Source organism: Peribacillus sp. FSL E2-0218 (assembly GCF_037992945.1).
Classification (GTDB): domain Bacteria; phylum Bacillota; class Bacilli; order Bacillales; family DSM-1321; genus Peribacillus; species Peribacillus simplex_B.
This window is the reverse complement of the sequence record NZ_CP150304.1, coordinates 2,166,413-2,224,083: the sequence shown is the minus strand read 5'-3', so window position 1 is coordinate 2,224,083 and position 57,671 is coordinate 2,166,413. Positions and strand designations below refer to the sequence as shown.

56 protein-coding genes and 1 pseudogene (2 of these 57 running past the window's edge) are annotated in these 57,671 nt (G+C 40.3%); 11 read left to right on the top strand and 46 right to left on the bottom strand.

Annotation, left to right across the window (positions count from 1 at the left end; genetic code table 11):
* Nucleotides 1–99 carry the start of a helix-turn-helix domain-containing protein gene (locus MHI53_RS10780; protein WP_340373456.1) on the bottom strand. It extends 1,383 nt beyond the left edge of the window, so 99 of the gene's 1,482 nt are visible here — the first part of the coding sequence; the start codon lies at nucleotides 97–99; its stop codon lies beyond the left edge, outside the window.
* Nucleotides 100–450: 351 nt separating this feature from the next.
* On the opposite strand from MHI53_RS10780, the gene MHI53_RS10775 reads away from it, so the two are divergent.
* Both MHI53_RS10775 and MHI53_RS10770 read left to right on the top strand, forming a co-directional pair.
* Nucleotides 451–1,881, top strand: a complete 1,431-nt coding sequence (locus MHI53_RS10775) for an FAD-binding oxidoreductase (protein ID WP_061141829.1) — start codon at nucleotides 451–453, stop codon at nucleotides 1,879–1,881.
* Complete coding sequence (locus MHI53_RS10770) at nucleotides 1,878–2,435, top strand: MFS transporter (RefSeq protein WP_061141580.1); 558 nt, start codon at nucleotides 1,878–1,880, stop codon at nucleotides 2,433–2,435. The genes MHI53_RS10775 and MHI53_RS10770 overlap by 4 nt, the downstream gene beginning before the upstream one ends.
* Before the next feature lie 117 nt (nucleotides 2,436–2,552).
* Here MHI53_RS10770 and MHI53_RS10765 read toward each other — a convergent pair whose 3' ends face one another.
* From MHI53_RS10765 to MHI53_RS10700, 14 genes are all read right to left on the bottom strand, one after another.
* Nucleotides 2,553–2,837 carry a hypothetical protein gene (locus MHI53_RS10765; protein ID WP_340373455.1) on the bottom strand — a complete coding sequence of 95 codons (285 nt, stop codon included), beginning with the start codon at nucleotides 2,835–2,837 and terminating at the stop codon, nucleotides 2,553–2,555.
* Between the two features lie 102 nt (nucleotides 2,838–2,939).
* Entirely contained in the window at nucleotides 2,940–3,551 is a 612-nt protein-coding gene (locus MHI53_RS10760; protein ID WP_340373454.1) for a Type 1 glutamine amidotransferase-like domain-containing protein, read from the bottom strand.
* Between the two features lie 661 nt (nucleotides 3,552–4,212).
* A complete protein-coding gene (locus tag MHI53_RS10755; protein ID WP_340373453.1) occupies nucleotides 4,213–4,857 on the bottom strand; it encodes an NUDIX domain-containing protein in 645 nt (214 codons plus the stop codon).
* A gap of 96 nt (nucleotides 4,858–4,953) precedes the next feature.
* Nucleotides 4,954–5,496, bottom strand: a complete 543-nt coding sequence (locus MHI53_RS10750; protein ID WP_340373452.1) for a DUF402 domain-containing protein — start codon at nucleotides 5,494–5,496, stop codon at nucleotides 4,954–4,956.
* A gap of 466 nt (nucleotides 5,497–5,962) precedes the next feature.
* Complete coding sequence (locus tag MHI53_RS10745; protein ID WP_340373451.1) at nucleotides 5,963–6,751, bottom strand: glyoxalase/bleomycin resistance/dioxygenase family protein; 789 nt, start codon at nucleotides 6,749–6,751, stop codon at nucleotides 5,963–5,965.
* Nucleotides 6,752–6,826: 75 nt separating this feature from the next.
* Nucleotides 6,827–7,102 (bottom strand): hypothetical protein, encoded by a 276-nt coding sequence (locus MHI53_RS10740; protein WP_340373450.1) that lies wholly within the window; start codon nucleotides 7,100–7,102, stop codon nucleotides 6,827–6,829.
* A 194-nt stretch (nucleotides 7,103–7,296) separates the two neighbouring features.
* Nucleotides 7,297–7,776, bottom strand: a complete 480-nt coding sequence (locus MHI53_RS10735; protein ID WP_340373449.1) for a GNAT family N-acetyltransferase — start codon at nucleotides 7,774–7,776, stop codon at nucleotides 7,297–7,299.
* Between the two features lie 144 nt (nucleotides 7,777–7,920).
* Nucleotides 7,921–8,508, bottom strand: coding sequence for a YdeI family protein (locus MHI53_RS10730; RefSeq protein ID WP_340373448.1), 588 nt, complete (start codon nucleotides 8,506–8,508; stop codon nucleotides 7,921–7,923).
* A gap of 177 nt (nucleotides 8,509–8,685) precedes the next feature.
* Nucleotides 8,686–9,477 carry a PhzF family phenazine biosynthesis protein gene (locus MHI53_RS10725; protein ID WP_340373447.1) on the bottom strand — a complete coding sequence of 264 codons (792 nt, stop codon included), beginning with the start codon at nucleotides 9,475–9,477 and terminating at the stop codon, nucleotides 8,686–8,688.
* 493 nt (nucleotides 9,478–9,970) lie between these two features.
* Entirely contained in the window at nucleotides 9,971–10,570 is a 600-nt protein-coding gene (locus MHI53_RS10720) for a nitroreductase family protein (protein WP_340373446.1), read from the bottom strand.
* A gap of 86 nt (nucleotides 10,571–10,656) precedes the next feature.
* A complete protein-coding gene (locus tag MHI53_RS10715; RefSeq protein WP_340373445.1) occupies nucleotides 10,657–11,634 on the bottom strand; it encodes a ring-cleaving dioxygenase in 978 nt (325 codons plus the stop codon).
* Nucleotides 11,635–11,898: 264 nt separating this feature from the next.
* Entirely contained in the window at nucleotides 11,899–12,756 is an 858-nt protein-coding gene (locus MHI53_RS10710) for an aminoglycoside 6-adenylyltransferase (protein WP_340373444.1), read from the bottom strand.
* A gap of 44 nt (nucleotides 12,757–12,800) precedes the next feature.
* Nucleotides 12,801–13,784: an alpha-ketoacid dehydrogenase subunit beta gene (locus MHI53_RS10705; RefSeq protein ID WP_061141590.1), complete on the bottom strand. Its 984-nt coding sequence runs from the start codon at nucleotides 13,782–13,784 to the stop codon at nucleotides 12,801–12,803.
* A 12-nt stretch (nucleotides 13,785–13,796) separates the two neighbouring features.
* Nucleotides 13,797–14,792, bottom strand: coding sequence for a thiamine pyrophosphate-dependent dehydrogenase E1 component subunit alpha (locus MHI53_RS10700; RefSeq protein WP_340373443.1), 996 nt, complete (start codon nucleotides 14,790–14,792; stop codon nucleotides 13,797–13,799).
* A 370-nt stretch (nucleotides 14,793–15,162) separates the two neighbouring features.
* Here MHI53_RS10700 and MHI53_RS10695 point away from each other — a divergent pair, with 370 nt between their 5' ends.
* From MHI53_RS10695 to MHI53_RS10685, 3 genes are read left to right on the top strand one after another with little or no spacing between them, the layout of a single operon-like run.
* Nucleotides 15,163–15,645, top strand: a complete 483-nt coding sequence (locus MHI53_RS10695; protein WP_061141592.1) for a MarR family transcriptional regulator — start codon at nucleotides 15,163–15,165, stop codon at nucleotides 15,643–15,645.
* Nucleotides 15,642–17,366 carry an ABC transporter ATP-binding protein gene (locus tag MHI53_RS10690; RefSeq protein WP_340373442.1) on the top strand — a complete coding sequence of 575 codons (1,725 nt, stop codon included), beginning with the start codon at nucleotides 15,642–15,644 and terminating at the stop codon, nucleotides 17,364–17,366. Before MHI53_RS10695 ends, MHI53_RS10690 begins: the two co-directional genes overlap by 4 nt.
* Nucleotides 17,363–19,222: an ABC transporter ATP-binding protein gene (locus MHI53_RS10685; protein WP_340373441.1), complete on the top strand. Its 1,860-nt coding sequence runs from the start codon at nucleotides 17,363–17,365 to the stop codon at nucleotides 19,220–19,222. Before MHI53_RS10690 ends, MHI53_RS10685 begins: the two co-directional genes overlap by 4 nt.
* Nucleotides 19,223–19,903: 681 nt before the next feature.
* Here the strand turns inward: MHI53_RS10685 and MHI53_RS10680 are convergent.
* The 12 genes from MHI53_RS10680 to MHI53_RS10625 form a co-directional block, all read right to left on the bottom strand.
* Nucleotides 19,904–20,611 (bottom strand): GntR family transcriptional regulator, encoded by a 708-nt coding sequence (locus MHI53_RS10680; protein ID WP_340373440.1) that lies wholly within the window; start codon nucleotides 20,609–20,611, stop codon nucleotides 19,904–19,906.
* Nucleotides 20,612–20,851: 240 nt separating this feature from the next.
* Nucleotides 20,852–21,913, bottom strand: coding sequence for a putative sulfate exporter family transporter (locus tag MHI53_RS10675; RefSeq protein WP_340373439.1), 1,062 nt, complete (start codon nucleotides 21,911–21,913; stop codon nucleotides 20,852–20,854).
* A 53-nt stretch (nucleotides 21,914–21,966) separates the two neighbouring features.
* The gene (locus MHI53_RS10670; protein ID WP_061141596.1) at nucleotides 21,967–22,716 is read right to left on the bottom strand and encodes a PIG-L family deacetylase; all 750 of its coding nucleotides are present in this window, start codon (nucleotides 22,714–22,716) and stop codon (nucleotides 21,967–21,969) included.
* Between the two features lie 152 nt (nucleotides 22,717–22,868).
* The gene (locus MHI53_RS10665; RefSeq protein WP_340373438.1) at nucleotides 22,869–24,227 is read right to left on the bottom strand and encodes an aminotransferase; all 1,359 of its coding nucleotides are present in this window, start codon (nucleotides 24,225–24,227) and stop codon (nucleotides 22,869–22,871) included.
* Between the two features lie 148 nt (nucleotides 24,228–24,375).
* Nucleotides 24,376–26,139, bottom strand: coding sequence for a sulfoacetaldehyde acetyltransferase (gene xsc, locus MHI53_RS10660; RefSeq protein WP_340373437.1), 1,764 nt, complete (start codon nucleotides 26,137–26,139; stop codon nucleotides 24,376–24,378).
* Nucleotides 26,140–26,306: 167 nt separating this feature from the next.
* On the bottom strand, nucleotides 26,307–27,161 hold the full coding sequence (phnX, locus tag MHI53_RS10655; protein WP_340373436.1) for a phosphonoacetaldehyde hydrolase: 855 nt from the start codon (nucleotides 27,159–27,161) through the stop codon (nucleotides 26,307–26,309).
* Between the two features lie 54 nt (nucleotides 27,162–27,215).
* A complete protein-coding gene (locus MHI53_RS10650; protein ID WP_061141598.1) occupies nucleotides 27,216–27,674 on the bottom strand; it encodes a hypothetical protein in 459 nt (152 codons plus the stop codon).
* A gap of 198 nt (nucleotides 27,675–27,872) precedes the next feature.
* Nucleotides 27,873–29,285 (bottom strand): amino acid permease, encoded by a 1,413-nt coding sequence (locus tag MHI53_RS10645; RefSeq protein WP_061141599.1) that lies wholly within the window; start codon nucleotides 29,283–29,285, stop codon nucleotides 27,873–27,875.
* A gap of 352 nt (nucleotides 29,286–29,637) precedes the next feature.
* On the bottom strand, nucleotides 29,638–30,267 hold the full coding sequence (locus MHI53_RS10640) for a YitT family protein (RefSeq protein ID WP_061141600.1): 630 nt from the start codon (nucleotides 30,265–30,267) through the stop codon (nucleotides 29,638–29,640).
* Between the two features lie 437 nt (nucleotides 30,268–30,704).
* Entirely contained in the window at nucleotides 30,705–31,439 is a 735-nt protein-coding gene (gene tatC / locus MHI53_RS10635) for a twin-arginine translocase subunit TatC (RefSeq protein WP_155645414.1), read from the bottom strand.
* A 122-nt stretch (nucleotides 31,440–31,561) separates the two neighbouring features.
* Nucleotides 31,562–31,762 carry a twin-arginine translocase TatA/TatE family subunit gene (locus tag MHI53_RS10630; protein ID WP_057913607.1) on the bottom strand — a complete coding sequence of 67 codons (201 nt, stop codon included), beginning with the start codon at nucleotides 31,760–31,762 and terminating at the stop codon, nucleotides 31,562–31,564.
* A 62-nt stretch (nucleotides 31,763–31,824) separates the two neighbouring features.
* Nucleotides 31,825–33,549, bottom strand: a complete 1,725-nt coding sequence (locus MHI53_RS10625) for an alkaline phosphatase (protein WP_340373674.1) — start codon at nucleotides 33,547–33,549, stop codon at nucleotides 31,825–31,827.
* A gap of 439 nt (nucleotides 33,550–33,988) precedes the next feature.
* Between MHI53_RS10625 and MHI53_RS10620 the strand changes: the two genes are divergently transcribed.
* Nucleotides 33,989–34,156, top strand: a complete 168-nt coding sequence (locus MHI53_RS10620; RefSeq protein ID WP_100532630.1) for an aspartyl-phosphate phosphatase Spo0E family protein — start codon at nucleotides 33,989–33,991, stop codon at nucleotides 34,154–34,156.
* A 203-nt stretch (nucleotides 34,157–34,359) separates the two neighbouring features.
* Complete coding sequence (locus tag MHI53_RS10615; RefSeq protein WP_061141602.1) at nucleotides 34,360–34,755, top strand: DnaA N-terminal domain-containing protein; 396 nt, start codon at nucleotides 34,360–34,362, stop codon at nucleotides 34,753–34,755.
* 162 nt (nucleotides 34,756–34,917) lie between these two features.
* On the opposite strand, the pseudogene MHI53_RS10610 reads toward MHI53_RS10615, so the two are convergent.
* The 10 genes and pseudogenes from MHI53_RS10610 to MHI53_RS10565 form a co-directional block, all read right to left on the bottom strand.
* A pseudogene (locus tag MHI53_RS10610) lies at nucleotides 34,918–35,038 on the bottom strand (helix-turn-helix domain-containing protein).
* A gap of 26 nt (nucleotides 35,039–35,064) precedes the next feature.
* Nucleotides 35,065–35,547: a DUF2975 domain-containing protein gene (locus MHI53_RS10605; RefSeq protein WP_061141603.1), complete on the bottom strand. Its 483-nt coding sequence runs from the start codon at nucleotides 35,545–35,547 to the stop codon at nucleotides 35,065–35,067.
* Between the two features lie 423 nt (nucleotides 35,548–35,970).
* The gene (locus MHI53_RS10600; RefSeq protein WP_260320158.1) at nucleotides 35,971–36,585 is read right to left on the bottom strand and encodes a DUF2306 domain-containing protein; all 615 of its coding nucleotides are present in this window, start codon (nucleotides 36,583–36,585) and stop codon (nucleotides 35,971–35,973) included.
* Nucleotides 36,586–36,597: 12 nt separating this feature from the next.
* Nucleotides 36,598–37,035 carry a hypothetical protein gene (locus tag MHI53_RS10595; protein WP_061141604.1) on the bottom strand — a complete coding sequence of 146 codons (438 nt, stop codon included), beginning with the start codon at nucleotides 37,033–37,035 and terminating at the stop codon, nucleotides 36,598–36,600.
* Between the two features lie 42 nt (nucleotides 37,036–37,077).
* Entirely contained in the window at nucleotides 37,078–38,085 is a 1,008-nt protein-coding gene (locus tag MHI53_RS10590; protein ID WP_340373435.1) for a DJ-1/PfpI family protein, read from the bottom strand.
* 130 nt (nucleotides 38,086–38,215) lie between these two features.
* Nucleotides 38,216–38,812 (bottom strand): TetR/AcrR family transcriptional regulator, encoded by a 597-nt coding sequence (locus tag MHI53_RS10585; protein ID WP_061141606.1) that lies wholly within the window; start codon nucleotides 38,810–38,812, stop codon nucleotides 38,216–38,218.
* 321 nt (nucleotides 38,813–39,133) lie between these two features.
* Nucleotides 39,134–40,285, bottom strand: a complete 1,152-nt coding sequence (locus MHI53_RS10580; protein ID WP_061141607.1) for an FtsW/RodA/SpoVE family cell cycle protein — start codon at nucleotides 40,283–40,285, stop codon at nucleotides 39,134–39,136.
* A 287-nt stretch (nucleotides 40,286–40,572) separates the two neighbouring features.
* Nucleotides 40,573–41,361, bottom strand: a complete 789-nt coding sequence (locus tag MHI53_RS10575; RefSeq protein ID WP_340373434.1) for a hypothetical protein — start codon at nucleotides 41,359–41,361, stop codon at nucleotides 40,573–40,575.
* On the bottom strand, nucleotides 41,358–42,263 hold the full coding sequence (locus MHI53_RS10570; protein ID WP_340373433.1) for an ABC transporter ATP-binding protein: 906 nt from the start codon (nucleotides 42,261–42,263) through the stop codon (nucleotides 41,358–41,360). The genes MHI53_RS10575 and MHI53_RS10570 overlap by 4 nt, the downstream gene beginning before the upstream one ends.
* Nucleotides 42,260–42,499 (bottom strand): PLD nuclease N-terminal domain-containing protein, encoded by a 240-nt coding sequence (locus MHI53_RS10565; protein ID WP_340373432.1) that lies wholly within the window; start codon nucleotides 42,497–42,499, stop codon nucleotides 42,260–42,262. The genes MHI53_RS10570 and MHI53_RS10565 overlap by 4 nt, the downstream gene beginning before the upstream one ends.
* Before the next feature lie 129 nt (nucleotides 42,500–42,628).
* Between MHI53_RS10565 and MHI53_RS10560 the strand changes: the two genes are divergently transcribed.
* Both MHI53_RS10560 and MHI53_RS10555 read left to right on the top strand, forming a co-directional pair.
* The gene (locus MHI53_RS10560; RefSeq protein WP_340373431.1) at nucleotides 42,629–43,168 is read left to right on the top strand and encodes a helix-turn-helix domain-containing protein; all 540 of its coding nucleotides are present in this window, start codon (nucleotides 42,629–42,631) and stop codon (nucleotides 43,166–43,168) included.
* A gap of 339 nt (nucleotides 43,169–43,507) precedes the next feature.
* Nucleotides 43,508–44,866 carry an IS1182 family transposase gene (locus MHI53_RS10555; RefSeq protein WP_340371447.1) on the top strand — a complete coding sequence of 453 codons (1,359 nt, stop codon included), beginning with the start codon at nucleotides 43,508–43,510 and terminating at the stop codon, nucleotides 44,864–44,866.
* Nucleotides 44,867–45,021: 155 nt separating this feature from the next.
* Here the strand turns inward: MHI53_RS10555 and MHI53_RS10550 are convergent, their stop codons facing one another.
* The 7 genes from MHI53_RS10550 to MHI53_RS10520 all read right to left on the bottom strand — a co-directional run bounded on the left by MHI53_RS10550 (nucleotide 45,022) and on the right by MHI53_RS10520 (nucleotide 54,366).
* Complete coding sequence (locus MHI53_RS10550) at nucleotides 45,022–47,436, bottom strand: heavy metal translocating P-type ATPase (protein ID WP_340373430.1); 2,415 nt, start codon at nucleotides 47,434–47,436, stop codon at nucleotides 45,022–45,024.
* 77 nt (nucleotides 47,437–47,513) lie between these two features.
* The gene (gene copZ, locus MHI53_RS10545) at nucleotides 47,514–47,720 is read right to left on the bottom strand and encodes a copper chaperone CopZ (protein WP_061141613.1); all 207 of its coding nucleotides are present in this window, start codon (nucleotides 47,718–47,720) and stop codon (nucleotides 47,514–47,516) included.
* A 15-nt stretch (nucleotides 47,721–47,735) separates the two neighbouring features.
* Nucleotides 47,736–48,083, bottom strand: a complete 348-nt coding sequence (locus MHI53_RS10540; RefSeq protein ID WP_061141614.1) for a metal-sensitive transcriptional regulator — start codon at nucleotides 48,081–48,083, stop codon at nucleotides 47,736–47,738.
* A 643-nt stretch (nucleotides 48,084–48,726) separates the two neighbouring features.
* Nucleotides 48,727–49,692: a carbohydrate kinase gene (locus tag MHI53_RS10535; protein WP_340373429.1), complete on the bottom strand. Its 966-nt coding sequence runs from the start codon at nucleotides 49,690–49,692 to the stop codon at nucleotides 48,727–48,729.
* A gap of 35 nt (nucleotides 49,693–49,727) precedes the next feature.
* The gene (locus tag MHI53_RS10530; protein WP_340373428.1) at nucleotides 49,728–51,200 is read right to left on the bottom strand and encodes a sucrose-6-phosphate hydrolase; all 1,473 of its coding nucleotides are present in this window, start codon (nucleotides 51,198–51,200) and stop codon (nucleotides 49,728–49,730) included.
* Nucleotides 51,201–51,289: 89 nt separating this feature from the next.
* Nucleotides 51,290–52,708, bottom strand: coding sequence for a sucrose-specific PTS transporter subunit IIBC (locus MHI53_RS10525; RefSeq protein WP_061141838.1), 1,419 nt, complete (start codon nucleotides 52,706–52,708; stop codon nucleotides 51,290–51,292).
* Nucleotides 52,709–52,713: 5 nt separating this feature from the next.
* Nucleotides 52,714–54,366: an alpha-glucosidase gene (locus MHI53_RS10520; protein ID WP_340373427.1), complete on the bottom strand. Its 1,653-nt coding sequence runs from the start codon at nucleotides 54,364–54,366 to the stop codon at nucleotides 52,714–52,716.
* 113 nt (nucleotides 54,367–54,479) lie between these two features.
* Here MHI53_RS10520 and MHI53_RS10515 point away from each other — a divergent pair, with 113 nt between their 5' ends.
* The gene (locus tag MHI53_RS10515; protein WP_340373426.1) at nucleotides 54,480–55,358 is read left to right on the top strand and encodes an AraC family transcriptional regulator; all 879 of its coding nucleotides are present in this window, start codon (nucleotides 54,480–54,482) and stop codon (nucleotides 55,356–55,358) included.
* A 438-nt stretch (nucleotides 55,359–55,796) separates the two neighbouring features.
* Here MHI53_RS10515 and MHI53_RS10510 read toward each other — a convergent pair whose 3' ends face one another.
* Both MHI53_RS10510 and MHI53_RS10505 read right to left on the bottom strand, forming a co-directional pair.
* Complete coding sequence (locus MHI53_RS10510; protein ID WP_340373425.1) at nucleotides 55,797–55,922, bottom strand: hypothetical protein; 126 nt, start codon at nucleotides 55,920–55,922, stop codon at nucleotides 55,797–55,799.
* Nucleotides 55,923–56,203: 281 nt separating this feature from the next.
* Entirely contained in the window at nucleotides 56,204–57,088 is an 885-nt protein-coding gene (locus MHI53_RS10505; RefSeq protein ID WP_340373424.1) for a glucosaminidase domain-containing protein, read from the bottom strand.
* A gap of 497 nt (nucleotides 57,089–57,585) precedes the next feature.
* Here MHI53_RS10505 and MHI53_RS10500 point away from each other — a divergent pair, with 497 nt between their 5' ends.
* A protein-coding gene (locus MHI53_RS10500; RefSeq protein WP_061141622.1) for a hypothetical protein crosses the window boundary here: on the top strand, nucleotides 57,586–57,671 show its 5' portion. The gene runs 271 nt beyond the window's last position; 86 of the gene's 357 nt are visible here — the first part of the coding sequence; the start codon lies at nucleotides 57,586–57,588; its stop codon lies off the right edge, out of view.

Here is a 57,671-nt window from a genome sequence, read left to right as displayed (position 1 = left end):
TTCCCAGAGGACCAATCGGATCCCGGTTAGGTGGGACTCCACGATCCACCGAATTCCTTGGGCCTCTATCTCATCCTTTGCCACCAAATGGATTTCCACCTAATCACCTCATTTCCAAGAAGCATTCATCAATAGAATATAAGCACTGCCCTTTCCTCCATTCTATTCGAAAGCGAATGCTTTGAACAAGTCATCACGGCAAATTCCTCACTCCTAAACTATCCTGGTTTTATTTACGATATAACTAGATGAAAAGATTAATGGATACGCCAGTGAAAAAAAATCCAGCGTCCAATCATTTCACTATTTTTCTAGGCTTTTTAGTGATAAAGGTTATGATAGAGTAACGCGGACTTCCTCCTACATGATCAACAAACCTGAATCAGTTATATATGAACTATGAATACATTAGAATTAAATACTAAAAAGAGGAGCTACTTGAGCTTTATTATGAAACGATTTATCTTTGCCATCTTATATTCTATATTATTCGGTCTTTCCCTACACGCATTTCATTTCAAGCTAAACCACCCGATCGCCGAAGATATCAGCCGGCTGATGCCGGTTAAAATGAAGGCAATTAAAGCAGAAGATGATGAAGGGGCGCTCCAAAAGATCGTGTTGAAAGCAAGGAAGGACGATGACCCAATATCCATTGCCGGTATGCAGCACAGCCAAGGGGGACAGACCTTATATCCGAATGGGATCCTGATCGATATGAAGAATTATGATGAAATCCTTGATTTGAATGTATCGAGGAAGCGTATCACGGTCCAGAGCGGCGCAACTTGGGCCGATGTGCAAGAGTATATCAACCCTTACGGACTATCATTAAAGGTCAGCCAATCTCAGAATATATTCACAATCGGCGGTTCTTTGAGCGTCAATGTCCACGGCCGCGATATCCGGCATCATGCATTGATTGAAACTGTTGAGTCGTTTCGATTGCTTGATGCAAAAGGACAGATTCTCACCGTGAGCCGTGAAGAAAATCCGGAATTGTTTTCTGCGGTCATCGGCGGATATGGTTTGTTTGGCATCATTCTGGATGTGACCCTTCATCTCACTGATGATGAGCTATATCAAATCAAAACAAAATCACTGCATTATGATGAATATACGTCGTATTTTAAACAAGAGGTTTTGCAAAAGAATGAGGTGAAAATGCATCTAGCTAGGATATCCGTCGCTCCTGGTTCCTATCTGGACGAAATGTATGTAACCGACTATTATATGGCGAAAAATCAAACGAGGCTTGCGGACTACGATTTCCTGAAACGGGAAACGATCGTGGCCCTACCAAAATTCTTCCTCGGCTTATCGCGTTACAATGATTGGGGAAAAGAGCGGTTTTGGAACATTCAGGAGTCATACACCGCCAAGCTGGATGGGACCATGATTTCCAGGAATAATGCGATGCGGTCCGACTCGGCCTTCATGGATTATAGCAATCCCTCCAAAACGGAAGTACTGCAGGAATACTTCGTGCCGGTAGATCAGTTTGCGGATTACATCGATGATTTAAGAAACGTTTTGTCCAATGAAAAAGATTTTAATTTATTAAATATTACCATTCGTTATGTTGAAAAAAACGATGATTCACTTATGTCGTATGCCAAAGACGATATGTTCGCCCTTGTCATGCTCATCAACCAAGGAACTGATGACGAAAGTAAACGAAACACGGAAAGGGTCATCCGCAGCATGATCGATGTGGCGCTAGCCCATAGTGGCAGCTATTATTTACCTTATTACGGGTATCCGACCAAAGCTCAATTATATGAAGCCTATCCTCATGCGGAGGAATTCTTTCACTTAAAAAAGAAATACGATCCAGATAATCGCTTTTTGAATCTTTTCTATAAGGAGTATCATCCATGAATTATAAACGATTTATTGTTTACCAAGGTACTGTAGGAATGGCTGCAAGCATGATATTCCCCTTTTATATATTGCTTATCAAAAATGTCGGGACAAGCTATTCCCAATTCGGCTGGGCATATGGAATATTTTCGCTGACTGCAGCACTATGTTACCCACTGATAGGAAAAATCACGGACAAAGCAGGTGACAAAGCATTTCTCCTCATTTATTCATGGGGAATGGCCCTGATCCTCCTGGCCTTTCCTCTTGCCTATGAAATATGGCATGTGTATCTCTTGCAAATTATCATGGGCATTCTTGGAGCCGTTCAAAAAAACACGGAAAAAACTGTACTTGCACGATATGTTACGAAAGCGACGGCTGGCAAGGAAATCGGCAACTACCATGTCTGGACCTCCATTGGTGCGGCAGCGGCGGTAATCGCCACCGGATATTTAGTCGACTTCCTAACGATCGGCAGCATTTTTTACCTTGCTTCCCTCCTGTTTGCCTGGAGCGGATTTCTGATCATGAAAATGGGACAGGCACCCTCCCTATCCATTGAGGATTGAAAGGCAAGGAAATTTCCAGATCACTCGTACGGTGAATAACATAAACAAGCCCCCTTTTTTAGTGTTGGGTCAGTGTCCTGTGACACATCATTCAAGAGGGCTTTTATACTTTCAAATTCAATAGTTCATAAAATATTGGGCACCAATTCTCCAACATTCAGATGCAATCATGAGGATAGTGACATTAGATATGGCTTGCCGAATCATGGTTACAGCAAAATCAGCTGGTATTGAACTCACTAAAATACCCGGGAGGCTTAAAAGCAATCGCAGTCCATTGCATTCAAAGAATGCCATATTTTCAGTGTTAAATAAAAGCGGAAGATCAAGTTTATCTTTGTTATCTAAATCTTTAACAGCTAACCCAATTTGCCCTACTTTTTGAATTATATTTGTTTGCATACAAATGCACCCTCCAAAAAAATGCAGCCATAAAAATCTTACATCAAGATATTTCATATCAAAAAAAGTTTTCAGCGCTGACCTTTTTTTATTCTTCGATTTTCACTGTAAAAGGATGGATTCGTCATCCTTGAGTCTTACAAGAGAACATTCATTTATATGTTCGAACACTTTCAACCTCTCTTCTATTGACTTGCCAGCGTTATTAGGAAACAGATCTTCTCGATCATAATGAGGAAAAACAGCAATATCGGTTAAACTCAATGCAGCTAAATCCTTCATATGTACCGTATTGATTTGCGGAGTAAAAAAATTCACAACCTCGATGTTCGGGCCTAGAATGATTGCTCCAGCACTTACCCCGACAAATACAGTGTTTAGTTTTGCTAAGCCCTTTAAAATCAAGTCAGCACCACTTTTTTTCATATGAAACAGCAAATGAAACGGGTTCCCGCCGTTAATGTAAATCACGTTATATGGTTTAAGTCGTTCAGGAAAAGCAAATTCTATATCCATAAAATCAACTTGCTTAAAACCCATTTTCCCTAAGTCTTCTTTTGCCTTCATTGCAAACTTATTGTATTGCTTCTGTTGAGAACCTGTAGTAATGATAGCGGCTTTTGCGTTCATAATTTGACCATCAATACTTTGCAGGAATTGTTGTTTAATCCTATCCGTAAAAAAGCCATTAGACGTTAATAATATTTTACACAAACAATAACACCCTCATTTTTAGCTTTTCACATGCAAGTCATGACCAATGTTCCCTGCATGAATATACTGTCTTCTTTCCTCTCCCCTGCAATTTTCATAAGATAAAGAACTGCCGAGGCCACTCACCTATTTTCGTCGTATCCAGATTGCTAAATCGTTAGAAAGGATACCAAAAAATGAACAGAAAAATTACAAATTCAACAAAACATGAGGCACGCTTCCAAAATAATTAGAACCATACCTGTCAGAAGGATAAATACATAATGAAGTCTATACCGTCTTTACTCCAGCGTACATCTTTCTATACATCCACACCTCTACTTTACTGTTCTATCACGATATAAAACTAACGTAATTACATTTAAAATCGTGGTAACGATGAGGAGAACTGTAGCTGTGAATGCAACCGCATACATGGTGTCCATAAGGGCACCCCAATCCTCAATCCTTACTAGGTGATAATGATATATAATCTGGAAACATAACGATGTAGCACAAGCACTGATACTTATTAAAGAAAGTGTAACCCAGCTGTTACCCTCCTTTCTTTTAAATCGAAAGAGATTTACAATCGGAAGGATCCAAGCAAGTAGTCCAAGCACGAGACTTCCAAGGTTCAGCAAACCAATCATGATCATTCCACCTTATATTTTTTCTTACTTTACTTACATGCTTTAAATATTTTACCCTGTTCGTGTATCTTTTGAATAACTTCTTGATAAAAAGACATTTCATGTGGGACAAAGTCATTCCTGTTTACATATTTATTTATTTTAAGCGTTTTTCCATCCTCATTTACTTCAAAACCTTTCATTTCAATCTCATCTTTTTCATAAAACCAAAGTTGAGCAAAATCACTAAATTGTGCTTTTACAATTCCTGAAACTTCTTCTACTTGAAGTGTAAAATCATCCAATGTATTCCCACTCTTATATAAAAAAACGTTTGCTAATTCTTTATCAATAAAATGGTCTTTAATAACACAATATTCCATAACACCTAACTGAACTAAATCCTCAAAAGCTAGATCGATTCCTATTTCTTCTTTTATTTCCCTTACTCCATCCTTTACTGTTTCATCAACTAATAAATGTCCAGCAGCAGTAATATCCAAAAGGTTAGGATAGTCTTTTTTATTTTCACTGCGAAGCTGTAAATAAATATAATCCATTCCACGTTCATTGATGATAAACCAACAATGAAACACTTCATGCCAATATCCATTCCTATGTACATCACTCCGAGAAGCAACGCCGATTTGTTTTTTGTTTTCATCAAAGATCCTTAGCTTCTCTTGTTCTCCCATATACTTTCCCCCCCTAACTATCGCTCTTCCGATACGCCTTGTTAAACTATTCCTGACAAGGTATGAAGTCGAAATATTTAACTTTTTTATAAAAAGTCACTTTAATTCATTAATTAATAACCCCTTATGATAGTGGGATAGCTCAAGCAATTCAAAGCTGCCGTTATTTATTAGATGAGTAAGGAGCTTCCCTTCATTCCAAGCAGCATCGTAAAGAGATATATCAATCATTCCACTTAATAATGCCGCTTCTAACTCATCGGCATCCTTTTGTATGACTTCTCCAGAAGGCAGTAAAATGAGATCTAAAAATAAATCATCCAAATAGGGAATATCATGCTCTACTCCATTCCTCAGGCAAACATCAATATACCATTGCACTATCTTTCCTTTATCATCATACATTGTTGTCACTGAATGGTTTTTTTCCAAGGGAAATTGTTGAAGCCACATATAGCCATCATCTACAATACAAATTTTCTTTTCTTCGTACATGGCGAATAATGGTTCAGCCACTTTAATTGCATGCAATAAAGTGATATAGCCCTTATATTGTTTAGTATCAAGAAACGCTTGTGCATACTTTCTCTCCAAGACACGTTTCCAATCTAATCGGTTTCCATATTTTCGTTTAAGCATCTTCATCCCCCACCAATCCAAAAAGCTGTTCAAGTGAGTCTTCAAACAATTTCCTAGCTCCGAACGCATATCAACAAGCAAAGGAATGCATCCAAACATTTCTGCGTATAGATAGTTGAAAATCATTTTTAAAAAAGGCTGGTGAATTAGCGTGGATTTCATTCAAATAATGTCAGAGATAATTCTATTGAAAGCCACCTCCTCTTCCAAGCTAAAGATGGCGATTGAAAATCTAAGTTCTGAAGAATGGTTCAGGGAACTATATGTAGATGCCCGTTACACTCATGTTTTTTGACATAACAACAAGATTATAAAGGTTCTTTTAATACCAGCAAACATCGAGGTGTTAAAAAAAGATGAGAAAAAGGCACAAGAATTTATCGAACTAGTGAAAGACTGTTCAACAAATAAATAATCAAGCAAAATTCGTAAACACCGTTCTAATGATCCGAACGGTGTTAAAATCTTAACCTGATGAAACGTTAGGTAAATTTAAACTTTCTGCCAAAGAAGCTGTAAAATCAGGAGTGTGCTCAATCCAAAAAGTATAATCATCCTTCGTTATAAGTAGCTTCTTTTCTTTCAAAAGAGAGTTGTCCATGTTTTTTGAGAGGTTTTTAATAAACTCTAGCTCGGGTGTACCAAATGTCACCACCATCTTTGGCGGCAATGCCTTCATGGCAATGGGGATCCAAGGTCTCTGTTTTGAAACAACTATTGCATGTGCCGTTCCACTGATTACAAAATTGAATAGATCTGATTCGTTTACTGTTTTCATGCCAAAATCCTTTTTCAGCCAATCACGAAAAGTTGGGACGTTATCAACAGGAAAGCCTATCTCTCTTATATAAAGTGTCCTTAACTTGCCAGTAGTGTTTATTACGTCCTCTTTAATAAAATCATGTGCAATAATTTCAAGAAGGTGACCATCTCCATCACGGAAATATAGATTTTTCCTCCCATTTGTTTCGTCAATATACTGGCCCAGTTCTTGTTTTAAAATCAATAATCCAGATTGTTGAACGAAAGCTGCCACTTCATCAAACTTTGAATACGGGACTTGAAAAGCAAAGTGCGCTGGAGGAACCGATTCATAGGTCTCTCTAAAACTTAAAGTCGTAAATGACGTAAGCTGAAACCGAATGAAATCATTGGATTCATAGATGATGGGGAGCTGCAGTCTGTTAGCGTAGCATTGTTTTACGCCTTCTAAAGATACTGTTGTTAATTCTAAATCCGCGAAATGAGTAATCAAATTCTTCCCCCCTAAATATGAGGTGGTACCCTTACTATTTGTAAACAGAACAACTTCGTGAGCACAATTCTACTCTTATTTCGCTTTTTTGAAAAAGACCGCTGTTCCGCCCTCTTGATTCAAAACCCCTACTTCTTCGGCAGACATCAATTTCACCATATTGTCCACCTTATTTTGCTCTTCACTTGTTACAACTATATTTAGATTTCTTCCATTCGTGCTAGTTTGCCAATCTTCAACTTTTGGTTGTTCATCTTGTTCAAGGACAGTTTTACTTTGCAAATCTTTCATAAAAAAAGATAGGGCCAGCACCCCTCCAAAACCAAGAATGAACGTTGCTTTTCTTTTCATGACTAAACCTCCTAATCCCTTAACTAGTAACACCTGTAATAACACCCATATTTTAACACAACAACACTGAAATTACTTGTTTATTTTTCTATAGCACATACTTATAAAATAAAAGGAAGTTACTATACATTCCTCGTTTTAGTGACACAAGAAAAAGGCTGCTTCTGCAACCTTCGGTAACGAAATTCCCTTCTTCATTTAATAATGAAGGTATATATGTATTGCTCTCCGATCCTGCCTATCTTCCTTGTACCCGTATCCTTAAAACCAACTTTTTCATATAACTTCTGGGCAGGAACATTTTTATGGTTTACTGCTAAAATGATTTCATTGCACTCTGGGAATTGTTGATCGACAAAGCTCTGTATTTTTCTCATCCCTTTATTGGCAAATCCTCTGCCTTGTTTGGAGTGATTTATGGACAGGGCAGTTAATAACATGGCTTTCCGGTTATTGGTATAATCTTTTACCCTATCACTTGAATGTAATACGAAAAAACCCACTGGTTCATTATTATGTAAGATTACTATCGGATGTCTCTCTTTCGTTATTTCCAGCATCTTGGTTGGTAGTGCGGTGAATTTTTCTTGTTCTTTTGGCAATTCAAATGCTTTTAACCATGGCAGGTATTCTGGTTTATATCTCCGTAAATCTACCTCATCCCATGTATTCATCCAAGGCCTCCTAACTATAAGATAATGATGGAATATATTGGCTTTTTCATAAAAGTTAAAGAAAAGCGTACCACTCAGCAAAAAGCCAAATAGTACACCTTTGTTTGCATGCTGATTTGTCCTTTAATAAAGATCCACTAACGGCTAATCCTTTAATCCTTTTCCATCAAGAATTTGCTGTGTACATTTTTCAACCCTTGAAACGCGGGTTTTCGATTGCTTCGGTTGAGAAAAGTGAAGAAAGTATGCTCTTTGCCGTCCTGGAGTCAATGCTTCAAAAGCAGTTTTCAATGCAGGGAGTTCATCGAATTTATTTTGAAGCTCTTCGGGAATAATGATTTCTGTCTTATACTCCACTTCCAGACCTGATTTTTCAACTTCAATGGCTTCTTGAATATATGCTTTCAAGATGGGTTCGATTGCAACGATTTCCTGGACATTTGTGAACCGAATCTGGCGTGCACCCTGTACGTTCTCCGTTTGTTGGATGAGAATTCCATGAGCATCCTTCAACAAGGCACCTTTGTGAAACAGAAGCGCACAATACTCTTTAAATCCGTGTATTAAAACGATGTTTTTTTTCTCATAAGTGTAACAAGGGTGCATCCATTTAAATTCTTCAGCCAGCTCACACTCAAGAACAATCCTTCTCAATACCTCATATTCTTCCTGCCAGTTTTTAGCTTTACTTAAAAATTCATCAACCTTAGAATTTGTATTACGGTTTGTCATTAAAAACATCCTTTTTCATTTAATTGTACCAGAATTTCGGTTGGCTTCCGATTTACAATAGGATATGAATTAGTGTTGTGTCAAGCAGATCTGGCTTGTAAAGTTAGCGAGCTTTTGTCGTTAATCTGCTCAGTTAGTCAAACTCCCACGTACAATTCACTTTGAAGCGCAAGTGAGCTAATTATATAGTTCTCCCTGCAGTAAAGTTATACAGTCCCCAATCAACTCGACTTTTTCTCCGATTATCTTTAGCTTTAGTTCACCGCCGCGCTTTGAATCCTGGTATGCCATAAATTCCTTTTTGTTTAAACGATTGCCCCAATATGAGGCTAACGCACAGTGTGCAGATCCAGTAACGTAATCTTCATTAATTCCTATCTTTGGAGCAAACACCCTTGATACAAAGTCATACTTACCTGAGCCAATACTAGTAATGATTACCCCTGGACCGTCCAGTTCTTTAATTGCCCCCAAATTAGGCACCGCTTTATGAACCATATCCTGATTTTCCAGTTCTAAGATATACCGATCTTCGGCCCAAGCAGCATCTTTTATAGGGAACTGAATGACTCGTTTTAATTTCTCGGTCAGCTTTGTTTCAGTGGATTCCTTCACATTAAACTTCAGGATTATTTGTTGATTTGATAACTTGGATTGCAGGATTCCTGCATGAGTATGAAAAGTAATGGCTGACTCTGATGAAGTAAAGCCCTCACTCCACAGAATATGAGCTGCTCCTAATGTACCGTGGCCACACAAATCAATCTCTTCAGCCGGCGTGAACCATCTAAGCTGATAGCTATTACCGCCTTTGGGTTCGATGAAAGTGGTGATGGGCTGATTTAGTTCTTCTGCCAAGGATATCATCCACGCATCCGATCTATTCTTGTTCATGAAAACGATAGCGGCAGGGTTCCCCTTGAATTTTTCTTTAGAAAAAGCATTAATGAAATAAAATTGGTTGTTCATATACTTCCCCCTATTCTAAATGAGTCAAATACATAGAAACCCCGCAATAATATCCATTATTATACAACAGATCAACAAAATAACCTACGCTTTTTGTACCGCCGACGAAGCTCCCCGGCAAAGGCGCCAAACTTTGAATATCCAAATTGAAATCCTCAAAAATTAGGTTATTTCAGATTTGATCTTAAGGTGTGGATTGAAACGAAAGACGCGAGACTGCTGCGGGAAATGCGCGTCTACGTGAGATTTTGCAGGCGGAAACGCCAAGGAGGCTTAACCGCCTCTGGATAAGTGAATGCCTGCAGTGGAAAGCAACGGACCATATCCAATTTCCCAAAACTATAGACAATGGAGATCCTAGCTTTGTTTTCACGCAGAGTGCAGTGCTATGAAGTGAAAAGTCACCTTCCGATGGTAACAACCTCAAAAAAAACTGCAGCCAAACTCCAATAAAATCGAAGTTTGGCTGCAGTATGAGAGAGCCTATTGACCCTTACTTGTAAAACTTAATGCGCTCATCAAGCGGTTTGTATTCTTTTTCACCTGCTGGTGCCGTTGGATGTCCAAATGGCATTTGGGCAATCAATTTCCAATCACCTGGAACATCATATTCTTTTTTCACTTCATCATCGATAAGCGGATTATAATGCTGTAGCGTTGCCCCTAAGCCCTCACCTTCCAAAGCAGTCCAAACGACCAGTTGATGCATGCCTGATGTCTGCTGTGACCAAATCGGGAAATTATCGGCATATAGGGCGAATTGTTCTTGCAGCGACTTCACAATGGATTGATCTTCAAAGAATAAAACCGTTCCATACCCCGCTTTAAAGGAATCCATTTTTTGTTGGGTGCTTGTAAAGTCCCTTTCCCCAACTGCTTTTTTTAACTCTTGTGTGGTGATGTCCCATAATTTATCATGAGCTGCACCAGTCAACACGACAAGGCGGGTAGTTTGGGAATTAAAAGCCGATGGTGTATGTTTTACGGCAAACTCGACAATCTCCTTGATCTTCTCATCGGACACTTGTACCTCCTTATTGATTCCATAATAAGAACGTCTTTCTTTGATAGCTGTGTAAAAATCTTTAGTCATCATTCATTCCTCCTGAATTTTATAGAGTGATTTATATATTGCCCTTTTTATATTTGCCTGCTTTAGGATGGGCAGAAACCAAGTCATTATTCTTTTGGGAACTCCTTGGTACTTCTTACTGTATCGATGGGACGAACCAGTTTTTCGATATGATCTCTTTTCGGTTCCAAGAACGGTGGCAGTGATAGCTTTTCTCCAAGCGTTTCATACGGCTCATCTCCCATGAATCCAGGACCATCGGTGGCAAACTCGAACAAGATTTGCGGTGCCACTCGTACATAAAGCGATTCAAAAAAGTGACGGTCAACATGACCGGAGGTTTGAAATTGGAAGCTTTCCATACGTTCGATCCATTCCTCCAATACGGAACGGTCCTCAACGCGAAAGGCTGTATGGTGTACCGTACCGAAACCTTGGCGTGCTTGGGGCAGGTTTGAGTCATGCTCGACAATGACTTGTGCTCCATTTCCACCTTCGCCTACTTCAAACAGATGAAATGCTCCATCTTGTTCCACTTCTTTGAATAAAAGTACTTTCTCCATCATTTCCTTAAAGTAGTCGAAGTTGGCAATCCGAATGAAAACCGGTCCTAATCCTGTGATTGCGTTCTCAAGAGGTACCGGCCCTTTTTGCCAAGGAATCCCTGATGCGACCCCTTTGTTGTTTTCATCCGAGATCAATTGGTAGCGTTGATCATCAAAATCAACGAAGGATAAGGTCTTTTTACCAAATTGGGTTTGTATTCCTGTATGGCTGACTTTAAACCTGTCAAAACGCTTCTCCCAATATTGCAATGCGGCATCACTCGGAACGCGGAATGATGTTTTTGAAATTTCATTGGTCCCATGGACCCCCTTGGGGATACCCGGAAAGTCAAAGAAAGTCATATCCGTTCCCGGACCGCCAACATCATCAGCAAAAAACAGGTGATAGGTTTGGATATCATCTTGATTGACCGTTTTCTTGACTAAGCGCATCCCCAATATATACGTGAAGAATTCATAATTTTTCTCTGCACTGCTTGTGATGGCCGTAACGTGGTGTATCCCTTTTAATCCATTCATCTACTTTTCCTCCTAATAAACGATATCAGCTTATGGATGTTCCGTTTTTCTTCAATTCCCTACATTTTCCCTTCAAGCAGCCTCGAATATTCATTAAATATCTTTGAGATTTTTCAGAGGACTATCTCGAATTAATATATCTCAACTTCAAAGTAATTTTATATAAAAAAAACACCTTTGTCAACATTCCGGTTCGACTTTTGGAACTTGATAAAGGTGCTGATGCTTTTTTTCTCATTAAACTTAACTAAATAACTTGGTCGATCAATCATTTACCGGCAAGGCTTGAATATGTTCCAAGTATGAATAAACTCGTCTATCATACTGAAAAGGATAGTCATAATTCAATCGTTTCCCTACTAGCATTGCCGTTTGTTCAAAAGAACGGCATATGGAAAACAGTGCCTGCCATACACTCTCATCCCTTCCATCTGCATATGTGGACAGAAGTTGGGACCAGCTCTCTTCGGACAAAAATTTCTCCAAATATTTTCCGCATTTACCGACGCTAACGGAATAGTCGGTTTCAATGCCCACCTGCCATTCCAGCATTTGAATGAACATCTTCCTTATTTGGCCAAGATGTTCCTGAGCATAAAGAATTTCCTTTCGCCATAAACCTTTGGCTACATATGTCGAGACCCACCAAAACTCATTGCAGCAATCGTTATAAAGTTCAACGGTAGGTTTTTTCACCCAATAACCCTCATCAGTGGGAGGAGGAAGCACGGGAAGACAGCCCGTTTTATCCATCAAGACGGTCGTTAGCTTATCCTCCCTGCAATATCTTTCTTTTTGCTCTATGGGGACCAATTGTAAATCAATCCGGTTTCCGTCCATGAACAGCATCAAATAAGAGAAGCGACCTCCTAAACTCGGCGGAAATAAACACATATCCTCCGGGGTCTGCAAGATGATCCTTTCACCAAAGTCATCTATCCAGCCAGGATTCATTCTGAATGACTCGATATCCGAGACGAGATAGACGATATCATAATCTTGGAGCACATCTTTTGGGACACTCGCATTCGTTCGCGACCCATTCATGCAGACAGCTCGAATGCGATCATCACGTTCAGCGACATGGATGATCAATGACATCATCTCTTCTTCTGAGCGCATGAAACATACACCTCCCGTAAATGAATGATGCCTTTAGCTTGCATTTAATAGGCAGCTAGGTCACGCAATGCCTTTTCCACTTTTTCTGGGTTCACCATGAAGGACTTTTCCAATGCTGGCGAATATGGCATGGCAGGTACATCAGGCCCAGCCAGTCTCATGATGGGGGCATCCAAATCAAAGAGGCAATTTTCCGCAATGATCGCCGACACTTCACTAATGATGCTTCCTTCTTTATTATCCTCCGTAATTAAAAGCACTTTTCCCGTTTTTGCGGCTGCTTCAATGATCGCCTCTTGATCCAGAGGATAAACGGTTCTTAAGTCAAGTATATGAACGGAAATGCCGTCACTGGCCAGCTTTTCCGCTGCTTGTAGGGCAAAATGAACACAAAGGCCGTATGTAATCACGGTTACATCATCACCATCACGCTTGATATCCGCTTTTCCAATCGGTAAAACATAATCATCGTCAGGCACTTCCTCTTTAATTAAACGGTAAGCACGCTTATGTTCAAAGAACAGGACCGGATCCTCATCGCGGATGGCCGCCTTCAACAATCCCTTTACATCATAAGGTGTGGAAGGCATGACGATTTTCAGCCCCGGTTGATTGGCAAAAATCGCTTCGACGGATTGCGAATGATATAGAGCCCCATGTACCCCTCCGCCGTATGGGGCCCTGATGACGATAGGACATTGCCAGTCGTTATTTGACCGGTAACGGATTTTTGCCGCTTCCGATATGATTTGGTTGATTGCAGGCATGATGAAATCGGCGAATTGCATTTCCGCAATCGGCCTCATCCCATACATCGCCGCTCCAATGCCCACTCCGGCGATGGCCGATTCAGCAAGCGGGGTGTCAATGACACGCTGTTCCCCGAATTGTTCATACAAGCCTGATGTCGCCTTGAACACGCCGCCTTTCCTTCCAACGTCCTCTCCTAGGACAAATACACGGGAATCACGTTCCATTTCTTCACGTATCGCCATTATCACTGCATCTATATATGATATTACTGCCATCTTCTTTCCTCCTTACTCATTAGCATAAACGTATTTTGAGAGTGTATCTTCCGTTGCAAATGGAGCTTCTTCTGCGTAATCAGTCGCTTCGTTTACAACTTTCATTATTTCATCATTGATCTGTTTCTCCATTTCGTCATCCATGACCCCTGTGGCCTTTAAATAAGCTCCAAATGTAATGATCGAATCTATTTTTTTTGCCTCCGATACTTCATCGGCCGACCTGTATTGACTGTCATCATCATCGCTTGAGTGAGGTGTAAGCCTGTAGGAAACCGCCTCGATCAAGCTTGGCCCTTCACCTCGCCTGCCTCTATCGGCCGCTTCTTTCACCGCCAGGTATACTGCGATCGGATCGTTTCCATCGACCGTCACTCCTGGCATGCCATACCCAATGGCGCGATCCGACACTTTCCCACAAGCCAATTGTCTTTCCAGCGGGATGGAAATCGCATATTGATTATTTTCGCACATCAAAATTACCGGAAGTTTGTGAACACCAGCAAAATTCGCACCTTCATGGAAGTCACCTTGGTTTGATGAACCTTCTCCAAATGTGACGAAGGAAACGATATCTTGTCCTTCCATTTTTGCAGCGAGGGCAATCCCCACAGCATGCGGCACTTGAGTCGTCACTGGTGAAGAACCCGTCACGATCCGGTTTTTCTTTTGTCCGAAATGGCCTGGCATTTGCCTGCCCCCTGAATTTGGATCTTCGGCTTTTGCAAAACTGGATAACATTAAGTCCCTCGCTGTCATCCCAAACGCTAAAACGACCCCAAGGTCGCGATAATATGGAAGAACGTAGTCCTTTTCACGATTCAATGCAAACGCCGCCCCCACCTGAGAGGCTTCCTGCCCCTGACAAGAAACGACAAATGGAATCTTACCAGAACGGTTCAGCAACCACATCCGTTCATCTATACGTCTTGCCAGCAACATCACTTTAAACATCTCAAGCACTTCCTCATCACTGAGTCCAGCCTGTAGATGACGGTTCTCTACCATATGTCATCATCCTCCTAAACAATATGTAACATTAGATTTCACGATCAATATCTTCAAAAAAATAGCGAATTGTTATATTATCTACTGTTATTACCTGGTACTAATTCTACACATTAATATCCTACCACTTTTTCGCTCATTTTTTCAACTAATTCACTTTCTAAAGATATCAATTTTTATTTAATTAAATTAAGGGTTCGACCATTCATGGGCATACTTAAGTCAATCGCGGTGACAGTGGAAATCATGAAAATATATAACGATTGGCTTATGGACTTGACTAGATGCGGAAATAGTTGTAAATTTTAATGATTCAAAAAAATAACTGTTCGTTTTGGAACAGTTCGAAAAAGAAAGAATGTGATGTATTTTGGAGACTGAAAATCAAAAATTGATGCGTTCCGCACAACTTTTACGTTCATTTTGGAATGTGCAGAAAAATATCATGCGAATCGTCCAAAAAACAGCAGTAGAATACGGATTATCCGTTCCGCAATATTCTATTTTGATGACCATTATCCTTTACAAAGAGATGACGCAAAAAAATGTTGGGGAGAAAACCTTTCTTCCAAAAAGCACACTAAGCCAATCGGTCGATGGTCTTGTACGTGCAGGCCTGCTCCATCGTGAGCCAGTGGAGGGGAACCGTCGTGAGATTCAGCTGACCATCACCGAAAAAGGAAAAAATCTATTGAAAACGATTCATTTGCATGAAGGCAGCATTCACCAATCCTTTCAAGCGGTCGTTGAAAGGCTCACTGAAGAACAATTTGAAGGATTGATTGGGACACATCTTCAAATTACAAATGATTTAGAAGCGCAAGCAATAGAACAAGGAGAGTGTTCAAAATGATAAAAATACTGAAAAACTTATCCATTTATAAATGGCTTATTTCAGCAGTTTTCGGGCTCGTCTTTATCCAATCGATGTCCGACCTTTTCTTACCGACACTAATGGCCGATATTATCGACAAAGGTGTCGTCCCTGGAGACACTCCCTACATCTGGAAAATAGGTGGATTAATGCTGTTAATTTCAGCACTAGGCGCCTGTGCTTCCGTTATCGCAAGTTACTATTCTTCGAAAGCCGCAATGGGAATGGGACGCGATATCCGCTTAAAAGTCTTTAATCATGTTGAAAAATTTTCATTACAAGAATTTGACGAAATCGGTACAGCGTCCCTCATTACACGAACGACCAATGATATAACACAAGTCCAGCAAGTGGTTATTATGATGCTGCGCATGGTCATCAGTGCACCCATTATGTTAATTGGCGGAGTGATTATGGCCGTTTCGAAGGATGCCAAATTATCACTTGTCATCGTCTTCACAATGCCTGTGTTGATTGGTTCAATCCTGCTCATTCTCTATAAAGGTGTGCCTCTTTTTCAGTTGGTGCAAAAACGTTTGGACCGTCTGAACCTTGTATTACGAGAAAATCTAACCGGGATTCGCGTAGTTCGTGCCTTTAATCGTGAAAACCAAGAAAAGGAACGACTTAAGAAAGCGAATAAGGATTTGACGGCTGTCTCGATAAAAGTCAATAAAATCATGGCATTCATGATGCCTATAATGATGCTTGTCATGAACTTGACGGTTGTTGGAATCATTTGGTTTGGAGGAGTACGGATTGATAATGGCGCTATGCAGATCGGGGATTTAATGGCATTTATCCAATACGTGATGCAAATTATGTTCGCACTCGTCATGGCTTCCATGATGTTCGTTATGATTCCACGTGCGGCCGTGTCGGCAACTCGGATCAACGAAGTCCTTGATATGGAACCTTCATTCCTAGATGAAGGAACGGAAAAGGCAGATCGTGACCACGGCACCCTTGAATTTGAACATGTGACGTTCAGTTACCCAGGAGCGGAGGAACCTGCCCTATCGGATATTAGTTTTTCCGCAAGACCTGGTGAAACCACCGCAATCATCGGAGGAACAGGCTCAGGGAAATCAACGCTCGTAAATTTGATCCCCCGATTTTATGATATTTCAAATGGGTCCATTCGCGTCAATGGTGTTGATATTCGTAATGCCCCACAAGATGAAGTTCGTTCCAAAATTGGCTTTGTGCCACAAAAGGCCATCCTCTTTACGGGGACCATTGCTGACAACATTCGGTTCGGAAAACAAACGGCCACCCATGAGGAAATTGACCATGCGGCCCGTATCGCCCAGGCGGAGGATTTTATAAGCCAATTGAAAGACGGCTATGATGCAGAAATCGAACAAGGTGGATCAAACCTTTCAGGTGGCCAAAAACAACGGCTCTCGATTGCAAGGGCAATCATTCGAAAACCGGACATTTATATATTCGATGATAGCTTTTCCGCTCTTGATTTCAAGACAGATGCCAAACTTCGTGCAGCTTTGAAAGATGAAACGAAGAATGCGACCGTATTACTCGTCGCACAGCGTGTTAGTACAGTCGTGGATGCTGACAGAATCATCGTTTTAGACAAAGGGCACATTGTCGGCATTGGGACACACCAAGAGTTGCTTAGCACAAACGACATATATCGTGAAATCGCCTTATCACAGCTCTCAGAGGAGGAAATTGCATGAGTAACCGAAAAAAACCTCAAAGCGGCGGTCAGATGGGGCACGGTCCTGGCGGCGGGAACATGATGATGATGGGTCAAAAAGCAAAAGATTTTAAAGGAACACTACGACGGCTTTTGGCCTATTTAAAACCGCGGCGCAACAAATTGATTGCCGTGTTCATCGCTGCCATCATGAGTACGATTTTCATGATTGTCGGACCAAAAATTATGGGAACGGCGATTACGGAATTATTCGAAGGGGCTTACGGTAAATTCCAAGGAATACCGGGAGCTGCTATTAACTTTGATAAAATCGGCCAGATCCTCCTGCTACTTGCTGGCCTCTATGTCTTAAGCAGCCTTTTCAATTATGTACAACAATACATTATGTCCAGCGTTGCCCAAGATACGGTCTATGATTTACGGGAAGATGTTAATAAAAAGCTCGAGAAACTTCCCCTTAACTATTTTGAAGGCCGTCCGAACGGAGAAACACTTAGCAGAATGACAAATGATATCGATACAATCGGGAGCACCCTTCAACAAAGCTTAACCCAGTTTATCACATCGATCGTAACAATCTTGGGCATTATCATTATGATGCTCTCTATCAGCCCGTTATTGACACTAATTTCCATCATCAGTTTACCTTTGTCAATATTTGCAATCCGGCCCATTTTAAAAAGATCCCAAAAACATTTTGCCGATCAACAGCGTACACTTGGAGAATTGAACGGGCACATTGAAGAAATGTATACGGGCCATCAAGTCGTTAAAGCATTCGGACATGAAAAAAAGGCAAGTGCCCAGTTTACAAAGGTAAATGAAGAATTATATAAAGCAGGAAGCAAGGCGCAGTTCATATCTGGAATTATCATGCCCTTGATGTTTTTTATCGGGAATTTGAGCTATGTTCTCATCAGCGTCGTCGGCGGAATATTGGTAACCCAACGTTCTATCTCAATTGGTGATATCCAAGCATTCATCACATATTCAAAGCAGTTCACCCAGCCGATCACCCAAACGGCAAACATCGCAAACATCATTCAGTCCACTGTTGCAGCAGCTGAGCGCGTTTTTGAGCTACTTGATGAAGAAGAGGAAATAAAAGAAAAAACCACGGCTCATTTAAATAGAGCGAACGGTGCTGTCACCTTTGAACATGTAGACTTTGGGTATGGTGACGACTTGTTAATGAAGGATATGAACATCGAGGTGTTGCCTGGACAGACGGTCGCAATTGTAGGACCGACCGGTGCTGGGAAAACGACGATGATAAATCTTTTGATGAGATTTTATGAACTCAATGGCGGAAAGATCAAGATCGATGGTCTTGATACTAGAAATATGTCACGAAGTGATCTTCGCCGGAACTTCGGAATGGTTCTTCAAGATACCTGGCTCTTTAATGGTACGATTAAGGACAATATCGGTTATGGAAAAAATGAAGCAACAGATGAAGATATTTTTGCAGCGGCCCGCATGGCACATGCCGACCATTTCATTCGAACACTGCCAGATGGATATGAGACAGTTTTAAACGAAGAAGCTTCGAACATCTCACAAGGACAAAAGCAGCTTTTGACAATCGCACGAGCTGTGCTTGCAGATCCACCGATCATGATATTGGATGAAGCGACATCAAGTGTGGACACTCGGACAGAGGTCTTTATCCAAAAGGCGATGAACCGGCTGATGGAAGGACGAACAAGTTTTGTCATTGCCCATCGTCTTTCTACCATAAAAGATGCTGATTTGATTCTTGTTATGGATCAAGGGAAAGTAATTGAACAAGGAACACATTCACAACTTTTAGAGGCATCTGGTTTCTACGCAGACCTTTACAATAGCCAGTTTTCTGAAAGTGTAGCAGGATAATATAAAAAGGGGCTCCATTTCAAATTGAAATCGAGCCCCTTTTATATATTTATTTCCACAACCAGCTTAAGCATTTTAACCAATGGTTATTCATAAAGCTAAACCACCCTCATACCCATTGTGATCAATCACTCGAACACCGTCATTGATTGACTCTATAATCGCTTTCCACCAGCCTATGCTATTTTCACTGATTGAAGCAGTGTTTTATGATTTGGTTGCTCTTTCAAGGAATTAACTCCTTTCACTTATATCCTATTGTTAACCCAAAATTACCTCTTCATGTAGTTAATGTCTTTTTTCGTCTAAATCATTACTTCTCATTCGTGAAAATTTCCTGCGTGTTCGCTATTTGTCGTTTGCCATGTCTGGAGTAGTGAGTCGCTGTCAGCCCTTGACGACAATAAGGAGGTGAAGCTATGCGTTTACTTATCATTGTGTGCAACCGTATTGTTTACCTTTGTTATCGTTTCGTTTTATGTTTGTGTACAAGTATGCATAAAAGGCGTTTAAGGACTTGGTTTTGAGCTTCTGGGGGGCCGAGTTGTCTTGAGAGGGGCTGAACCATTATTTCATCAGGCAGCAAATTCTTTAATAGCCACCCTTTACACAGATCGAGGATCGAAAATGACCTAAGCCTCTCTACTTCAATGAAAGGTTTAGGTCACTTCCTGTGGAAAATCAGTTCTTCCGGGACATTTTCATAGCGAATGAGTACATATCCGATCGGAATATCCCTTTATAATATTCTACTAAATTACCATCAGAATCAAAAATCATCCGTTCCGTAATCAGCAGGCACATCGTTTCGGGTATACCCAAATGCTCTGCATCTTCTTTTGTTGGGAATCCACAGGTAATGATCTGTTCTGCTTCACAAAAGTTAATGTTTAAATCTCCTTCGAGTGCATCATACAATACTGTGGTACTTAAATCGAATTGGGTCAATTTTCCCCCTAGTTCCAAAGAATAATAATGCAATTCAATGGCTATGGGGATATCCCCCTGTAAACGCAACCTTTTGATTTGGTATGATTCATCCTCAAACCCATTTGCATCAGCTATATTTTCAGGTGTCCATACACGGCCATGATCAAGTAATTTAATTCCCATGCTTTTTGTAGTCTCAGTGAAACTTATCATCTTAAGCCATTCCTGTACAGGTTTAAGGGATACGAACGTTCCCTTGCCATGCCTTTTTTCCAATATACCCTCACGGACTAGGATGGAAACTGCTTCCCGTACAGTACTCCTGCTGACCGAATACATATCCATGAGTTCCCTTTCACTCGGAATTTTGTCCTTATAATAACCATCCAAAATCTGATTTTCCAATATAGTTTTTAATTGAGCATGTAAAGGGAGTGGATTATTAAAGTCTAACTCCATAAAATTTCCTCCAAACAAATAAAGACATTGTAATGTTCGTATCAGTTCTTTTATTGTAAACCAAATAGTTATAATATTCAAACACGGCAACAGTTCACCTTTCCTTGCCACAATTCGTGTTCAGGTGTAAATAACCGTTTCATTTTTATGTAGTCAAAAGCCCTGAATAGCAACGGCTATTCAGGGTAGATCTTTTTTCGGTATCAAGGGGGATAACAATGGAAAGCTTCCATACATATATTAAACGAAAAAGTACGATATGATGGAAAGGAGCAAAGAAGTCATCGTCATGGCTATAAGGGGACGCATGGCTTTTGTGCGAAGTGCCTGCAGGCTTACATTCAGTCCTAGACCGATCATGGCCATTGTCAAAACAAAAGTGGTCGTTTTAGAAATACCGTCCATTACGGCAGGTGATACTGTAATATAAGTTCCAAACACATAACTCCCGATTAAACTCATGATAATAAAACCAACGAGAAACCATGGAAAATCAATTTTTGCACCACGGCCCGTTTTATCCTTTGTCCGCTTTTTCATCCAATACATAAAAATGAAACATAATGGGATAAGTAAAAAAACACGGCCCAATTTGGCAAGGAGTGCAATCGCTAGCGCATCTTCACCTGCAGGCGCCCCTGCCAATGCAACATGGGCGATTTCATGAAGACTGATCCCTGACCATATACCGTAATCCACATTCGATATCGGAAGAATCGGACGTATGAGGGTGTATATGATAGAAAATAGTGTTCCCATTAAAGCGATGATCCCGACGCCTATGGCTGTATCTTCTTCCTTAGCTTTCACGATGGGAGAAATTGCCGCGATGGCTGCTGCGCCGCATACCCCTGTTCCTACCGCAAGCAGAAGGGAAATGGATGTATCCGCCTTTAACCACTTTGCAATCAGGACCATTACGACGATGGCAAATGTTACTGTCCCTATGTCACGTACCAACAATGGCAAACCCTGATTGAAAATCACATCGATATTTAATCTCAACCCGTATAAAATAATGGCAAAACGCAATAGTTTTTTTGCGGAAAATTCAATCCCAGTCCGGAATTTTTCTGGATATCCCGCGATTTGACGATAAATAACGGCGATGATGATCGAGCACGCAAGAGGTCCTATTCGATTGAATCCTGAAATTTTAGATAGCCCCAAGCCTAATAGGGCGATAAAAAAAGTGAAGGCAATACCGCTCAACCATAACAGCTTGCTATTACGAAGCGGTGATTTCAATTGTTTCGGCTCCTCAATGGATTCTCCCAGAGGCCCATATTTTTCTAATTCCATACATTCCTTCCCCCTTTCCATCTAGCACAGACTTTCCACAGCTAATATACGGGTCATCCCATCCTTTCAATCGTTTGAAAAAGATCAGTTTCTTCTATATTAGTAGGAGAATAACCTCTGATGAAATACTCGACTTCCCCTAAAAAAGGCAAGCTCGGATTATGGTCCCCCCACAATTCCGGAACGGCTAAAGTCTGGGAACGATGGGACCTTAGGGCACGAATCTTTTTCTGTAAAGTTCCTGTTATATTCACTGTTGTGATACTGCCCTGCCCGTTTTTATTTAGCCAATCCTCATAAAAAGCGTACCAAAGGACAAAGTACAGACTATGGATCTTAAAAGCCGGAAAAACGGGATCTGGAAAAAAATCGGGATCACCGGATTTTAGAAAAGCATATTCGGCAGCACGGCCAATCGCACAATGGTCGGGGTGTCCCCCATATTTTTCATGGAACGTGACGAGTGCATCCGGTTGAACTTCACGAATCACCTTTATGATTCTCTCCGCCAATAAATCAATCGATTCAAATTCAATCGTTTTATCCCTTACATGTAAAAATCGCAGGTCTTTGATCCCTAATTCTTCACAAGCGCCTTTTAACTCCCTTACCCTAAGTCCAGGCAATGACTCCCTTGTTGTAAGAATGGGATTTCCCATGCGTCTGCCCATTTCGCCTTTTGTCGCACATAACAAAGTTATTTGAATACCACGCTCTGACATTTTGGCAATGGTTCCGCCACACAGAAATGATTCATCATCGGGATGTGCAAGTACCACTAATAACCTGCGCTTTGTTTGCATAGTTCCTCCTAATTGGTATTGTCCAGGTCCTATAGGGTTTGGCCCTACATAAAATAAAAACATGGACATGGATGTCAAAACAACTAGACATATCATGCCCATCTTCTTTAATTGGTTACGGTATGTCTCTAGGGACAATCACCTTTTACGGGTTAGCATAATTCATATAAAACGGATTTTACTGTTTCAATGACAAAATCTACATCTTCATTTGTTGAAGATAAAGGCGGTGCGATGATCAATACATTCCCATAACCAGGAACTGTATCTCCGTTACGGCCGATGATAAGCCCTTTAGCCTTACATGAACCTATTACTTTCCCCATGAATTCATCGGAAACTGGCGTTTTTGATTTTTTATCTTCCACTAATTCAATTCCATATAAAAATCCAACCCCGCGTACCTCCCCGACCTTATCAAGGGCTGTCAATTCAAAGAGCTTACTTAACTTAGTTTCACTTAGTTCGGCAACTCTTTGAACAATCCTTTCTTTTTCGATGATTTCAATATTCTTAAGAGCCACTGCACATGAGGCAGGATGGCCTCCATATGTTGACACATGCCTAAAGTGATTTAAATCACCATCACCTTTGAATTTATCATAAATCCTTGAATTCACCGCTGTTGCCCCAAGTGGAAGATATCCACTGGTCAAACCCTTTGCCATCGTTACAATATCTGGCTGAACCTCATCTGAATGCATGAACCCGAACATTTTTCCAGTTCTTCCAAAACCTGAAACCACCTCATCCACAATTAAAAGTACATCATGCTTCTTACAGATTTCAGCAACTTTTGTTAAGTATTCTTTTGAAGGAATAAGGACCCCTCCACCAGAGATGAATGGTTCAAGAATAACGCCAGCTACCGTTTTGGAGCCTTCAAAGTTAATAACCTGATCGATATAATCCGCTGCAAGAAGGTCGGAGTTTTCAACGTTTTCCCCAAACGAACTACGATAACTGTACGGCGGCGGCACATGGAGGAAACCTGGAACACCCGGGTCATATTTCTCTCTCCGATTCGCTTGTGCCGTTGCGCTTAATGAGCCAAACGTATTACCATGATAAGCTCGATACCTGGAAATGAATTTATATTTCCCAGGGTTTCCATTTTGAGAATGATATTGACGAGCGATCTTGAATGCTGTCTCATTCGCCTCCGATCCGCTGTTCGTAAAAAAAGTTGTATACGGACCCTTTAAGTGTTCACTTATTTTTGCCGATAATTCGATGGCCGGCTTATGGCTTAACGTTAAAGGGAAATAAGATAAGTTAATCATTTGTTCATAGGCTGCCTGGGCGATTTCTTTCCGTCCGTGGCCCAGATTCAAGCACCATAATCCGGAAACTCCATCTAAATATTTATCTCCTTTAGTATCCGTGAACCATGAGCCGGCTCCTTCCGTAGCCATCATGGGAGCATCCTTTTCATTATAGCGATGCATTGCATGCCATAAATGATCTTTATCCATTTGAACAAGGTCTTTCGTTTCAGTTTCCAACTTCACAATTGAACCCCCTTATTATTCATTGAACGCAATTAAGTTACGTTCCCATGCATTTACAAACTCTCGATAAAAGAGAACCAAGCGGTGAATGGCGATGACTCACACACATCATAAAGTCATCGCGCCACCGTTACACTCTTTCACACCCTCATTTATCCCAGTTTTTATGATCTAAATGAGAATATTTTTCTAGTAATCTAGTAGGCATTTTTAATGCATCTTTTCTAAATGGAGGAGCTAACTGTGTTCCATCCACTTGGATGTCAATGACAGTCGGTTTGTTTGATTTTATTGCTTTTTCTATGGCAGACCCTAGTTCCTCAGGTTTTTCCACTCTAATACCTACTGCACCCATTGATCGTGCAACTTCTGCAAAATCAGGATTTTGGATATCCGCACCTACAAAACGGTTATTATAGAAATCCACTTGGTTCTTTTTCTCTGCGCACCATGCATTATTATTGAAGACGCACGCGATGACTGGGATGTTTTCTTCAACGGCCGTACTCACTTCATGTAAGCTCATCCCCCATGCCCCATCTCCAACAATGGCTAAAACGGGCGTATTTGGCTCAGCTAACTTGGCACCCAGTGCGGATGGGTAAGCAAATCCTGTATTCCCGAATGTTAGCGCAGCGATATGTCTTCTGCTCTGGTTGAATTTCAAGTAAGCGTTTGCAGTTGACGATACATTACCGATATCAGTAGTGACGATGGCATTTTCGGGCAACACCTTAGTCAATTCCAAAAGGGCTCGACGCGGATTGATCGGTGTTCCATCGATCATCGCAAGTTTGACCAATTCTTCTTCCCATTTTTGTTTTTCATTCGTTACTTCGACAATCCGATTTTTTTCTTGTTTTACGTTAGGTTTATTTGCCTTCAAACGCTTCAAGATTTCACGACTCGCCTCACGCGCATCTCCGATGATTCCAACTTCGACGGGATGTGTTCTGGCAATTTGCCTTGGGTTAATATCTACTTGGATGATTTGGGCATCTTTAGGGAAATAATCAATGTCATAGCATGGTAACGTACCAAATACTGATAATCTTGTACCGACCGCCAATATGACGTCCGCTTTCTTAAGTGTATTCATGGCCGCCTTTGAACCCATGTAACCGATCGGGCCGACTGATAATGGATGTTCAGAAGGAAAAGCGTCATTATGCATATAGGAGACAGCTACCGGAGCCGTTAAATATTCTGCAATATTCTTAATTTCCTCAATGCCATCGGAATCAACCGTTCCCCTGCCGGAAATAATCACGGGATACTCAGCCTCAGCCAAAATTTCCGCTGCTCTATCCAAGGAGGCAGAAGACCCGCAACCTCTTTCATCTACGCGATATTGATGTGGTTTTAGTATTTGATCTTCCACTTCACCATAGAAGTAATCACGGGGGATATCGAATAATACCGGTCCCCTCTCGGCATAGGCAATCCGAAATGCTGTCCTAAGGCAATCAGCGACCCGGCCTGGATGTGTCACTCTCACCGTTTCTTTCGTGATGGCCTTGAAGATGGAAACTTGATCACATTCCTGAAAACCATCCCATCCAACCGTTGGTGTGCCAGCCGAAGGAGAGATGACTACCATTGGAGTATGAGCTTGATTGGCCGCTGCAACGGAGGTGACCATATTGGTCATTCCCGGTCCGTTTTGCCCGATGACGACTCCGGCAACACCTGAGACACGACAATAGGCATCTTCCATATGTGCTGCACTTTGTTCATGGCGGACACCTATGAAACGGATGCCTGCAGTTGGCAATAAATCAAGCATATCCATGAAGGCAGATCCCAGTATTCCCGAGATATGTTTAACTCCCTCGGCCACTAACGTCTCAACGATTGCTTCACTTGGTGTCATTTTAACTTTCGTTCCCCTTACCGTTTTTGTTTCGACCATAGCGCATTCTCCTTAATTATATTTATTTCTGATAACGACGTTGCGACGTCCGTACCAGTTATAAGATGTATAATACTCCCATTTGACCAAACCGTCAATCAATAAATTGAATTTTTTGAATATTTTAGTTTCCCCATTCATGCAGGACTTCATGAACAAACGTCTACTTAACTAATAAACGTATCCTTTTTTTCGGTCAATCTGTAGTCGATCCTATCAATGATCTCCAATAAATCGCCTATTTCATCAATCACGAAATCGGCACCTGCATTAAGAAAACGGTTTTCAGCAGTTTTCATACGGGATTGCAGCTCATAAGGATCCATTTCGTTGATTTCTGTTTCTGAAAGGCCAATTTCACTGCCGCCTTTCAATACGGCAACCGTCCACATTCCCGCAGAAATGCCTTCTTTGATGTCACTGATCGTATCGCCGACTTTAACGATTTTGCTGAGTGGATATACTTGGAGATCCATTGCCGTCTTAAAGCACATCCAAGGTGCAGGCCTTCCTGCAGGCACATCGTTGGACGCAATGATGGAATCTGGTTGATAACCCCATATTTTCGCCTCTTCTTTAACAATATTAATCATTTCACGAGTATACCCTGTTGTCGAACCGATTTTTATTCCTTGCTGCCTTAAACGCCTGACTAATTCAATTACGCCAGGTATAGGTTTGGCATTTTCCTTGAGAACCTTTAAAAGCAAAGCCTCAAAGTCCTTATATAAGAATTCAAGATTTCCTTCGTCCGGTTCTTTCCCGAATTTAGCAATCCATAAATTCCGGATTCGAGTCATGTTCAAGAGTTCCCTTATATGATCCATTTTCGATAAACCCATGGGCTCCCTTGCTTCCTCGATGGTAATTTCAATTTCCCTTATCCTGAATATCTCGACAAATGCTTCAACCGGCGCCAAACAACCATAATCCACCGTCGTTCCTGCCCAATCGAATATTACTGCCTGTACCTCGTTCCGTCCTTTTGCATTTCCCAAGCCAATCCCCTCTCCCTTCTCCATCTCTTTCCCCGTCAAAAAAAAACATTTTGTGATGGATCCGAATATACCGTACATTCAATTCACTTCTTTCAAAAATAACTGTAAATCTTCTATCGCCGCTTTAGAGAGTTCCTCGATTTTTTCTGTGTCTTTTTCAGGATTTCCTGACTCCCCGATTAATGGGTAGAGATTTTTCTCAATTCGTTCATACCAGTCGGGAAAATCATCTTCCACTTGCTTCTCTATCGAATCCCAATCGGAACTGACCTTTTTACCCAGTTCTTGAATTTTCTCTGGATCTGCCTCGGCACTTCCTTCAGTTACCAAAGCATTTATTGATTGAACGACTTCGGCGACACCAGTTTCAATACCTTCTGCATCCTGGGTCTCTGCTGCACTTTTATCGGACCTCTCATTTGTAACCGGATTTTTTTCTTGGTTGTGTTCGTCCGGTTTTATCGTATTGTTACAGGCTGACAGCAGCAACATGGTGCCAAAGATGAGCCCATTGGTCAATAAACGGGAAACATTCAAGATAATCCCTCCATCATGATCCTAAAAGACAATGCCGCCTCATGCTTGTTGGTACATGGCACTCTTTTTTCTATGGGTATCATATTCTAGTTGAAAAGTGCTTGAAGAAATTCATCTGAGGAATAACTTAGAAGTATACAAAACAATCTGTACTATAGTTCAATTAAGTCTATTCTGGTTTAGTGCCCTTGCTAAAAACTATAACTTTTCGGAATTGGGGGCACCATGAACCATATTTAATTCACTCTCCATATATTTCGCTTTTCTTCGTCGAATGAAAAAGAAAGAACAAATTACGATCAAGCTAAATAGCATGGTAAAGATAAACTGAGGACGCTGGGAATCGATAAATGCCATCAATATGATCACGGAAACCATGGAAAGAATGGTTGCGTACGTTAAATACGGGAATAACCACATCTTGATCTTGAATACCCCTGGATTTTCTTTCTCCATCCTCTTCCTTAATCGGAGATGAGATACCGCAATCGATAAATAGACAAGTATTCCGACCCCACCCGAGGAATTCACTAAAAAGAAAAAGATTTTATCTGGTGAGACGTAACTGAAAATGGTGCTGATGAAGGCAAATAATGTAGAACCGATGACAGCAAGAATAGGGACACCGTTCTTGCTCACCCTTGAGAATAGCTTTGGTGCATCACCCTTTTGTGCAAGGGAGAATAACATACGGGAGCTTGTATATAATCCGGAATTCAAACAGGAAAGCAATGCAATGAGAATCACTATATTCATGATCAGGGCAGCAGAAGGAATTCCTAGCATTTCAAGTACGGCAACAAACGGACTTTTCAGCAAGGAAGCCGAATTCCATGGTAAAAGGGTCACTAGTACGGCAATGGATCCGATATAGAAAATCAGGATTCTCCAAACCACACTGTTCAATGCACTTCTTACTGATTTAACTGGATCACTCGTTTCACCAGCCGCAATTGCAGGAATCTCCACTCCTACAAAAGCATGGAAAACAATGGCGACCCCGACAAGTACCGAGCTTATCCCATTTGGAATAAAACCGCCAAAGTTCAAAAGGTTGGAGGTACCAGGTGGTTTTATCGATGGGATAAAACCTAAGATCACTGCAACGCCCAGACAAAGAAATAGGATGATACTGATTATTTTAATGATGGAAAACCAGTATTCAAACTCACCAAACGATTTAACGGAAAAAATATTCGTCAGCTTCAAAAGGATAATCAGCGAGAGACTTATGACCCAGACCGGAACGGAAGGAACCCAGCCATGTATGATTGCAGCTCCTGCTGTCGCTTCCAATGCAATTACGATAACCCAAAAGAACCAATATAACCAACCAGTGGTGAAACCGGCCCATTCACCGATTCCTTCTCTTGCATAAACCGCAAATGATCCAGTATTGGGATTTACGGTTGCCATTTCCCCAAGCATTCTCATGACTAAAACAACGATCAAGCCTGCCAAAACATATGATAAAATCGCTCCGGGGCCCGTTTGACCAATAATGATACCGCTTCCAACGAATAAACCAGCACCGATGACTCCACTCAATGATATCATCGTTAAATGTCTTTGTTTCAGACCTGGTTTCAGTTCTTCTTGTTGATGTTTCATACCCTCCACCAACTTTCAATATTTTGGGGAATCAACTAAAGATAATCACTACATCGATGTAAAAGTAAAGATTTCGCTTTCTGTCCCTTACATTTTCACAAGGAAAGTGGAGCTTGGAACCTCGGCCTATTCAAACAACTCAGGATATGACTCTATGACTATTCCCCCTTCCTATTATCCAATTCTGTAAGAGGGAATAACATCACTACGTCATGACGTTAGTACCACTTACTATGGTTATAATACACTCTGATTTTTTTAAAGTCAATCAAAAATCAGAATATTTGGATAATGAAATGAAAATCGAAGTTGCAATGTGTGGAGAGCCTACATACAACATCCTGCAAAGGTGTCATATTTCTTTCGCTCTGGAAGTCTCATCCTTTGTATGATCCTTATCTGCCTTTAGCGAATTTTGCTTTCTATCCAGCATTTTCTTTAAAAAGTATGAAAAGAGCAAGGTAAACGCAACACCCTTCATGATCGATGAATAACCGTAAACAAGAAGCCCTAGGACCAGTACAATTAGATTTATTATTCTTATTGTCACTGCAATATCTATTTTTTCATTTTTATGATGTAAAATCAGCGCGATCACATCAAAACCAACAGTAGTGGCATTTGCTGTTATACATAGATAGTATCCTACCGCTATCAAAATCGACGATATTAGAACGACTAAAACGATATTCAAGTCAAAACGTATATTCAGTGAATAAAAAATATTGAAAAACAACATATAACTAAGCGAACTTACTATCGACTTAACGAAGTACTCTTTACCTAAAAAAACTAAACAAATGATTAACAAAAATCCGGTAACGAAATTAGCCAGCAGGGCCAGGTCATAGCCCGATAAAGCATTCAATAACAACGCAGAGCTAGTTACGCCCCCATTGATAATTTCATTGGGCACGATTAAGCAAGCATAAGCAAAAGTCATCGAAATGTTTCCTGCAATAATTTTCATGAAATCTTTCATGAGTACTCACCTTTCCTTTCATACATTTTGAACCTCGATATGTATTTATACTGTAATGATAAAATCAACATTCATTACTCCATCGACTTATTTCGAATCATTCAGGATTTTACGTTGCTAGAGTAAAATTGCAGGTTTTTTGATCGAGTGCCGTTGTAAATTCAGGTGATTACAATTATTCGCTAGTAAGAATCCTCTCTCCTTCAAAAAAATAAATAAACATGCCCTGGGTCATGCTTGGCATGTTTATGCATCTTTTCCGGCAATGGATGAAAACCCATTATGGATGCTTGAATTGATGCTTGATTGTCCTAATCACTTCTCAAAGTATTATTTTGCCCTCAAAAAAGTTGAGGAGAATACCCGCCTCAACTTTTTTGTATACCTTTAAATATTTCCTAAGAAATGTTTTTTTTCAAAAGATTGGTAGATACATTTCATATTACAGATAGAGCTGCTCCCTCTCTCATAAGCCTTTTTCTATAAACAAGATTGGACAGCTGGACACTCATTTCATAAAGCATAAGCAAAGGGATGATGACCAAAATATCCGAAAGGATGTCAGGCGGCGTAATCACGATAGAGATGATAACAAGAGCGAAGTAAGAAATCTTGCGTGACTTTTTCAGCACGGTAGGATTAATGATTCCTAATCTGGTCAGAAACATGACCACAAGCGGCATTTCGAATAAAACGCCAAATGGCAGGATCAAATTAATCATGAACCGAAAATATTTTTCCGCAGTGAACACTATCTCGAACTGCCCCGCGGATAGGGAGGTGAGGAAACCTAGCACGATGGGAAACAACACAAAATAACCGAATGAGATGCCGGTTATGAATAAAATGAACAACCAAGGGATGAAACGGAATGTCACTTTTCTCTCTTCCGGTTTCAACGCAGGCGCTACAAAACGCCATAACTGATAAGCTGCCAGCGGGATCGTTGCAGCGATTGAGCTAACCGCAGCGATCATCATATATACCCAGAGGATATCACTTGGTCCAAGCACGGCAAGCTTCCCGTCCATATCCTTAATGAGCACCTCATAAATATCCTGTACGAAAATGAAACTCACTATGAAGGCAGCGACAAATCCTATCAGCGTTTTAATGATTCTGCTTCGGAGCTCTTCCATATGCTCCATAACATGTACTTCCTTGCTCCCCACCTTCACCACTCCTTTTCAAGAATCCCGTTATTGATCGATGGCTTCATCAAAGGCTTACATTTCCTGATTGCGATATGAAAAAGAAGCGGGCGAGCCTTTCCACCCACTTTATCTCTTCATACTCATCCTTTTTTTAATGCTGCCTTTTTCTCATTTTCATCCTCTTTATCTGAATCATTCACCAATCCTTTAGTTGCACTTTTGAACTCGGTTAAAGTACGACCGAAGGCACGGCCGATTTCCGGCAGCTTCGACGGTCCAAAAATGATCAATGCGATCACGAGAACGATGACTAGCCCGGGTATCCCAATATTAGAAAGCATCCAAATTCACTCCAATCCTTTTTCAATAAATTTTTTGCATACATTATTCCGTTGACGCTTCATCAATTCGTAACTTTGCCTCGCTGCTTCATTTTTTGCTTTTCATGTGCTCGACCATGTGCGCGCGTCCGGTCCTCCTCGACTTCGCTCGTTTTTTTGACACCATCCGTTACCGGGGCGGCTGCCACCTTTCGTAGGCCCGTTTGGTCTTTATCAAAAACGAAGGAGGCCCTTGTCGATATGTCGGCTCCTGGTTCGGTGACGAATGGGACTACGCGATAATCCGCCTTCCATTGTTCAGGTGTTACTTGACAACGGACATAACCGCGGTAATCATTAAAAAACTTAATATGAGAATTCTGACTTAGTATTTTATCCGTATCGGAACGCATATCTGCCCCATTGCCCCCGGATGTGATGGATGTACCGACAAACTCCACGCCGAAAATGCGCGACTTGGGATCGTTGAAGTCCTGTTTCAAATTGGCGGCCCAGCTTGCATGTACATCACCGGTCAATACAACCAGATTTTCGATGTTGCTGCTTTTTATGACATCTATCAACCGGTCACGTGCGGCCGGGTATCCATCCCAGGAATCCATGCTGAATTTCGGCGCGGCAGGCGTTCCATAATTCCGCTGGGCAAAGAAAATTTGCTGCGGCAGCACGTTCCACTTCGTTTTTGAATTTGAAAGACCATCCGTCAGCCACTGTTCCTGCTCTTGTCCGAGCAAGGTTCGCTTCGGATCAAGAGATTCAGGGGTTTGCGGTGAGCTCGTGTCGCCATTTGCCTGATCATCCCTGTATTGACGTGAATCAAGTACAAAGAATGAAGCAAGGCCACCATATGAGAAATTCCGGTATAAGCGCATATCGGCTCCTTTAGGCAATGACGATTTACGAAGTGGCATATGCTCATAATAAGCTTGATAGGCAGCTGCCCTTCGCTTGATGAACGCCTCGACGGATTGTCCCTTTTCCGGGATGACATTTGCATAATTATTTTCAACTTCATGATCATCCCAAGTCACGACCCATGGAAATGCAGCGTGTGCCGCTTTTAAATGAGTATCGGAGCGGTATTGGGCATATCTATTCCGATAATCCTCAAGGGTGATGATCTCGGGACTGTTATGTACTCGAACATTACCTGTTGTGGCAATATATTCATTTGGCCCGTATTCATATATGTAATCTCCAAGGTGAAAGACAAGATCCAGATCTTCTTTTGCCAAATGCTTGTAAGCCGTATAATATCCATGCTCGAATTGCTGACAAGAGACAAAGGCGAAGGACAGGCTTGAAACAGTTGAACTAATTGACGGAAGTGTTTTCGTCCTCCCGATCTGACTTACTTCCCCGCCGCTTTTAAACCGGTAATAATAGACCTTATCCGGTTTTAGCCCGCTTACATCCACATGCACCGAATGTCCAAGCTCAGGTTTGGCTACTTCCTTACCATGCTGGACAATTTTCCTGAAATGCTCATCCTTGGCCACTTCCCATTTAACGGCGATGGATTCATTGGGCATTCCCCCTCCATTCAACGGATCCGGTGCCAGCCTTGTCCATAAGACCACACCATCCGGGAGCGGATCACCTGAGGCTACGCCGAGGGTAAAAGGGTAATCACTGAACTTAGGAGCTGCATTCACTTCAATCCCGCCCATTGACTGGGCAAGGGCTAGACCTAATGAAAGCCCGGCAAGCTTGCTTGCTCCCTCGATAAAATCCCTGCGGTCCATATTCTTGCCTAGTTCGCTCCAATTCTTCATTAAATCTTCCATTGCTCTCTCATTATTCATGGGTCTTTCCCTCCTAATAGTTGAATCTGCTTCAAGTATAGAAGGATTTTTTTAATGATATATGAAGAAGTGTTAAACAATGAATGCCTCATTTAGGGATTTACATTCATGACTTTTGGTACCAGCGATACGAAAGTAACGCTGATGTTCACTCCATTAATGACATCGACCTACGAACTCTTACACATCATGACAGACCTTCGTCTTATTTTTCTTCATGAATCATTTATTGAATCATTACATATACCAAATGGATAATGGGTCAAATGCAGGACCCAAAAGGCTGTTGCTGTCATTACAAAGGATTGAACACTATTTAAATAAGTAAATACTTAACTTTTCATTTAAAAACATCCTAATTTATGTAATAATAGAATTTATACCAAAAAAATAGTACTCGAGGGATTTTGCATTGGATAGTATGGAAGCATTACATGAAAAAATCGAGATATTGAGGAAAGAATTAATAACCACCGCATTAAAGTATGGATTCACTGCACCAAACACTTTACATATTAGTCAGGAATTAGATAAACTATTGAATTTACTAGGGCATGAAAAAGAAATGATTGGTTTTCAGCAAATGTAAAACAAACATATAAATTGCAGTGTACGAGATTCACCAAAGAAGATCATACAGCTGCTTCTCCTAGACAATATCTCCTCATCTTTTCTTGAATCAACTATACATGAGACCTCCTGTATGCATAATGGTCCTGTTTCGGTTCATAAGACTAGAACACGAACTGAATTCAATGGAAATACCTAACCAGACATCAAGGAGAGCGGACAATGAATGATAAAGATATATTAATGAAGGAATTAAAAGACCTAAAAACTTCACTTGAACATGAGGTAAGACGTGTCACGAAAATAATCGATCATTTAACACGGGAAAATGAAACGAAACCCCCGACGGAAGATGGCCACATACATATGGAAATATCGAATGAACAGGACTTGTTCTCTTTAGTTAAAGTGCAAATGCAGAAAAAGATCAGCAAGCCAAGTTACGAAACATGGTTTAAAGGTGTGTTCGTATCATCGGATGAAAATGGCCTAATGACATTAGTTGCACCTAATGAATTCGCCAGAGATTGGTTAGAAGAGCGCTACGGTGAATCGATAAAATCCTCACTTAAGGATATCAGCGGCAAAGATTACGAGATCCGGTTCATTGCGAAATAAGGCAACTACAAGATAAAGAAACGAAGAACCCATAAGGCTCCTTCGTTGGTATGATTCCCCGATTGAAATTACAGGCAGCCAACAGGCTGTTTTTTTGAACTTAAACTGCTCACAGGTCATTTAGTCGCGAGATCGAATCCTTTTTCTTATCCAGATAATGAATTAATATCTTTGATATTCTAGACTATCACCTGGTTGACACGCTAAAACTTCGCAGATTTTTTCTAATGTTGACATTCTCCATCGTAATCCCACCCCTCTCGGAAAGCTCCGTTACGCTCATTTTTCGTTTTGCTACCTTTACACAACTCAGACCGTTAAATCATTTTCCGATTTTATATTAATGGCTTCTTGTAATAGTCTTTGGAGTACAGCAGCAAAAAAGGCAATCACCATAGAGGCGAAAATAATCACCAATCCGATAGGTCTAAAACTTGGAGGGTCGACTCTTTCCGCCATAAGATAGTAGAGTGGCATACCCAGCAGGTACAAGGTACTGATTGTGATGGCAGAGTACTTTATATTCTTTAAAGCCTTTACCGATAATTCCGAGAACGCCTGATTCTTATCAATATAGCTTAAAAGTTTAAAAGCTTGATACAAAGCAAAGTAAAAAGGGATCGCTGCCGCATACATATCTATTAAAACGAGAGATTTCATATAAGCAATATCTGGATATAATTCTCCAGCAAAATTCCCGATCTTAGGCACCAAAAATATGCACAAGGCAAGAACGGGAATTCCTATAAAAATAACAGCTAGCTTTAAAAAGAGTGTCGTAACTTGTTTCACAAAAAGCATCACTTGAGTATCTTCACCATAATTTTAATGGAATTTTTATCGATTTACAATAAATAATTATCCTTTTGCGCGGAATTATTAACTGAAAAATGCTCCCTGACTTAAACTAGTCTTTATCCACTACCTGATCCATCAATATAAATAAATAATTTTGTTAAAAACCATCCTCCTCCAATAAATGGCCAGATTGTTCGAAATGGTCAATCAACACTTTTCAACTATCCTGCGCACCGTCATATTCCTGTAGAGCATTCTTCAAAAAAACAGAGCCCCTCAGTATGATGAGAGGATACACAAACCAAAACTCATCTTAAAGAGGAAGCTCTACTATGAATGATAAAAAGGCAAAGCAAACAAATTCAACTATTTAAATGAATCACGAATCGTCAATTTTTTTCGTTTTACAAAATCTCCCTAAACTGTCTTCTTTCTGATTAACAACTCCGCTAACGAAAGATTAAGCATCCAGCAAAGCCAAACTGCTATCGTGTATGAAGTGTCGTAAGAAAAGCTTAGTGCATTGTGGGAAATCGCGACGATTATATAAATTATCATGTTGGCAAAGGAAAGAAAAAAGCTTCTAACCATCCACTTGCTGTGGGCAAGTACTTGCCTCTTCTTAATATACGAATAGCCAAGTAGTGTTGTGGTTATCCATAGAGTGTTTAAAATGAGAAAGCCTACAGTACTTACCCAACCTCCCGTTGCAAAGAATGACACATACAATCCAGGAATGTAATTTAAGGCAATTGATAAAACATAAATACGGCCATTCCACCGATGAAATTTTAAAAACTTGACCCGAATTGACTTAATGATTCCAAGTGGACCGGTTAAAAGCGAGATGATGGCTAACATAATGTGAATACGAATCATAATCACCCACAACGATTCATTTGCCAGTAGCTCGTCTTTTTTTGACAGAAACCCTTGAAAATTGGGATCGACCATAAAGTTTTTCGAAAGAGTATGGAGTACCCACATTAACGGAATAATTAATATGATCGTCCTTATTACTTTATCTTTCAATGTGTCTTCCTCCTATACCTTAAGCAAACTCTGATTCGTCATAATTAGAACGGCAATTAAGATCGTTAAAAACATCACCCAGCTCATCGTTCTTAACTTTGTAAGGTTTTCCGCGAAATGATTACGGGGATGTTCTGCTTTAATAATTCCCTTGAACGTTTGGAGAATCATCCCCATCAGTGCACCTATCAACAACAGCAGAACAACTGCTATACTCACCCACAGGATTGAAGGAAACGCTGAATATCCTGTTACCATAGCCCACCCACTTATCATTAGAAAGATAAGCGCATAGTGACCAGAACGGAGAAAGCTCAAAGCCATTCGAAGAAATCCAATAATCTCATCACCTGTACGAGAAAATATCGTCTTAATCATCCAAGGAAGCACGAGAAAGCTTCCAAGAAATAACGCGCTTGTTACATGAATGAATATCAATAACTGATACATATTTAACTCCTTATCTAGTTAGTAAATATCCTTTGTGACTCCCTATAACACACGGTGCCCCACTAGTTTTGATGAAGGCAGCCTTCCCGCTTTTGCTTCACCAGACATACTGTCTCCATTGACCGAAACAGAGAATTTCAAATTTAAACGCATGGGCTTCGTTGACAACATCGACCATTGTAATCGATCGCCTTCAATGATAAGATTCTCTAATGTAGCGACATCGTCCCCTTGCTTAGCGGTCCCGTAGAATCGTCCATCTTCAGAAAATAGATTCAAAAGTACTGATAGCTTACCAATCGGTGTTGAAAGAGTCGTGTCCCATTCCCCTACGAAAGTATTATCCAATCCACCTTTCATAGATGGGGGGGGAGGCGCGACGATTGTTACTTCAATTTCTTTTTCTTCTTTTGGTGTATTTCCTACTGCTTTCCACACTGTCCCTCTACGTTCATATTCGAATAATTGTTCAACTGCATGCGCAATACGAGGACCTAATTCTCGTTCAATCAGATAAAGGGCCACATCGATTCCCGAAGTAACACCACCGCCAGTTACTAAATTTCCGTCATCTACAATTCGTGCATTGATAGGAATTGCATCCGTCGCATGTAATAATTCCATTCCCATATGATGCGTTACGGCATGGCGACCGACTAATAAACCGTTCATTGCTAGAATGAGAGAACCTCCACAGACTGTGGACACAAGTGTGTCTGAAGTATTCAAAGCATATTTTAACATGTTACTTAATTCCGTCTCCGTCGCCCTCTTTAACTTTGCAGGCACTGAATCGGCTCCACCCCCATAAACTGATCCGGAAGCGCCAGGCACAAGGATGATTCCGCCACGAGTTACGTCAAGCTTACCGCTCGCTGGAATCAGCAAGTCATTAATACCACTTTTCACCATGCGTTTTCCTTCTGCTGTTACCAGTTCCACTGTTAACTCTTGATTGGTAAACATCGCCGCAGCAGTAAAAACTTCATAAGGAGCAATTGCATCTAGTAGATCAAAACCATCAAATAACACAACTTGGATATGCATCAATAAATACCTCGCTTTTCGAATCTTTTAGGACCGAACCGTCCGGTCCGATAAGGATATTCTATCTTAGGAAACATAGTTATGCAACCAGTGGAAATGTGAACATTTATTGAACGGAAGGTAAAAGTACCTCCTACCTTCCATTCTTGTAATGCTTCAACAATACTTCAACTTGTTCAATACTGTGGAATATGTGATCATTATTGAGTGATAAACGGCTTGCCATCACTGCACCTTCAATTGTTGAAAACAGAAAGGAAGCAAGTGAATAAGAATTAACGTCTTGACGAAATTCTTTACTTCTAATCCCCTCTTCAATGACAGATTGAATAAAAAGTAATGTTTGATTATAAGCTTCCGAAGCTTTCTCATGAAGCTCCTGGAAACCAAAATCGCTTTCAATGGCTGTATTCAGTAAAGGGCAACCTCCCTCAATAGGCGGATTATGAACAGCATCCTGATAGACATGGCACATAGCAATTAATTTCTCTGTTGCTGTTCCCTTAGACTTGGTAGACTCAAAGAAATGACTCCAAATAATACCTCCAGCGTAATCAAAAGCAGCAAGAGCGATTTCATTTTTATTTTCAAACCTTCTGTAGATTGCCCCTTTGGGTAGGCCCGATTCACTCATAATATCCTGAATAGATGTTTGACTATAACCTTTTTTATTAAACAAAGCCAAGGAGGTCTTAATAATAAGATCCCGTGTCTCATCAATCTTCGTCATTATCTGTTTGCTCCTCTATATAACTGATTTACGTTTATTATATCGATAATCTCCCTAACTATAAAGGAATGTATCAATACATACACTTAGTGGCCGCCTTGTTCAACATCACAAAGGTTCACTAGAAGGCCCTTTTTCAGTGTTTCATGAAGACGTGACCAACCTAACATAAAAAATGATTGCCTTACTATTAAGTGGTTTTAAGGCTTGTTAGGTGAAATAGCGGTGAAGGAAGCATACATCATCCCTGATTTTATATGCTTTTTAAACGAAAAAAAGACCAAGCATCGCTTGATCTAAGAACTGTCATGAGGATATTTGTCACTCATTTGAAAACATGTAATCCTTCTTCTTCAATGAAACATTCAATACGAGTCCAAGCCCCATCATCGTAGCCATTACCGAACTGCCTCCATAGCTCATCAACGGAAGCGGAATTCCCGTGATGGGAATCAGCCCGATGACCATTCCAATATTTTGAAAGATGTGAAAGGTCAAGAAGGAGATGACCCCTACACAAATGAAGGATTCGAAAAAAGAGGAATTCAGAGCTGTCGCAACGATTTTATAAATAATGAAGAAATAAAGGGATATCAGCAAACTCGCCCCAATGAACCCAAACTCCTCGGCAACTATCGTAAATATGAAATCGGTATGTGCCTCAGGTATGTAGACATCGCTTTGGTTGAAGCCTTTCCCGTCGGTCATGCCGGAACCGATTGCCAATATCGATTGCTTCAATTGGTATCCGATTCCCTGGCCATGTCCAAATGGATCGAGCCAGGAATTGATCCTATCCAATTGATAGCCATCCAATAAGCCCAATAATAGGTTAGGATCATACAAAAACGTAATTACTAGGGAACATATAAAAGCGACAACTACCGTAACCACGGATGCGATCATCTTCCAATTGATTCCCGATACGAGGACAATCCCCATGGTGATGACGGCCATTACCAATGAAGTACCAAAGTCGTTTTGCAACAGGGTTAGGCCAATAGGAAGAGCAGCCAGCAACCCCATCTTGCACAATAGCTTAATATCGAATCTTATATCCCCTACTGGAAACTTTTCAATATGTTTAGTCAGGATATGGGACAGCATCAATATTAAAAATATTTTCATGAACTCAGATGGTTGTATCGAACCCAATCCAGGAATTTCGATCCAAGATTTCGCCCCCTTCCTGACCGGGGCAATCGTTTCGGGGCCTAATAAGACGAACAATAGAAGCAAAATGCCGAATGAATAGATATATGGGGTCAATTTCATGATAGATTCAAAATCAAAATAAAAAATGATCAGGACCATCACACCACTTATGACAAACCATACGATTTGCTGTTGGAAGTAATCTACATTGAGCTGTGCATATTTTTGCGCGCTGTATAAACTAACGCTGCTGAAAATCATCAATATGACAATTAACAGAGCCAGATTGGAATCAAAATAACTTTTTCGTTTATTCACATAATCACCGAATCTTTTTCAATTTTTTCATACCTGCTTTTACATAGCGTTCTGATAACTTTAATTATTGGTTATGCCTCTCTTCACCTATCAACTCCCACCCAAAACACTCACCATCTAAATGTTACCATTTTTCCATTCGTTTGTTTCATTTTTTTCTATTTTTTCCACTATTATATTAATCTTGTGAAGGTTTCTTGACCTTGCGGTAGCCTAGATTGCGAAATTCACAAATAAAGTGAGTGATTCACAAGTAACACAACTCCATCCGTTTGATGTTTTTAAGGTTACACTTGATTGTATTTCTTATCAGAGATCCAATAATTCATTACATAAAACATCAAAACCATCCAAAATAACGCTACAAGCAGGCTGATTACAGCATGTGAACTTATTGTACCTGTGATGAGTAATGTCCTGGCATGATTGCTCATACTTGCTGGATTGATTATATCGAGTACAGGATTTAAGTTGACGATGATTCTGCAACCTATAAGGAAGACAAGCGAGATTAAAGCGATCATGCCTTGACCATTACATATCATACTGATCAAGGCTGTAAAAGTGACGATAAAGAGGACCCATACAAGATACAACAAAAATGCAGGTATCATTAGTGAAAATGGAACATTCGTGAATAGGTAATTTGCATAGATAGTAGAAGCAATGTAACCAATTGCTACACTAAAGGCTGCAATCATAAAATTCGAGACGATTTTTCCAGCAATATAGGAACTTGCCTTAACAGGTCGAGTTAAAATAAATGCCAGCATCCCATCTGCTTTATCTGTCTGTATTATCCCCATCATTGAGATGACAAGGATCATAAGACCAAGCTGGTCAAATTGTGAACCTAATGTACTGGCTAATACTGCCGCCCCCTTAAGGGCTGGCAGATTCGGATCAATCATGATACCCTGTCCCCCGGACAATGCTTTGATGATAGAGGGCAAGTAATGGGTTACTATTGGCTGAGTGATCCCTAACAGGATAAAAACGAGTGGCATCCAAACAGCTTTATATTCCCTTAACATATGGATAAATTCTTTTTTCATTAGTACATTAAAGGCATTCATTTCATGACCACCAACTTATGAAAGATATCTTCTAAAGTATCGCTTTTCGTTTCGAATTTGATTATATCCACTTCATTTTCAAGCGCGTTTTTCAAAATTCGGGATTTGTTTTCTTCAATGTTTGCCACTTTTATATTGACCTCAGATCCAATGACCTCCACTTCCTTCACATAAGGCAATTTTTTTACAATGTTAATCCATCTATGATCCTTCGCTGTTATTTTCACGCAAAGCTTATTTTTCCAATTATGGCTTAATAGATTAGTAATCGTGGCATCTTCTATCTTCCTGCCATTTTTCATGATGGCAAACCTTTCGCATATTTCTTCCGCATCGCTCAAAATGTGGGTTGATAATAAAATCGTCGTTTCTTTTTTTATTTTCCCAATCAGGTTCAACACTTCCCTGCGGCCAATGGGATCTAATGCGGAAACCGGTTCATCCATGACAATTAGTGCAGGACTATGCAGCAACGCTTGAGCAATGCCAAGTCTTTGTTTCATGCCGCCTGAAAATGTGCCAATCTTGGAATCCCCTTCACCGCACAGACCCACCTTTGCTAAAAGTCCTGGTATGGTTCGTGTTAAACCCCGTTTTTGCAATCCAGAAAGTCTCCCCATGAACGTAAGCGTTTCTGTTGCTGTCATCCAATTATAAAAATTTGGATACTGCGGCAGGTAGCCAATTTGGCTTTTCATTTTCGATATGTCCTGTCCATCCAGCATAACTTCGCCTCGGTCTGAGTCCATGACATTCGAGATCACTTTTATTAAGCTGGATTTCCCCGCACCGTTCGGTCCGATCAAGCCGACACATGATCCAGCTTCGACATCCATCGAGAAATCATCTACAGCGATTTTTCCATTAAATGCTTTTGTCACATTCCGGATTTCAAGTTTCATAATCTATCGCGCTCCTTTCTGCCGATTACAAGATATAGAATTGGGCCAATCGTACTGACAAAAAGGATGACAGCGGTCCAAATGAGGAGGTTATCCCTCTTTTTTCTATGTCGGTACAAATCAATCCATGCAATGAAAACCAACAGGAAAGCCGCAGCCATAAATGGCAATATCACGGGGAGGAAGGCGAATATATCGATATTCATCAAATCATTAAAACCATAGTGCATCTCCATTTGTTGAACTCCTCTCTTACATTATCATTATTGATAATGATAATAATAACTTTCAGATTAGAATATTGCAATAGCCATTCTCATTATTTATAATAAGAATCAAATCTAACTACTAACGAGGAGAACTGCATGGTCAATAAAGCTGAAGTTTTAATGCATCCGGTACGAATGAAGATTTCACAGGTTCTGATGAGAAACAAAGAACATGGCATGACTCCCCTGGAAATGGTAAAAATCATCGAAGATGTACCTCAAGCAACTTTATATAGACATATACAAGCTATGTTGGATGCTGGGATCATTCGCGTCATTAACGAAAAAAAAGTAAAATCCGTATCCGAAAAATATTACGCTTTAAATGAAATGGAAGCGACAATCAAAGCAGAAGAATGGAAAAAAGCCTCAGCTGCAAAGAAGCTTGATTATGTTTCCCTTTATCAGTTATCAATTTTGACGCAATATCAAAATTATCTAAAGCAAGTGAAAGAACAAAAAGGCGAGGAAGATGGTGCAACATTCTCTATGGTGGAATTAAAGCTCGCTGAGGATCACTTTATGCAATTTCAAACTGAATTAAATGAATTGATGACAAAATACTACCATGCCTCTGGAAAAGAAAAAGATGCTCCTGTTCGGACAATTGCCGTTACCATTATCCCAGAAAGTTAATTTCCAATCCTCCAACTTCATGGATGAGTAATAATAAAAAAAAAGCATTGGTACGAGTACCAATGCTCAGACTGTAGACAAACTCGATGAAAATCGAGTTTGTCTATTTTTATGGCCTGTACAATTTAGACGTTGATTTCCACTCCAGGCACTCGCTTTCCGCGGGCGGTCGGGGAGCCTCCTCGGCTTTGCCTGCGGGGTCTCCCCTAGACGCGCTTTTCCCGCAGGAGTCTCGTACCTTCCGTTCCAATCAACTTTGTCTTACCTTTTAGATAGAACACTTTTGACTGGAGTCATTTTTGTTTTAAAATTGAAGTATTAAAACTTGAGGTGATGAGGATGCTTTCTAAACATGATTCTATTCAGCGAGATCAACTTGAAATGATTACTTTAGATCAACTGGTGCCACCGAACCATTTGGTTCGTAAAATGGAGGCTGCCATTGACTTCACTTTCATTTATGACTTGGTGAAAGATATGTACTCAGAGGTAGGACGCCCAAGTATTGATCCAGTTATTTTAGTTAAACTGACTTTCATTCAATATACCTTCGGTATTCGTTCCATGCGTAAAACGATTGAAGAAGTTGAAACCAATATGGCTTACCGTTGGTTCTTAGGCTATGGTTTCCATGATAAAGTACCTCATTTCTCTACGTTCGGAAAAAATTATGAGCGACGCTTTAAAGATACAGACCTGTTTGAACAGATTTTCTGTCGCATTTTAATGACAGCTGCTAATAAAAAGTTAATAAGTGTAGAACACGTTTTCGTGGATTCCACACATGTGAAAGCCAGTGCGAATAAACGGAAATTTGAAAAGAAAATCGTTCGTAAAGAAACACGAGCGTATCAAGGACGTCTTCAAGAAGAAATCAATCAAGATCGTGAAAACCATGGAAAGAAGCCTTTTCCACCAGATAAATTTGATAAGGAAGAAACCAAAGCAATTAAAGAAAGTACTACGGATCCTGAGAGTGGCTACTATGTGAAAGATGAACGAACAAAACAGTTTGCCTATTCATTCCATGCGGCCGCAGACGGCAACGGTTTTGTATTGGGAACGATTGTAACACCTGGTAATACACATGACAGTCATATTTTGGAGCCACTTGTTGAGCAAGTGATTGAGAAAGTTGGAAAACCAGAAGCAGTTGCCGCAGATGCAGCTTATAAAACACCAGCGATTACAAGCTACCTATTTAACAAAGAAATCACACCTGCTTTACCCTATACACGTCCTCGTACAAAAGAAGGATTCTTTCGCAAACATGACTATGTTTACGATGAACACTTTGATTGTTACCTTTGCCCTTCGGGAGAAACTTTAAAGTACTCAACAACAAATAAAGAGGGCTATCGCGAGTACAAATCGCCCAAACAAATTTGTGCAACATGCTCATTTTTATCACGGTGTACGGAAAGCAAAGACCATCAAAAAGTAGTGACACGGCATATCTGGCAAGCATATGTGGAAGAAGCAGATCATCTGCGTCATCATCAAGAGGTAAAACCTATATATGCGAAACGCAAAGAAACGATTGAGCGTGTATTCGCAGATGCAAAAGAAAAGCATGGTATGCGTTGGACTACTTTAAGGGGACTTAAAAAATTGTCGATGCAGGCGATGCTTACTTTCGCTGCCATGAATGTAAAGAAGATGGCCACTTGGACATGGCAAGGTCCTAAAACGGCTTAACATAGTGGCTCGAAGAGCCCAAATCTCGTAACCTTTGATCAAAATTTCAAAGGAATTTCAAAAGGGGTTCGGAATTTTTTAATTCCGAACCCCTTTTGTCTACAAACTGAGCATTGGTACGAGTACCAATGCCTTCATTGTAAAAAAACCAGCCTTTAGAGCTTCACTCTTTGAAGGCGAAGCGCATTCAGAACGACTGATACGGAACTGAAGGCCATCGCAGCTCCCGCTAACCAAGGGGCAAGCAGCCCAATTGCCGCGATTGGTATCCCGATTACGTTATAGGCAAAGGCCCAGAACAGGTTTTGTTTAATATTCCGCATCGTTTTCCTGCTCATGAGCATTGCATCAGCAATACTGTTTAAATCACCGCGGATCAACGTGATGTCCGCTGCCTCCATGGCTATGTCCGTGCCGGTTCCGATAGCCATGCCGATATCAGCCAACGCAAGCGCGGGTGCATCATTTATGCCATCACCGACCATCGCGACCTTTTTACCGGAGTCCTGGAGTTTTTTCACCTCTTCCGCCTTCCCTTCAGGAAGGACTTCGGCAATCACTTTGCCGATGCCCACTTGATTGCCGATGGCAATAGCTGTCCTTTGATTATCGCCGGTTATCATGATGACCTCGATATCCATCGCTTTTAACCTGGCAATCGCATCCAGCGAAGTTTCCTTGATCGTATCCGCAACTGCAATGATCCCTGCATAGTTTCCTTCAATGCTAGCAAGCATGGCTGTTTTTCCTTGCGCTTCAAATTCTTCCATCACTGCTTCCGCCGAAGCGATATCGACATTATTTTGCATCATCAGTTTCCTCGTTCCAACCAATAGCCCATTTTGCTTCACGATCGCTTTCACCCCATAACCAGGTATCGCTTCAAACTCTTCAACGTCGGAAAGTACTATCTTTCTTGCTTGAATTCCTTGGACGATTGCTTGGGCAAGTGGATGTTCAGATTGCTTTTCAGCTGAGGCGATTAGAGAGAGGAATTCTTCTTCCTCCATGCCATTCGCGACAATGACATCGGTCAGCATCGGGGTTCCATTCGTTACCGTACCCGTCTTATCCAAAATGACCGTACCGATATGATGCGTCGTTTCCAGATGCTCCCCTGCTTTGAAGAGGATTCCGAATTCTGCAGCCCGCCCCGATCCTGCCATGATGGAAGTTGGCGTTGCCAAACCTAAAGCACAGGGACAGGCTATGACGAGCACCGCAATCATGGCTTCAAAAGCTGGTGTAAAGACGCCAGGATTCACCCAAATGATCCAAACGAGGAAAGTTAAAAGGGCGATTCCGACAACGATAGGAACAAACACTCCGGAAATTTTGTCAGCAAGCCTCTGAATGGGAGCTTTCGAACCTTGAGCATCTTCAACGACTTTAATGATTTGGGAAAGGGCTGTATCCTTGCCTATCTTTGTTGCTCTCATTTTCAGATGACCATTTTTATTCAAAGTAGAACCAATCACATTAGCACCGATCGTTTTATCGACTGGAATGCTTTCTCCCGTTAACATGGACTCATCGACGGCTGAGTTCCCTTCGACCACTTCCCCATCTACAGGGATTTTTTCACCTGGCTTCACCAAAACGAGATCACCTACGAGTACTTCTTCAAGGGGGATTTCCCGCTCCTCTCCATTCCTTAGCACCAAGGCTGTCTTTGCCTGGAGACCCATCAACTTTTTGATTGCCTCGGAAGAACGCCCTTTTGCTTTTGCTTCGAAAAGCTTCCCTAATAAAATGAGGGTAATCAGAATGGAACTTGTTTCGAAATAAAGCTGTGCCGTATGGTGATGGGAGCCAACCGAAATGATGGCTTGATAGACACTGTAAAAATAAGCAGCCGATGTACCCATTGCGACTAAAACATCCATATTGGCACTTTTATTTTTCAAGGCCTTATACGCCCCTACATAAAACTGCTTTCCTATGATGAATTGCACAGGTGTGGCGAATGCCATTTGCACCCAAGGATTCATGAGGAAATCAGGCATATAGATAAACGAAGTGAGCCTGAAATGACTCACCATCGCCCATAACAACGGAAACGATAAAATGATGGAAAAGATGAATGTATTCTTTTGCTTTTGAATTTCCTTTTGGCGGAAATCAATGGATTCCCTATTATCTTCCTTGATGATCGCTCCATACCCTAGCTTTTCGACTTTTTGTATGATATCAGCCGGAGTGATTTCGGAAGGTGTATATTCGACGGTTGCACTTTCGAGCGCCAGATTCACATTGGCCTTGCTCACGCCGCCCAATTTATTTACCCCTTTTTCAATTCGGGTTGCACAGGCAGCACAAGTCATGCCTGTAATCGTGAATTCCCTTTTCTCTTTTACGACATCGTAGCCAAGATCTTGAATTTTCATTTCAATATCGGAATCACTAACTATTGAAGCGTCGTATTTAATGACTGACTTCTCCAAAGCCAAATTAACGGTAGCTTCTTTGACGCCTTCCAGCCTGTTTAACCCTTTTTCAATTCGGTTAGCACAAGCAGCGCAAGTCATCCCTGAAATTTGCATACTTGTTTCTTTTATGGGATCGCCCATGTTATCCTCGCCTTTCCATACCACCATGGGGTATATTTTTTTGTAAAAAAGAAGTGCCCTAAAAGCACTCTCATGACTTACTCGACATCATACCCCTGATCATCAATCGTTTCTTTAATTTTTTCGAGTGATACTTTTCCATTCTCGAACGTTACATCCACTTTACCGGATTCCAAGTGCACCTTCACACTTTCCACACCTGCCAGTTTTCCTACATTCCCTTCCACTGCGCTGACACAATGCCCACAAGACATTCCACTAACATTCAATGTTACATTTTCCATACAAACCAACACTCCTTATTTTTTCATTAATTTTTGTATCGTAACTAGGACTTCATCTATGACCTCTGTATCTCCTTCATTCAGCCGATCCACGACACAATTTTTTAGATGCCCCTCCAACAAAATCTTGGCGACACTATTCATCGCGCTTTGAGTGGCCGCTATCTGAGTTATCACATCATCACAATACGTATCTTTTTCAATCAGACCCTTAATACCGCGAATTTGCCCCTCGATACGATTTAAGCGGGTCGTTAAATTCTTTTTTACTGCATCTGAGTGATGACTTTTACGGCCGTTGGAAATTGTCGTACAGCATTCTTGTTCATTTAGTGAATCTGGCCCATTTACCAATTCATCCATTGCCCATCCCTCCTCACACCTTAATATACCATACCCTCCTACCCTATGCAAAGAAAAGGTTTAGTGCTCATCATGATTACTTTTCGCTTTGTTACGTTTTCTATTCAAAAACTTTTTTTGGATGGTACAGGCTTAGTTACACTTCGATTTTCAAAATAAGTTCATTATTCGTTTCAAACATACTTTCATGCATGTCAACACTACTCGTAATCAGAACCTCTTAGTTACCTTCAATGATGATAGAGAGAACTAGCTTGTTCAACCAACTTCGATAGTTTATGATTGTTTAAACAAAAAAGCCTCCTTGGTTTGCTAATAATATTTTAAATACACCTTTTTCAAATGCGAACTTTCGAATAAAAAGCAGACATTCTATTAAGAAAATGTCTGCCTCAATTATTATTTATAACCCAATTTATTGAGCATGAATATACCGGCCCTTGATTTTTACGGTTATTGGAAAATCCGAAAGTCAGCCTTCTTCCTGGAAAGGGCTGGATACTCCTTCTATATAAATCACTCGCTCGAAGCGATACGATCCACCCACTTTGCTTGGTTTTAATTTGCCCTTTCGCTCTTTGGTGCAGAAGGTTCAGCAAAAGTTTGAAAAAAAAGGTTCCTTTCGGGAATGAGCGAAATTCCACTATTTTTTCATTACTACTTCATCAAGAGTCGGCAATGCAGAAATTGCTCCAATTTTCGTACACGTCAAGGCACCAACTTTGTTTGCAAAGGTCACCATTTCTTTTTGCTTATTGTAATCATTTAGAAAAATGGATAAATTTTCTTCGTTGGAAATCTGGTATAACAATGCTCCGATAAAAGCATCGCCTGCTCCTGTTGAATCAATGGACTTTACAGGGATACTTGAGATGATGGATTGCTCATCACCGTTTGAAACAAACGTTCCATTTTCACCTAATGTTACGGTAATCATTTTTGCACCTAACTGATGCAAGGATAACACCCCAGCTTTTACATCGTTTAGTCCGGATATAAGTTTTAATTCTTCTTCACTGACTTTTACTAGATCGGCCTTAGAGATGGCTCGTTTTGTTAATTCTACGAACTCATTTTCTCTGCCCTCCCAAAGATTTGCCCTGAAGTTTGGATCAAATGAGAGAAAGATACCTTTCTCTTTTGCGATCTTCATCAGGTTCAAATACGTTATGAGTGCTGTACCTCCAAGCATGGCTGTAGCAGATCCAAAATGTAATACTTTTGCGGCCATTACTTTTTCAAGATTCAGCTCACCTATATTTAATTGTTCATCCGCTCCACGGAAAAAGACAAAATCTCTTTCACCATTAGCTTGAAGAGAGACGAATGCCATCGTAGTTTGAACCTGGTCATCTCTTGTAACCAGCGCAGTATCAACTTTCACTTCTTTCATCACATCAATAAGGAATGTGCCAAATGGATCACTCCCTACTTTACCTACTAATGCAGCATTTCCACCTAACTTTGCAATGGCAGCTGTCACATTCGCTGGAGCACCCCCTGCTCGCTTAACGAAGCTTGAACCGGCCTTTAAGTCCACATCGATATCCATGCAAAAGAAATCGATCAATAATTCCCCCACACAAACGACTAGATTATTTCCGCTCATCTATCCTCACTCCTCCCTTATACTCAAAAATGAATTCAGTCATATTTCCACTGGACTGCATCGATTTTTGCTGTACCTTTTTCTGCAAAAAACTGAATACCCTGGCTTTCTTTTCTTGGAAATAAACGCGATGTAAACACCATTTCCCCATCATTCACAAACACTTCAATCGAAGAGGTATCCATGAAAATGTGAAAACGTATCTTGTTTTTCGAATAATGCTTTTGACGAATGGAACCATAGTCTTGCGCAAACGATAGACCTGCGTTTGTACGGTCAAGCACTACCTTTTGAGTTTCCGTATTAAGATAAAGTATCGTTTCTTCCCCTTTTCCAACACGCAACCTCAGTCCAGCTCTCTTTGCATTACCCACTTCAATTTCACCTATCATTTCAAAACAATCACCTGAAAGTTCACCCAGATCGCTTACTTCGTTACTCACATTCATGGCTGCCCGCGCTTCCTTTTTTCGTTTCTCTTTTAATTCACGAACAGGCTGCTGACAAAGAAGACCTTCCTTAATCGAAAGCTCTCTTGGTATGGTCAAACAATGTGCCCATCCTTCTGAATCAGTGGGATACTCTATTTCCGGCAACCCCATCCAACCAACAAGAAGCCGTCTGCCATCAGGAGATAACGTCGTTTGCGGTGCATAGAAATCAAAGCCGGCATCGAGTTCTTGAAAATCACCATGGTCGAAATGACCATTTTCAATATTTAAAGGCTTGCCTACCCACACGCCCGAATGATAAATATTGCGGTATGAATCACCTTCTGGCTTCAACCCTTGAGGGGAACATAATAGAATTCCATAATTTTGTAAGGGAAAGTAATCAGGACATTCCCACATATAGCCGAAATCCGTTTCTTTCGTTGCAATCTCTCCAAGCAGTGACCAAGCGATCAAATCATAGGATTGATAAAGAAGGACACAGCCTGTTACATTTTCACGTTGTGCTCCTACGACCATATAGAATTTGTCTTCCACCTGCCATACCTTCGGGTCCCTAAAATGCTCGGTATATCCATTTGGCTGTCTCTTAATGATAGGTACATCCCGCTTCGTTATTTTTCCATTCCTGTTCATGATCGCTAAACACTGTGAGGAATGGCGATTCCATTCTTCATCTCGTTTATTTCCCGTATAGAACAAATATAGAGAATTCTTATGCACAAAACCGCTTCCTGAATATATTCCGTGGCTTTCAAATGAAAGTTCTGGTTGTAAGGCTACCCCTTTGTTTTCCCACTCGACCAAATTAGCTGATTCTGTATGGAACCAGTGTTTCATCCCATGTACCGCGCCAAAAGGGAACCATTGATAAAATAAGTGGTAACGCCCTTTGAACCAAACAAAACCATTTGGATCGTTCAATAAACCATACATCGGCTGAATATGATATTTTTGCCGCCACGGACTGGCTGATACGCACCTTTCCAGCTTCAGACGTTCCTCCGCAGTCATACTTTCATACGTACGATAGCGTGCTTCTTGTGTCCATTCCATCGTTATTTACCTCCAAAACCGAAAATTAATAAAAACGAGCTGCTAAAGCAACTCGTTTTTTAGCGATTATTTATTTCATTCTATAAAGATTACAAGCTTTTATTAAATTTTGTTTTAGACAGGAGGATGGTTATCGAAAAGGATGCAATCAGAGAAATACTTACTGCTATTAAAAAGTTTATAACATCACCAGCTTGGACAGTAACAAAACCAATAATACCAGCCGGTCCGGGGGCTACATTTGTGATATGGGCAAAAGCTGCATAAGCACATCCTAATGCAGAACCTATCATTGCTGCGTAGAAAGGGTATTTCAATTTAAGATTCACACCAAACATCGCCGGTTCTGTAATCCCTAACAAAGCTGATATACCTGAAGATACTGCTATACTTTTCAGTTTTTTATCCTTTGAAAGCAGCATGGCTGCAAATGTTGCTCCTCCTTGAGCGACGTTGTTACTGGCTACAAGGGCAAGCAAGAATGAACCACCTCCTGCAATCAGCTGGATATCAACAGGGAGAAGACTGTGATGCATACCTGTCAATGTTAGCGGTGCCATGATAAATCCAAAAATAGCACCTCCAAACATGCCTAATGTATCATAGATCCAAACCAACCCATCAGCCAATAAGTCTCCTGCCGACCTCATGATTCCGCCTACGACCGTAAAGGTAAGAAAGCTTGTAATAAAAACAGCCAATAAAGGTGTCAATAAGTTATCTAGAGCGGATGGAATGATTTTACGTAAATTCTTCTCGATCCATGCCAAAATGAATGACGCGGCCAGGACCGGGAATACGGTTCCCTGATATCCTACCTTTTCAATGGTTAAGCCAAAAACATTCCAGACCGGTACAGTATTTTTAAGAACCGCCTCGCCATATCCATAAGCATTCAACAAATCGGGATGTACCATTATCATCCCAATAACTGCACCTAAATAAGGATTCCCCCCAAACATTCTCGTAGCTGAAAAACCGATTAAGATCGGCAGGAAAACAAAAGCAGCATTGGCAAAAATATTGATCATGTTGGCAAAGTCGGTCATTTGCGGGTAAATGTCCATTAAGGATTTACCGTCAAAGAATAATCCCTTAGAGGTTAACACATTGTTTATTCCCATCAGAAGACCAGCCGCTACAAGGGCAGGGATGATTGGAACGAATATATCTGACAGAAGTTTCACAAGCTTTTGAAGCGGATTCATTTTTTTGTCTGCTTCTTTTTTAACCTCTGCTTTAGTCGATTCGGTAATATTAGCTAATTTAATTAGTGAATTATAAACCTCATTTACTGTTCCGGCACCTATTATAATTTGATATTGGCCAGAATTACTGAATTGGCCTTTTACTAATTCGACATGTAATAAATCTTCCGAATTTACGACTGATTCGTCTTTTAAAACTAAACGTAGCCGAGTTGCGCAATGCGCCGCGCTCAGTATATTTTCAGAACCGCCGATAATATCCAATATTTGTTGAGCATTTTCTTCTATTTTGTTGTTCACTTTCTTCAAGCCTCCCCTTCACTTATTTCATAGATAATTGCCTCATACGGCCGTAACTTTATATTCTTGATATCTGAACCAGAGTCAATATAATTACTTATTAATATTTCTACTTCTGATTGATGAGTAATCGGATAGCAAAACTCTTTTTCATGCTCATAAAAGTTACAAACAATTAAGAGCTTCTTATTCTTTAAAATCCGTTCATACGCATAAATACTTTTATCCTCGGAATCAAGAAGCTTATAAGATCCATACACAAGCGTATTATTGTGCTTCCTCAGCTTAATTAGTTGTTGATAGTGAAAGAAGATGGAATTTGAATCATTTAGGGCGTTTTCAACATTAATAGAAGTGTAATTAGGATTGACTTTCATCCATGGTTTACCTTCGGAAAAACCTGCATGCTTGTCATCAGACCACTGCATCGGGGTCCTGGCATTGTCTCTTGCTTTCATATAAAACGATTTCATTATTTCTTCTTCATTAAAACCTGCAGCCATTCGTTCTTTATAGATATTTTGAGTTTCAATGTCAATATAATCTTCAATGGAGGTAAAAGCTGCATTAGTCATGCCAATTTCCTCACCTTGATAAATATACGGAGTACCTTTCATACCGTGTAAAAGCGTTGCCAACATTTTTGCTGACTCTACCCTATATTCACGGTCATTCCCCCATCTGGAGACAATCCGCGGTAAGTCATGATTATTCCAAAATAGGCTATTCCACCCCTCTTGATCAAGAGCGTATTGCCATTTACTTAACACGTTTTTTAACTCTACTAATTCCAACTTCCTTAAATCCCATCTTTGTTTCCCTGGTACCTTATCTAATTGCATATGTTCAAATTGAAAGACCATATTTAATTCTTTTCTTTTAGGATCAGAGTATAATTTAGCATTCTCCGTTGTGACTCCCCATGTTTCCCCGACTGTGAGTAAATCATGGTTTCCGAAAGTATTTCTATACATGTCTTGCAAATAATCATGTAATTTGGAACCGTTTTCTTTTATTAGATGATCAGGGTCTTTCCCGATTAAATCGATTACATCCATGCGGAAGCCACTTATGCCTTTATCTATCCAGAAATTCATCATGTCCCATATACTATTTCTCATTTCTGCATTCTCCCAATTCAAATCAGGTTGCTGTTTGCTATAGAAATGTAAATAATACTGGTTTGTATTTTCATCATATTCCCAAGCTGATCCACCAAAATTGGATTTTAGTTCATTTGGCTCCTGACCATTCACCGGATCGCGCCAAATGTAGTAATCTCTTTTTGGATTATTTTTGGATTTTTTCGCTTCAACGAACCAAGGATGCTGATCTGAAGTGTGGTTCACTACTAGATCCATAATGATTTTTATACCTCTTTTTTCACTTTCCAGTAGCAATTCATTCATATTTTGCATCGTGCCGAATTCAGATAAAATGCAATAGTAATCACTAATATCGTAACCATTATCTACATTGGGAGATTCATAAACGGGGCTCAGCCAAATAACATCGATCCCCAATTTTTCCAAATAATCTAATTTGAGTATGATCCCTTCTATATCGCCAATTCCGTCACCGTTACTATCATAAAAGCTTCGAGGATAGATTTGATAAATGACACTTTTATGCCACCACTTTTGTTGATTTTCTTTCACTTTTTTTCTCCCCTTTGTAATGCGCTTACATTTTAAGTATAATGATTATACATAATTACTTCTTGCACTTTTTTCAAAAGAAATAACACTATTTTCACTTTAGGGGATGTAATATGAAAAAGTCAGCTTTAAAAGAAAACTCCGCTCATGGTACTGCATCATTTCCCTTGCATATATACAGTAAGGTCAGAGAACGGGATTATCATGTAGGCTATCATTGGCATGAGGAATTGGAATTTATCTTTGTTGAGGAAGGTGTTATTGAAGTTACGGTAAATTCGGATATGGTAGAGGTTGTGAAGGGACAGTTTATTTTCATTAATTCCGGTGACTTGCACCAAATTACGTCAACCGGTCCCTCGATTCATCATGCTATCGTATTTCATCCGCAAATATTGAATTTTGACTATCCGGATACCAGCCAAAATTCCATTATCACACCTATAACTAAGGGGTATTTACGGTTCCCTTCTTCCACTCAAATTGACGGGCCGTTAACGAAATATATCGTTGATAAGTTAATAACCATTATTAAAACTAATCACATTGCAATGGAATTATCTGCATTAAGTATTAAAATCATGTTACTGGAAATTATTTTAGCGCTTTTTGAGCGAAAGCTTTTTTGGGAATTACAAACAAACGTAAAAGAAAAACAGGAAAACATAAAAAAAGTAATCACCTATATCCAGGATCATTACGATAAAAAAATATTGCTTGAAGACTTAGCCTCACTATTAAATATGAATAAAAATTATTTTTCAAAATATTTTCATCAGGCAATCGGTAAAACGCCCATAACGTATATAAATGAATATCGATGTGAAAAAGCGGCCGAGTTGCTAAAAAGCAGTGATTTAAAAGTCTTGGATATTTCTTTTATGGTCGGTTTTGAGAATTTCAGTTATTTCATTAGGAGATTTAAAGAGCATAAGCGTTATTCCCCCATTCAATACAGAAAGAAATTTAATATGAGGGGTATTTCAAATTAGCCCAAGCTGCAGATGAAGCTTGCCTAATGTTTTAAAAGTTGTCATGATCTAAGCATTGAAGAGCATCATACAGACAAGGCTGGTTACCCAGGCCCGATCTTGAATTGAACCCATATGGGAAATTGGGTTCTTATTCAAGGAAAACAGTTTAGCTACCTTTTTGTGGTATAAGAAAAAATGTATTCTGACGAGGTCTATTTATGAATATATAATTATTATGTCTCCGTTCACGATTTCCGTATTTTGTATATTTTTATTAACGGGTTAATCATCGTAATTACCCTAGATATTTTACGCAAAGAAATGACCTTCTTTTTCAAGTGATGAATTAATAAAAGAGAACCGATGTCGATCTATCAGTTCTCTAGAAAAAAATTCTATATGAGATGCAATTTTTTGGTTCAAAAAAGCAGTCGCTACTGAAGCCTCCCAATATGCTTACTTATCCTTATTGTCTTGGTTATTCTTTTCTGAATTTCGTCTCTGATTTGCTTTCGTCTCGGCATTCACATGGTTTGCATCATTTGGTTTATTTTTTTTGGAACCTCTTGCAGCATTGCTCATACTGATTCACCTCCCGCGGCAGCTTATTTACGTATATTAGCATACTCCTGCCTCCCAATTTTATACCCTCACCATCGATGTGGCACATCGCTAACTAGCATACAAGGGACGGACAGGTTTGTTCCGGATGAAGTCCCACGCACCAGTAAGTCCTCCCCTGGCATTTGAAAAAAGATCGACCAGTAATTTTTTCATGGTCACCCCGCCCCTTCAGATACCGACAAAAACGCTTTTTGATTTTTCGCGTTACAGATTTACCTATCACTACATACGCTTACACATTAACCATATTTAAGATGCGCTTCACTATCCATCACTTGTAATTGATACTGCCTAATCAATTCTATTAATAACTCACTATATATTTTCTTTCCGGCTTCATTTTCTTTTGTACTATACCCCGCTTTCTGAAGAGCTGTTGCCTGCTCGATATACGTTTTAGAAGAAAATAAACCATGCTTTTCATATCGGGGATTTTCTGTTAAAAAGACTGAATGATCCTTGAGTGAATCGGAAATCGTATCATACACTCTAAAATCCGCTTGAATTTCCTCATCAAGAAATTCGCTCGTCCTAATATTGGCCGACTCTCCATCCCAGTTATAACTTTTTATCCCGAAGATATTGTTATACTTCACTGACAAATCCGATTTTCCCCAACCTGATTCTAAAATAGCTTGTGCAATTGTAATAGAAGGCAAAATGCCATACTCTTTATAATTTTCTATGGCTCCCTCCTTTAAGCTTGAAATGAAATTCATTTGCACGCTATCTTCTTTTTTCATTGAAAAATCAATCACAGCATCTAAATGCTTCAAATAAGCTTTAACTTCCTTTTTTTGTTTTGCATCATAACCCAGTGCTTCATACACTTCATCCATTTCCTTCAATCGGTATTGGTTCTTCCTCTTCTCCATGAATAGGTTTGTCGTCTTTTCTAATTCGGCCGTTGACATTGCGTCTATTCCATATTCCACACTTGCAATGGCAGCTACCTCTTTCCAATCCACTTGTATTTTCCCGACACTTGTTTCATCTACCACTTTTTGAATTTCCATCATTTTTTCTGTAGAAACCGAGTTTATGTCAAAATGTTTTGTTACTTTCAGAGCTGCTATCAATATTAAAGTAAAAATAATAATTTTCCCTACTCTCGCTCTTCTCACAGTTCCCCCACCCTTTCATTCCTTTATTTCGATCGTCGGATTTAATAAATAAATGACATTTCATTTATGATGTATATAGTACCTCCGATATGTCACAGAATTATGACAAAAAAAAGCATCACCAATGTTGACGAGCTTTCCACTCCAGGCACTCGCTTTCCGCGGGCGGTCGGGAAGCCTCCTCGGCGCATTACGCCTACGGTGTCTCCCCTAGACGCGCTTTTCCCGCAGGAGTCTCGTACCTTCCGTTCCAATCAACTTTGTTTTACCTTTAGATGGAACCCTTTTACCTCGAGTCATTTTTGTTTTAAAATAGGAGGATTAAAACTTGAGGTGATGAGGATGCCTTCTAAACATAATTCTGTTCAGCAAGATCAACTTGAAATGATTACGTTAGATCAATTGGTGCCACGGAACTATTTGGTTGGAAAAATATAGGCTGCCATTGACTTCACGTCCGCTATTAACCTACTCAATAACGAATAAAGGTGGCTATCGTGAGTACAAATCGCCCCAACACACCTGTGCAACCTGCTCATCTTTATCACGATGTACAAACAGCAAAATTCATCAAGGACACGGC

Coding starts and splice junctions, on each gene's coding strand:
- MHI53_RS10775 (WP_061141829.1), top strand. CDS start 451: ATGAAACGATTTATCTTTGCCATCTTATATTCTATATTATTCGGTCTT.
- MHI53_RS10770 (WP_061141580.1), top strand. CDS start 1,878: ATGAATTATAAACGATTTATTGTTTACCAAGGTACTGTAGGAATGGCT.
- MHI53_RS10765 (WP_340373455.1), bottom strand. CDS start 2,837: ATGCAAACAAATATAATTCAAAAAGTAGGGCAAATTGGGTTAGCTGTT.
- MHI53_RS10755 (WP_340373453.1), bottom strand. CDS start 4,857: ATGGGAGAACAAGAGAAGCTAAGGATCTTTGATGAAAACAAAAAACAA.
- MHI53_RS10750 (WP_340373452.1), bottom strand. CDS start 5,496: ATGCTTAAACGAAAATATGGAAACCGATTAGATTGGAAACGTGTCTTG.
- MHI53_RS10740 (WP_340373450.1), bottom strand. CDS start 7,102: ATGAAAAGAAAAGCAACGTTCATTCTTGGTTTTGGAGGGGTGCTGGCC.
- MHI53_RS10735 (WP_340373449.1), bottom strand. CDS start 7,776: ATGAATACATGGGATGAGGTAGATTTACGGAGATATAAACCAGAATAC.
- MHI53_RS10730 (WP_340373448.1), bottom strand. CDS start 8,508: ATGACAAACCGTAATACAAATTCTAAGGTTGATGAATTTTTAAGTAAA.
- MHI53_RS10725 (WP_340373447.1), bottom strand. CDS start 9,477: ATGAACAACCAATTTTATTTCATTAATGCTTTTTCTAAAGAAAAATTC.
- MHI53_RS10720 (WP_340373446.1), bottom strand. CDS start 10,570: ATGACTAAAGATTTTTACACAGCTATCAAAGAAAGACGTTCTTATTAT.
- MHI53_RS10715 (WP_340373445.1), bottom strand. CDS start 11,634: ATGAATGGATTAAAAGGGATACACCACGTTACGGCCATCACAAGCAGT.
- MHI53_RS10710 (WP_340373444.1), bottom strand. CDS start 12,756: ATGCGCTCAGAAGAAGAGATGATGTCATTGATCATCCATGTCGCTGAA.
- MHI53_RS10705 (WP_061141590.1), bottom strand. CDS start 13,784: ATGGCAGTAATATCATATATAGATGCAGTGATAATGGCGATACGTGAA.
- MHI53_RS10700 (WP_340373443.1), bottom strand. CDS start 14,792: ATGGTAGAGAACCGTCATCTACAGGCTGGACTCAGTGATGAGGAAGTG.
- MHI53_RS10690 (WP_340373442.1), top strand. CDS start 15,642: ATGATAAAAATACTGAAAAACTTATCCATTTATAAATGGCTTATTTCA.
- MHI53_RS10685 (WP_340373441.1), top strand. CDS start 17,363: ATGAGTAACCGAAAAAAACCTCAAAGCGGCGGTCAGATGGGGCACGGT.
- MHI53_RS10680 (WP_340373440.1), bottom strand. CDS start 20,611: ATGGAGTTAGACTTTAATAATCCACTCCCTTTACATGCTCAATTAAAA.
- MHI53_RS10675 (WP_340373439.1), bottom strand. CDS start 21,913: ATGGAATTAGAAAAATATGGGCCTCTGGGAGAATCCATTGAGGAGCCG.
- MHI53_RS10670 (WP_061141596.1), bottom strand. CDS start 22,716: ATGCAAACAAAGCGCAGGTTATTAGTGGTACTTGCACATCCCGATGAT.
- xsc (WP_340373437.1), bottom strand. CDS start 26,139: ATGGTCGAAACAAAAACGGTAAGGGGAACGAAAGTTAAAATGACACCA.
- phnX (WP_340373436.1), bottom strand. CDS start 27,161: ATGGAGAAGGGAGAGGGGATTGGCTTGGGAAATGCAAAAGGACGGAAC.
- MHI53_RS10645 (WP_061141599.1), bottom strand. CDS start 29,285: ATGAAACATCAACAAGAAGAACTGAAACCAGGTCTGAAACAAAGACAT.
- MHI53_RS10640 (WP_061141600.1), bottom strand. CDS start 30,267: ATGAAAGATTTCATGAAAATTATTGCAGGAAACATTTCGATGACTTTT.
- MHI53_RS10630 (WP_057913607.1), bottom strand. CDS start 31,762: ATGCTTTCTAATATTGGGATACCCGGGCTAGTCATCGTTCTCGTGATC.
- MHI53_RS10625 (WP_340373674.1), bottom strand. CDS start 33,549: ATGGAAGATTTAATGAAGAATTGGAGCGAACTAGGCAAGAATATGGAC.
- MHI53_RS10620 (WP_100532630.1), top strand. CDS start 33,989: ATGGAAGCATTACATGAAAAAATCGAGATATTGAGGAAAGAATTAATA.
- MHI53_RS10615 (WP_061141602.1), top strand. CDS start 34,360: ATGAATGATAAAGATATATTAATGAAGGAATTAAAAGACCTAAAAACT.
- MHI53_RS10595 (WP_061141604.1), bottom strand. CDS start 37,035: ATGTATCAGTTATTGATATTCATTCATGTAACAAGCGCGTTATTTCTT.
- MHI53_RS10585 (WP_061141606.1), bottom strand. CDS start 38,812: ATGACGAAGATTGATGAGACACGGGATCTTATTATTAAGACCTCCTTG.
- MHI53_RS10575 (WP_340373434.1), bottom strand. CDS start 41,361: ATGAATGCCTTTAATGTACTAATGAAAAAAGAATTTATCCATATGTTA.
- MHI53_RS10570 (WP_340373433.1), bottom strand. CDS start 42,263: ATGAAACTTGAAATCCGGAATGTGACAAAAGCATTTAATGGAAAAATC.
- MHI53_RS10565 (WP_340373432.1), bottom strand. CDS start 42,499: ATGGAGATGCACTATGGTTTTAATGATTTGATGAATATCGATATATTC.
- MHI53_RS10560 (WP_340373431.1), top strand. CDS start 42,629: ATGGTCAATAAAGCTGAAGTTTTAATGCATCCGGTACGAATGAAGATT.
- MHI53_RS10555 (WP_340371447.1), top strand. CDS start 43,508: ATGCTTTCTAAACATGATTCTATTCAGCGAGATCAACTTGAAATGATT.
- MHI53_RS10550 (WP_340373430.1), bottom strand. CDS start 47,436: ATGGGCGATCCCATAAAAGAAACAAGTATGCAAATTTCAGGGATGACT.
- copZ (WP_061141613.1), bottom strand. CDS start 47,720: ATGGAAAATGTAACATTGAATGTTAGTGGAATGTCTTGTGGGCATTGT.
- MHI53_RS10540 (WP_061141614.1), bottom strand. CDS start 48,083: ATGGATGAATTGGTAAATGGGCCAGATTCACTAAATGAACAAGAATGC.
- MHI53_RS10535 (WP_340373429.1), bottom strand. CDS start 49,692: ATGAGCGGAAATAATCTAGTCGTTTGTGTGGGGGAATTATTGATCGAT.
- MHI53_RS10530 (WP_340373428.1), bottom strand. CDS start 51,200: ATGGAATGGACACAAGAAGCACGCTATCGTACGTATGAAAGTATGACT.
- MHI53_RS10515 (WP_340373426.1), top strand. CDS start 54,480: ATGAAAAAGTCAGCTTTAAAAGAAAACTCCGCTCATGGTACTGCATCA.
- MHI53_RS10510 (WP_340373425.1), bottom strand. CDS start 55,922: ATGAGCAATGCTGCAAGAGGTTCCAAAAAAAATAAACCAAATGATGCA.